The sequence below is a fragment of the uncultured Agrococcus sp. genome, assembly GCF_945915485.1.
Taxonomy (GTDB): Bacteria; Actinomycetota; Actinomycetes; order Actinomycetales; family Microbacteriaceae; genus Agrococcus.
Map to the genome: position 1 here is coordinate 1 of NZ_CAMEFJ010000009.1, position 55,964 is coordinate 55,964.

General features: G+C 63.6%; 61 protein-coding genes, 1 tRNA gene and 1 pseudogene. 10 read left to right on the forward strand and 53 right to left on the reverse strand.

From position 1 onward, the window contains the following. Positions 1 to 308, forward strand: a pseudogene (locus tag Q0O95_RS03030) (MFS transporter); the annotation flags it as partial. Positions 309 to 312: 4 nt separating this feature from the next. Here Q0O95_RS03030 and Q0O95_RS03035 read toward each other — a convergent pair. The 9 genes from Q0O95_RS03035 to Q0O95_RS03075 all read right to left on the reverse strand — a co-directional run bounded on the left by Q0O95_RS03035 (position 313) and on the right by Q0O95_RS03075 (position 6,469). Beyond that, positions 313 to 1,014, reverse strand: coding sequence for a hypothetical protein (locus Q0O95_RS03035; protein WP_293695151.1), 702 nt, complete (start codon positions 1,012 to 1,014; stop codon positions 313 to 315). Positions 1,015 to 1,071: 57 nt separating this feature from the next. Then, the gene (locus tag Q0O95_RS03040; RefSeq protein WP_293695153.1) at positions 1,072 to 1,515 is read right to left on the reverse strand and encodes a pilus assembly protein TadG-related protein; all 444 of its coding nucleotides are present in this window, start codon (positions 1,513 to 1,515) and stop codon (positions 1,072 to 1,074) included. After that, positions 1,512 to 1,955: a TadE family protein gene (locus tag Q0O95_RS03045; protein ID WP_293695154.1), complete on the reverse strand. Its 444-nt coding sequence runs from the start codon at positions 1,953 to 1,955 to the stop codon at positions 1,512 to 1,514. Before Q0O95_RS03045 ends, Q0O95_RS03040 begins: the two co-directional genes overlap by 4 nt. Then, a complete protein-coding gene (locus Q0O95_RS03050; protein ID WP_293695156.1) occupies positions 1,933 to 2,316 on the reverse strand; it encodes a TadE/TadG family type IV pilus assembly protein in 384 nt (127 codons plus the stop codon). Before Q0O95_RS03050 ends, Q0O95_RS03045 begins: the two co-directional genes overlap by 23 nt. A gap of 59 nt (positions 2,317 to 2,375) precedes the next feature. Then, positions 2,376 to 2,567, reverse strand: coding sequence for a hypothetical protein (locus Q0O95_RS03055; protein WP_293695256.1), 192 nt, complete (start codon positions 2,565 to 2,567; stop codon positions 2,376 to 2,378). Positions 2,568 to 2,590: 23 nt separating this feature from the next. Further along, positions 2,591 to 3,523: a type II secretion system F family protein gene (locus Q0O95_RS03060; RefSeq protein ID WP_293695158.1), complete on the reverse strand. Its 933-nt coding sequence runs from the start codon at positions 3,521 to 3,523 to the stop codon at positions 2,591 to 2,593. Beyond that, the gene (locus Q0O95_RS03065; protein ID WP_293695160.1) at positions 3,520 to 4,407 is read right to left on the reverse strand and encodes a type II secretion system F family protein; all 888 of its coding nucleotides are present in this window, start codon (positions 4,405 to 4,407) and stop codon (positions 3,520 to 3,522) included. The genes Q0O95_RS03060 and Q0O95_RS03065 overlap by 4 nt, the downstream gene beginning before the upstream one ends. After that, positions 4,389 to 5,639, reverse strand: a complete 1,251-nt coding sequence (locus tag Q0O95_RS03070) for an ATPase, T2SS/T4P/T4SS family (protein ID WP_293695162.1) — start codon at positions 5,637 to 5,639, stop codon at positions 4,389 to 4,391. Before Q0O95_RS03070 ends, Q0O95_RS03065 begins: the two co-directional genes overlap by 19 nt. 68 nt (positions 5,640 to 5,707) lie before the next feature. Then, positions 5,708 to 6,469 carry an SDR family NAD(P)-dependent oxidoreductase gene (locus Q0O95_RS03075; protein WP_293695163.1) on the reverse strand — a complete coding sequence of 254 codons (762 nt, stop codon included), beginning with the start codon at positions 6,467 to 6,469 and terminating at the stop codon, positions 5,708 to 5,710. A gap of 20 nt (positions 6,470 to 6,489) precedes the next feature. Between Q0O95_RS03075 and Q0O95_RS03080 the strand changes: the two genes are divergently transcribed. After that, positions 6,490 to 6,572 (forward strand) — tRNA-Leu (locus Q0O95_RS03080). 472 nt (positions 6,573 to 7,044) lie between these two features. Here the strand turns inward: Q0O95_RS03080 and Q0O95_RS03085 are convergent. From Q0O95_RS03085 to Q0O95_RS03105, 5 genes are all read right to left on the reverse strand, one after another. Beyond that, positions 7,045 to 7,458: a VOC family protein gene (locus Q0O95_RS03085; RefSeq protein WP_293695165.1), complete on the reverse strand. Its 414-nt coding sequence runs from the start codon at positions 7,456 to 7,458 to the stop codon at positions 7,045 to 7,047. Between the two features lie 25 nt (positions 7,459 to 7,483). After that, positions 7,484 to 8,125, reverse strand: coding sequence for a dihydrofolate reductase family protein (locus Q0O95_RS03090; RefSeq protein WP_293695167.1), 642 nt, complete (start codon positions 8,123 to 8,125; stop codon positions 7,484 to 7,486). Further along, positions 8,122 to 8,742: a dihydrofolate reductase family protein gene (locus Q0O95_RS03095; RefSeq protein ID WP_293695169.1), complete on the reverse strand. Its 621-nt coding sequence runs from the start codon at positions 8,740 to 8,742 to the stop codon at positions 8,122 to 8,124. The genes Q0O95_RS03090 and Q0O95_RS03095 overlap by 4 nt, the downstream gene beginning before the upstream one ends. Then, positions 8,739 to 9,449: a helix-turn-helix domain-containing protein gene (locus Q0O95_RS03100; RefSeq protein WP_293695171.1), complete on the reverse strand. Its 711-nt coding sequence runs from the start codon at positions 9,447 to 9,449 to the stop codon at positions 8,739 to 8,741. Before Q0O95_RS03100 ends, Q0O95_RS03095 begins: the two co-directional genes overlap by 4 nt. 189 nt (positions 9,450 to 9,638) lie before the next feature. Then, positions 9,639 to 10,160 carry a 2-phosphosulfolactate phosphatase gene (locus Q0O95_RS03105; RefSeq protein WP_293695173.1) on the reverse strand — a complete coding sequence of 174 codons (522 nt, stop codon included), beginning with the start codon at positions 10,158 to 10,160 and terminating at the stop codon, positions 9,639 to 9,641. Between the two features lie 99 nt (positions 10,161 to 10,259). Here Q0O95_RS03105 and msrB point away from each other — a divergent pair, with 99 nt between their 5' ends. Further along, the gene (gene msrB / locus Q0O95_RS03110) at positions 10,260 to 10,661 is read left to right on the forward strand and encodes a peptide-methionine (R)-S-oxide reductase MsrB (protein WP_293695175.1); all 402 of its coding nucleotides are present in this window, start codon (positions 10,260 to 10,262) and stop codon (positions 10,659 to 10,661) included. 5 nt (positions 10,662 to 10,666) lie between these two features. Here msrB and Q0O95_RS03115 read toward each other — a convergent pair whose 3' ends face one another. From Q0O95_RS03115 to Q0O95_RS03135, 5 genes are read right to left on the reverse strand one after another with little or no spacing between them, the layout of a single operon-like run. After that, the gene (locus tag Q0O95_RS03115; protein ID WP_293695177.1) at positions 10,667 to 11,356 is read right to left on the reverse strand and encodes a metal-dependent transcriptional regulator; all 690 of its coding nucleotides are present in this window, start codon (positions 11,354 to 11,356) and stop codon (positions 10,667 to 10,669) included. Beyond that, positions 11,353 to 11,925, reverse strand: a complete 573-nt coding sequence (gene rdgB, locus Q0O95_RS03120; RefSeq protein ID WP_293695178.1) for an RdgB/HAM1 family non-canonical purine NTP pyrophosphatase — start codon at positions 11,923 to 11,925, stop codon at positions 11,353 to 11,355. Before rdgB ends, Q0O95_RS03115 begins: the two co-directional genes overlap by 4 nt. Beyond that, positions 11,922 to 12,647 (reverse strand): ribonuclease PH, encoded by a 726-nt coding sequence (gene rph, locus Q0O95_RS03125; RefSeq protein WP_293695180.1) that lies wholly within the window; start codon positions 12,645 to 12,647, stop codon positions 11,922 to 11,924. Before rph ends, rdgB begins: the two co-directional genes overlap by 4 nt. Beyond that, positions 12,644 to 13,531, reverse strand: coding sequence for a glutamate racemase (murI, locus tag Q0O95_RS03130; RefSeq protein WP_293695182.1), 888 nt, complete (start codon positions 13,529 to 13,531; stop codon positions 12,644 to 12,646). Before murI ends, rph begins: the two co-directional genes overlap by 4 nt. Positions 13,532 to 13,535: 4 nt before the next feature. Next, positions 13,536 to 14,099 carry a GNAT family N-acetyltransferase gene (locus tag Q0O95_RS03135; protein WP_293695184.1) on the reverse strand — a complete coding sequence of 188 codons (564 nt, stop codon included), beginning with the start codon at positions 14,097 to 14,099 and terminating at the stop codon, positions 13,536 to 13,538. 51 nt (positions 14,100 to 14,150) lie between these two features. Between Q0O95_RS03135 and Q0O95_RS03140 the strand changes: the two genes are divergently transcribed. Further along, positions 14,151 to 15,455 carry a nicotinate phosphoribosyltransferase gene (locus tag Q0O95_RS03140; protein WP_293695186.1) on the forward strand — a complete coding sequence of 435 codons (1,305 nt, stop codon included), beginning with the start codon at positions 14,151 to 14,153 and terminating at the stop codon, positions 15,453 to 15,455. 12 nt (positions 15,456 to 15,467) lie between these two features. Here Q0O95_RS03140 and Q0O95_RS03145 read toward each other — a convergent pair whose 3' ends face one another. Together Q0O95_RS03145 and Q0O95_RS03150 are read right to left on the reverse strand one after the other, a co-directional pair. Next, positions 15,468 to 15,734, reverse strand: a complete 267-nt coding sequence (locus Q0O95_RS03145; protein WP_293695188.1) for a DUF3039 domain-containing protein — start codon at positions 15,732 to 15,734, stop codon at positions 15,468 to 15,470. Positions 15,735 to 15,768: 34 nt separating this feature from the next. After that, positions 15,769 to 17,031: a trypsin-like peptidase domain-containing protein gene (locus Q0O95_RS03150; RefSeq protein ID WP_293695190.1), complete on the reverse strand. Its 1,263-nt coding sequence runs from the start codon at positions 17,029 to 17,031 to the stop codon at positions 15,769 to 15,771. Between the two features lie 82 nt (positions 17,032 to 17,113). Between Q0O95_RS03150 and Q0O95_RS03155 the strand changes: the two genes are divergently transcribed. Next, positions 17,114 to 18,301: an aminotransferase class I/II-fold pyridoxal phosphate-dependent enzyme gene (locus Q0O95_RS03155; protein ID WP_293695191.1), complete on the forward strand. Its 1,188-nt coding sequence runs from the start codon at positions 17,114 to 17,116 to the stop codon at positions 18,299 to 18,301. On the opposite strand, the gene Q0O95_RS03160 is transcribed toward Q0O95_RS03155, so the two are convergent. The 5 genes from Q0O95_RS03160 to truB are packed head-to-tail and all read right to left on the reverse strand — an operon-like array spanning position 18,298 to position 21,312. Then, positions 18,298 to 19,230, reverse strand: coding sequence for a bifunctional riboflavin kinase/FAD synthetase (locus Q0O95_RS03160; RefSeq protein WP_293695193.1), 933 nt, complete (start codon positions 19,228 to 19,230; stop codon positions 18,298 to 18,300). The genes Q0O95_RS03155 and Q0O95_RS03160 overlap by 4 nt on opposite strands. Next, entirely contained in the window at positions 19,220 to 19,633 is a 414-nt protein-coding gene (locus Q0O95_RS03165) for a hypothetical protein (RefSeq protein WP_293695195.1), read from the reverse strand. The genes Q0O95_RS03160 and Q0O95_RS03165 overlap by 11 nt, the downstream gene beginning before the upstream one ends. A 12-nt stretch (positions 19,634 to 19,645) precedes the next feature. Continuing rightward, positions 19,646 to 20,035 (reverse strand): SdpI family protein, encoded by a 390-nt coding sequence (locus Q0O95_RS03170; RefSeq protein ID WP_293695197.1) that lies wholly within the window; start codon positions 20,033 to 20,035, stop codon positions 19,646 to 19,648. Positions 20,036 to 20,047: 12 nt separating this feature from the next. Further along, positions 20,048 to 20,416 (reverse strand): hypothetical protein, encoded by a 369-nt coding sequence (locus Q0O95_RS03175; protein WP_293695198.1) that lies wholly within the window; start codon positions 20,414 to 20,416, stop codon positions 20,048 to 20,050. Continuing rightward, positions 20,413 to 21,312 (reverse strand): tRNA pseudouridine(55) synthase TruB, encoded by a 900-nt coding sequence (gene truB, locus Q0O95_RS03180; protein ID WP_293695200.1) that lies wholly within the window; start codon positions 21,310 to 21,312, stop codon positions 20,413 to 20,415. The genes Q0O95_RS03175 and truB overlap by 4 nt, the downstream gene beginning before the upstream one ends. Positions 21,313 to 21,367: 55 nt before the next feature. Here truB and Q0O95_RS03185 point away from each other — a divergent pair, with 55 nt between their 5' ends. Next, positions 21,368 to 22,348: a ketopantoate reductase family protein gene (locus Q0O95_RS03185; RefSeq protein WP_293695202.1), complete on the forward strand. Its 981-nt coding sequence runs from the start codon at positions 21,368 to 21,370 to the stop codon at positions 22,346 to 22,348. A gap of 4 nt (positions 22,349 to 22,352) precedes the next feature. On the opposite strand, the gene Q0O95_RS03190 is transcribed toward Q0O95_RS03185, so the two are convergent. Further along, entirely contained in the window at positions 22,353 to 23,042 is a 690-nt protein-coding gene (locus tag Q0O95_RS03190) for a hypothetical protein (protein ID WP_293695204.1), read from the reverse strand. A 185-nt stretch (positions 23,043 to 23,227) separates the two neighbouring features. On the opposite strand from Q0O95_RS03190, the gene Q0O95_RS03195 reads away from it, so the two are divergent. Further along, positions 23,228 to 24,103 (forward strand): A/G-specific adenine glycosylase, encoded by an 876-nt coding sequence (locus tag Q0O95_RS03195; RefSeq protein ID WP_293695206.1) that lies wholly within the window; start codon positions 23,228 to 23,230, stop codon positions 24,101 to 24,103. 6 nt (positions 24,104 to 24,109) lie between these two features. Here Q0O95_RS03195 and rbfA read toward each other — a convergent pair whose 3' ends face one another. From rbfA to ispG, 12 genes are all read right to left on the reverse strand, one after another. After that, positions 24,110 to 24,538, reverse strand: a complete 429-nt coding sequence (gene rbfA, locus Q0O95_RS03200) for a 30S ribosome-binding factor RbfA (RefSeq protein WP_293695207.1) — start codon at positions 24,536 to 24,538, stop codon at positions 24,110 to 24,112. Positions 24,539 to 24,553: 15 nt separating this feature from the next. After that, positions 24,554 to 27,226 carry a translation initiation factor IF-2 gene (gene infB, locus Q0O95_RS03205; RefSeq protein WP_293695209.1) on the reverse strand — a complete coding sequence of 891 codons (2,673 nt, stop codon included), beginning with the start codon at positions 27,224 to 27,226 and terminating at the stop codon, positions 24,554 to 24,556. Between the two features lie 79 nt (positions 27,227 to 27,305). Further along, positions 27,306 to 27,581 carry a YlxR family protein gene (locus Q0O95_RS14070; RefSeq protein WP_366516434.1) on the reverse strand — a complete coding sequence of 92 codons (276 nt, stop codon included), beginning with the start codon at positions 27,579 to 27,581 and terminating at the stop codon, positions 27,306 to 27,308. Positions 27,582 to 28,604: 1,023 nt separating this feature from the next. Beyond that, positions 28,605 to 29,594 carry a transcription termination factor NusA gene (gene nusA, locus Q0O95_RS03210; protein WP_293695211.1) on the reverse strand — a complete coding sequence of 330 codons (990 nt, stop codon included), beginning with the start codon at positions 29,592 to 29,594 and terminating at the stop codon, positions 28,605 to 28,607. 219 nt (positions 29,595 to 29,813) lie between these two features. After that, the gene (locus Q0O95_RS03215; protein WP_293695212.1) at positions 29,814 to 31,580 is read right to left on the reverse strand and encodes a proline--tRNA ligase; all 1,767 of its coding nucleotides are present in this window, start codon (positions 31,578 to 31,580) and stop codon (positions 29,814 to 29,816) included. A 97-nt stretch (positions 31,581 to 31,677) separates the two neighbouring features. Next, positions 31,678 to 32,442 carry a hypothetical protein gene (locus tag Q0O95_RS03220; RefSeq protein WP_293695214.1) on the reverse strand — a complete coding sequence of 255 codons (765 nt, stop codon included), beginning with the start codon at positions 32,440 to 32,442 and terminating at the stop codon, positions 31,678 to 31,680. Next, the gene (locus tag Q0O95_RS03225; protein ID WP_293695216.1) at positions 32,439 to 33,422 is read right to left on the reverse strand and encodes a VWA domain-containing protein; all 984 of its coding nucleotides are present in this window, start codon (positions 33,420 to 33,422) and stop codon (positions 32,439 to 32,441) included. Before Q0O95_RS03225 ends, Q0O95_RS03220 begins: the two co-directional genes overlap by 4 nt. Beyond that, positions 33,419 to 34,408, reverse strand: coding sequence for a hypothetical protein (locus Q0O95_RS03230; RefSeq protein WP_293695218.1), 990 nt, complete (start codon positions 34,406 to 34,408; stop codon positions 33,419 to 33,421). The genes Q0O95_RS03225 and Q0O95_RS03230 overlap by 4 nt, the downstream gene beginning before the upstream one ends. Further along, positions 34,399 to 34,836 carry a hypothetical protein gene (locus Q0O95_RS03235; protein WP_293695220.1) on the reverse strand — a complete coding sequence of 146 codons (438 nt, stop codon included), beginning with the start codon at positions 34,834 to 34,836 and terminating at the stop codon, positions 34,399 to 34,401. Before Q0O95_RS03235 ends, Q0O95_RS03230 begins: the two co-directional genes overlap by 10 nt. 22 nt (positions 34,837 to 34,858) lie before the next feature. After that, on the reverse strand, positions 34,859 to 35,734 hold the full coding sequence (locus Q0O95_RS03240; RefSeq protein ID WP_293695222.1) for a DUF58 domain-containing protein: 876 nt from the start codon (positions 35,732 to 35,734) through the stop codon (positions 34,859 to 34,861). A 29-nt stretch (positions 35,735 to 35,763) separates the two neighbouring features. After that, on the reverse strand, positions 35,764 to 36,768 hold the full coding sequence (locus Q0O95_RS03245; protein WP_293695224.1) for a MoxR family ATPase: 1,005 nt from the start codon (positions 36,766 to 36,768) through the stop codon (positions 35,764 to 35,766). A 133-nt stretch (positions 36,769 to 36,901) separates the two neighbouring features. Next, positions 36,902 to 38,044 carry a flavodoxin-dependent (E)-4-hydroxy-3-methylbut-2-enyl-diphosphate synthase gene (gene ispG / locus Q0O95_RS03250; protein ID WP_293695226.1) on the reverse strand — a complete coding sequence of 381 codons (1,143 nt, stop codon included), beginning with the start codon at positions 38,042 to 38,044 and terminating at the stop codon, positions 36,902 to 36,904. Positions 38,045 to 38,114: 70 nt separating this feature from the next. Between ispG and Q0O95_RS03255 the strand changes: the two genes are divergently transcribed. Further along, positions 38,115 to 39,026 (forward strand): ribonuclease HI family protein, encoded by a 912-nt coding sequence (locus Q0O95_RS03255; protein ID WP_293695228.1) that lies wholly within the window; start codon positions 38,115 to 38,117, stop codon positions 39,024 to 39,026. Between the two features lie 127 nt (positions 39,027 to 39,153). Here the strand turns inward: Q0O95_RS03255 and Q0O95_RS03260 are convergent, their stop codons facing one another. The 14 genes from Q0O95_RS03260 to Q0O95_RS03325 all read right to left on the reverse strand — a co-directional run bounded on the left by Q0O95_RS03260 (position 39,154) and on the right by Q0O95_RS03325 (position 54,583). Further along, a complete protein-coding gene (locus Q0O95_RS03260) occupies positions 39,154 to 40,485 on the reverse strand; it encodes a site-2 protease family protein (RefSeq protein ID WP_293695230.1) in 1,332 nt (443 codons plus the stop codon). Between the two features lie 14 nt (positions 40,486 to 40,499). Then, the gene (locus Q0O95_RS03265) at positions 40,500 to 42,173 is read right to left on the reverse strand and encodes a ribonuclease J (RefSeq protein ID WP_293695231.1); all 1,674 of its coding nucleotides are present in this window, start codon (positions 42,171 to 42,173) and stop codon (positions 40,500 to 40,502) included. 11 nt (positions 42,174 to 42,184) lie between these two features. Continuing rightward, complete coding sequence (dapA, locus tag Q0O95_RS03270) at positions 42,185 to 43,156, reverse strand: 4-hydroxy-tetrahydrodipicolinate synthase (protein ID WP_293695233.1); 972 nt, start codon at positions 43,154 to 43,156, stop codon at positions 42,185 to 42,187. A 17-nt stretch (positions 43,157 to 43,173) separates the two neighbouring features. Further along, complete coding sequence (locus Q0O95_RS03275; RefSeq protein ID WP_293695235.1) at positions 43,174 to 43,698, reverse strand: dihydrofolate reductase; 525 nt, start codon at positions 43,696 to 43,698, stop codon at positions 43,174 to 43,176. Position 43,699: 1 nt separating this feature from the next. Then, on the reverse strand, positions 43,700 to 44,500 hold the full coding sequence (locus Q0O95_RS03280; RefSeq protein ID WP_293695237.1) for a thymidylate synthase: 801 nt from the start codon (positions 44,498 to 44,500) through the stop codon (positions 43,700 to 43,702). Positions 44,501 to 44,509: 9 nt separating this feature from the next. Continuing rightward, a complete protein-coding gene (locus tag Q0O95_RS03285) occupies positions 44,510 to 44,944 on the reverse strand; it encodes a hypothetical protein (RefSeq protein ID WP_293695239.1) in 435 nt (144 codons plus the stop codon). Between the two features lie 28 nt (positions 44,945 to 44,972). Further along, positions 44,973 to 45,674 carry a dihydrodipicolinate reductase C-terminal domain-containing protein gene (locus tag Q0O95_RS03290; RefSeq protein WP_293695241.1) on the reverse strand — a complete coding sequence of 234 codons (702 nt, stop codon included), beginning with the start codon at positions 45,672 to 45,674 and terminating at the stop codon, positions 44,973 to 44,975. Between the two features lie 68 nt (positions 45,675 to 45,742). Continuing rightward, positions 45,743 to 46,345, reverse strand: a complete 603-nt coding sequence (locus Q0O95_RS03295; protein ID WP_293695242.1) for a histidine phosphatase family protein — start codon at positions 46,343 to 46,345, stop codon at positions 45,743 to 45,745. 211 nt (positions 46,346 to 46,556) lie between these two features. Continuing rightward, positions 46,557 to 47,885: a pitrilysin family protein gene (locus tag Q0O95_RS03300; RefSeq protein WP_293695243.1), complete on the reverse strand. Its 1,329-nt coding sequence runs from the start codon at positions 47,883 to 47,885 to the stop codon at positions 46,557 to 46,559. A gap of 8 nt (positions 47,886 to 47,893) precedes the next feature. Further along, a complete protein-coding gene (locus tag Q0O95_RS03305; protein WP_293695245.1) occupies positions 47,894 to 50,113 on the reverse strand; it encodes a polyribonucleotide nucleotidyltransferase in 2,220 nt (739 codons plus the stop codon). Between the two features lie 438 nt (positions 50,114 to 50,551). Then, on the reverse strand, positions 50,552 to 50,821 hold the full coding sequence (gene rpsO / locus Q0O95_RS03310) for a 30S ribosomal protein S15 (RefSeq protein WP_293695246.1): 270 nt from the start codon (positions 50,819 to 50,821) through the stop codon (positions 50,552 to 50,554). A gap of 118 nt (positions 50,822 to 50,939) precedes the next feature. Next, on the reverse strand, positions 50,940 to 52,148 hold the full coding sequence (locus Q0O95_RS03315; RefSeq protein WP_293695248.1) for a PrsW family intramembrane metalloprotease: 1,209 nt from the start codon (positions 52,146 to 52,148) through the stop codon (positions 50,940 to 50,942). Positions 52,149 to 52,220: 72 nt separating this feature from the next. Further along, positions 52,221 to 53,705 (reverse strand): aspartate ammonia-lyase, encoded by a 1,485-nt coding sequence (locus Q0O95_RS03320; protein ID WP_293695250.1) that lies wholly within the window; start codon positions 53,703 to 53,705, stop codon positions 52,221 to 52,223. Positions 53,706 to 53,779: 74 nt separating this feature from the next. Then, positions 53,780 to 54,583: a carbon-nitrogen hydrolase family protein gene (locus tag Q0O95_RS03325; RefSeq protein WP_293695252.1), complete on the reverse strand. Its 804-nt coding sequence runs from the start codon at positions 54,581 to 54,583 to the stop codon at positions 53,780 to 53,782. Positions 54,584 to 54,647: 64 nt separating this feature from the next. Between Q0O95_RS03325 and Q0O95_RS03330 the strand changes: the two genes are divergently transcribed. Together Q0O95_RS03330 and Q0O95_RS03335 are read left to right on the forward strand one after the other, a co-directional pair. Then, positions 54,648 to 54,950, forward strand: a complete 303-nt coding sequence (locus Q0O95_RS03330; RefSeq protein WP_293695253.1) for a thiamine-binding protein — start codon at positions 54,648 to 54,650, stop codon at positions 54,948 to 54,950. 80 nt (positions 54,951 to 55,030) lie between these two features. After that, on the forward strand, positions 55,031 to 55,964 hold a 934-nt coding region (locus Q0O95_RS03335), incomplete at its 3' end, for a trypsin-like peptidase domain-containing protein (RefSeq protein ID WP_293695254.1).

A 55,964-nucleotide genomic window follows, 5' to 3' on the forward strand; every position in this document is an offset into this window, starting at 1 on the left:
CGCACGACGTTCCCTACGCCGTCGCGATGTGGATTGCCGCTGCGGGGATGCTCGCTCTGTCGAACGGCATCGGCTCCGGCATCCTGATGACCCTCGGCTCCGATCTCGCCGACCCTGCGAGCCCCGCGCCTTTTCTCGGTGCCTGGCGGCTCGTCACGAATTCCGGATCCGCGCTCGCCCCCGTCACGATCTCCGGCATCGTGCAGGTCGCGTCCATCTCCTTCGCAGCGGGCAGCATGGCCGCGATGTGCGTGCTCGGCGCCGTCATCCTGATTCGAACGGTTCCGGGAGCGCAGAACCGGGCGTAGAGGTTTACGGGTTCGACGTGATGGCCGTGGGGCGATCGGTGCGATGAGCGTCGACGATGACCCACACCGCGCTTCCCACGGAAACCGTCAAGGAGCCCGGCAGCATCGCTCTCGTGAAGCGTTGCAGCCCCTGATGGTCGACAAACTGCACGGTCACAAGATGCACGATCGGCCCGCTGCTGCTGACGGCTGCGGTCTTTCGGTCGAGCACCGTTCCGGACTGCGCGTGTTCGTCGATGCGAAGCGGACGTGAACCGCTACGGAAGGCGCGTGCCCGACGCAGTTGCAGAACCACGCTCAGTACCGCAAAGACAAGCGCCAAGAGCAGCGTCACGATCAACGCCCATACCGGCACTCGGACACCAGACAGGAAGGCGATCGGCACCACCACGAAGCTGCCGAACGCCAAGCCACCGAACAGCGCGCTCGACAGGAGCCGCAGCACCAGCCCGTGCGAAGTCGCAACGGCGCTGCGGCCCACGGCAGAGCGTCCCAGCACGAGTCCGACGACGAAGACGAGTGCCGTCGCCAGCGTCATTGCGACGGAGAGCACAGTCGGCGTAGCGGTGCTGTCATTCGCGTGAAGCGTGTAGACGATGAACGCGGGAACCGTCGCCGCACAAACAGCGGTGAGCCCGATCACCAACGGAATCAGTCGCAGCGCGAGGACGCTACCGCCGGAGAGCTTTTGTGGTTCCGAAGACACCCGAACAACCTACCCGAGGCGCGGGACGATTGCTGTGCGACGGCCGTGATCTGCCCGCTACTGGCCGAATACGCTTCTCGCCGTGGCCGTGACTCGGATCGCTATGCCGTCGGGCGCGATCCAGGTGATGAAGAACGGCTGCCATCGGGTCTCGAGCATGACGGACGCCGTCTCGCCGTCCTCGGACCGCACATCGACGACGCGGACGTCGTCGATCTCACCGAGCGTTTCGAGCCAGGTGTCCACGGCCCTGTCCATCTCCTGCTGCGTCAGCTGGGGCTGCGGGGTGCCGTCGCCGTCGTACACGTACTCAAGACTGAACGACTCCGCCGCGACAAGGGCTGCTCCATCGGCAATCGTGAAAAGCCGCTTGCGTTCGATCAGCATGCTGGTGGCGGCCGTGACGACCAGAATGAGCAGGAGCGCCAGAATGCCCAAACCGATCGTGAGGATCAGGCTGCTGCCCTCGTCACAGCGCATCGCACGCCTCAGCCGCTTCACGGGTGCGCCTCCGTGATGTGTTCCGAGACCGGCTGCGTCGCCGTTGCTGCGATCGGGATGCCGAGCGCAGTGTCGAGATCGAGAACTGCTGGTACGAGCGGAAGCGGCACGACGAAAGAGATAGTCACCGTGACGGTGCCTCCCAATTGCTCGCAGCCGACTTCGCCGCAGTCGACGGTCAATTCGGCTTCCGTATCGTCGAAGCCAGCGTCAGCCAGGGCGAGCAGCGTTGTCGTCTCCGCGGATTCGAATCCGGCCTCCCCGTGCATGGCGATCGTGCGCGCCGCGTTGCGCACAGCCCCTTCGGCCGCGAGCGCACCCGCCTGTATCTGCGCGAGTGCCAGGATCAGGTAGACGAGCGGCACGGTCAACAGCATGCCGACGGTGATGAATTCGAGGGATGCCGTTCCGTCGTCCTCAGACCAGCGTTTCCAGAACACCGTGCCCCTCCGCAGATATCTCGGCGATTCCGAGCAGCCCTATGACAGGAATCGGGGTGCGGGCCGTGACGACGACTGTGTCGAGGCCGTTGATCGTCTCGTAGCGCACCGTGACATCACCGGCGTACTCCGAGCTGACAGCACTCGTGATGAGTTCTCGCGTTCTTTCTGCTCCCGCTTCGCCATCCCCTCCCAGGAGTGCGCCGTACCTGGCTCCCTCCCCGCACGCATCGACAACGACATTGCGCACGTAGAGCCCCAGCGACAGCTGCATGACGGATACGACAACGAGCACGAGCAAGGTGGCGACGAGTGTGAACTCGACGGTCGCCGAGCCTCTTTCTGAGCGCAGCCTACGCACTTGTGCACCTGTTCTTTCTGCGTGGCGAAATGGCATCGCCCGCGCTCATGGCCGGGTCGCTAGAAGCTCGTAACGCGGTCGATGGCCTGCTCGAACACACCCGTGAGCGCCGGCCCGGCGACTCCCCAGAGCAGGATGACGATGCCTGCCGTCATAAGACAGATCAGCACCCAGCCGGGCACATCGCCCCTGTCTTCTCTCAGCCGTTCGATGAACCGACGCTTTTTCAACGATTTACCTAAGGTAGCCACGGTGTTCTCCTTTGTTCTCGTGGTCAGAAACCGAGTTGCAATACGTACAGACCCGGGAAGAGTGCGAACGCGATCGTGACGGGCAACAACCCGAAGACGAGCGGTACGAGCATGGCGATTTCCTTTTTTCCTGCGCTCTCCAGGAGTGCGCGCTTCGCCTCCTCACGGACATCAACGGCCTGCGCCTGCAGGACCTCCGCAAGAGGGGCGCCCCGCTCGAGCGCGGTGCGGAGCTGGTCGACCAGTCGGGTGATCGGCGGATGCTGCAGGTCTCTGTCGAGCCGTGACAACGCATCCGCGAGCGGGATCCCCGCGGCGTGGTCGTGTACGACCTTTCGCAATTCTTCCGCGGCTTCTCCGCGCCCCGTGTCCGCGATACGACGAATCGCGTCGGCCAGCGACTCCCCCGCGGCAAGCGACAGCGACAGGAACTCCAACGTGGTCGGCAGCTCCGCATCGATGCGCCTGAGCCTCGACCGCGCCCGTCTCGCAAAGTGTCGGTCGATGACCATCGCGGCGATCATCCCGACAAGGGGCGCCAGTAGTAGCGGCAAGAACGCCTGTGCTCCCTGCAAGACGAGTCCGACGCCCAGCGCGCAACCCGCGACGGCACCCGCGAGCGCCACCGTCAGCTGCAGCGACCTGTACCGGTTCGCCGTCACTGTGCTGTCTGCCTGCCGCAAGCGAAGTTTCACGATGTCCGGCGCCACCAGCATCCCCTGCAGGACTCGCCGTATCGGCGCAGTGGCCGGCGATGCGGCGGTTCCGAATATGTGGAGAGGGTTGACAGTCGTGCGAGAGACAAGGTCACGGGCGCCGGAGGAAACATCGAGGACGTATGGGGCGACCCTGTGCATGAGTCTCGGCTTACGCATAATCGGCACGGCGCTGACAGCGCACCACAGACCAGCCCCGAGCGTTGCTCCGAGCAGCAGCGACCAAGCGAGAAAGTTCATGCGAAGAATCTGCTCTCTTCACGCAATCGCCCTATCGCGAGCATGCACCGGTAGGCCACGAACGTCACGAGTGCCCCGAACAGAATCACGACCAGACCGCCCGGTGTGTTGTAGGCCGCAGCCGCCTCCGGGCGAAACGAGAGCGCCACGAGCACGAGCCAAGGAGCTACTAGACCGAGCCTGGCTGCGTACACGATCCACGACTGCCTCGCGAGCAGTTCTCCCCTCGTCGCTTGTTCGGCGCGCAGGTAACCGCCCAACTGACGCAGCACGGATCCGATCTCCGTCCCTCCGACGTCCCGCCCCATTCGGAGCGTCTCGAGCAGTCGATCGGCCACCGGGTCGGCGAGCGCGTCCTTGAGCCGATCGAGGCTGTAGGAAAACGACCCCGTCGCTCGGTAGTCTGCCGCGAAGGCGAGGAACTCGCGTCGAACACTCTGCGGGCAGTTCGCTGCAATACCCGAAATCGCCTCCGGGATGGCGAGCCCACTGCGCACACCGGCTACCAGGTGGTCGATAACGTCCGGCCATACGGCTGCTCGGGCTCGTCTCTGCGCTCTCGCCCGCCAGCCGATGCCGAGCGCAGGCAACGAAGCACCCGCGAGAAACGCGACGGGCGCCAGCGCCACGACGCCGGTAGCCAGCAACGCAACAGCGGCAGCCACGAGTGCCAAGAGCGCCGAGACCAGGACGATTGCGACGACGGGTACGTGCCCCAGCCCTGCCTGCGCTAAGCGATCGCGGATGCGGGCATTCGCTGCGCTCGGCTCCCGTTCCCGGCGAGTAGGTAGCTCTGGCCACAACCAGACCGATGCGATCAGCAGAACACCGAGCGCAAAGACCGTGCCGAGCATCCACTCCACGATTACGCGCTCCTGATCCATTGCTTCGGAGTGATGCCGTGCCTGTCGAACTTCGTCGTCTTCGGTGGCATCGCACCCGTGGCCCTCAGCTCATCCCGCTCGGAGGTGAACAGGTCGACGGTACCGACTCGGCCGGTTTCCGCAACCGTTCCCGTCAGCGCCAGGATGTGATCGACTCGGCGATTACCGCGTTCATCGATGCGCAAGTGCACTGCGATATCGAGGCTTGCCGCAATCGTCGGAACCACGAAGCCGGCGTCGATGTTGCGACCGGCGAGGAGCGGCAGCGTACTCAGTTTCAGCAGCGCATCACGAGCCGAGTTCGCGTGGATCGTGCACATTCCCGCAATGCCCGAGTTCAGTGCGATCAGCAGGTCGAGCGCTTCCGCCTCTCGCACCTCTCCGACGACGAGCCGGTCGGGGCGCATGCGCAGGCTCTCCTTGACCAGTCGGCGGAGGGTTATCTCGCCTGTCCCTTCCAGCGATGCCTGCCTGCACTGCAACGCGACGCAATCCCGCACCCGTGGGCGCAGCTCGAACGTCTCCTCGACCGTGACGACCCGTTCCGTGTCGGACGTCGCCCCGAGCAGAGAGTTGAGCATCGTCGTCTTACCAGTGTGTGTTGCACCGCTGACCAGAATGCTGCAGCCGGAGACGACCGCTGCCTGCAGAAAGCGCGCCGCCGGTTCCGTCAGCGTCGCTCTGTCGACGAGCGCTGCGAGCGAGTCGACCCGTGGGATGAATTTGCGGATGTTCACGCTCAGACCGCGCGAGACTTCCGAGCTGGCGACGTGGAGACGGGATCCGTCGGGAAGGGAAGCATCCACGAACGGCGTCGACAGGTCGATGCGTCTGCCCGTCGTCGCGAGCATGCGCTCGACCAGGTCGGCCAGCTCTCTTGGCGTCATGCGCACCGCGACCTCGGTGCTCACGCCCCGCCTTGCGATGAAGACTCTCGAGCCGTCGTTGACCCAGATCTCCTCGACTTCGGGGTCATCGAAGAACGGCTGCAGCGGTCCGAACCCGGTTAGCGCGGCGATGACGCTCGCTGTCGCGCCCTCCTCATTGCCGAGCATCGGCATCCCGCCGCCGAGGGAACGCTCGGCGTAGTCACGGACCGCTTCGCGCACGTAGCGGTCGGCGCGTTCACTCGAGTGGAGAAGATCGATGCCTTCGCGGCGGATGCGCTCACGGACGGACTCCGTGATGGTCGCCACCGCCGGTACCGACTGCTGTTGAGCTTGGTCGTGCATGCATCAACGGAATCAAATTCGACGCCGGTGCGTCGGAAGTTATCCACAGGGCGCGCTTCTCAAGTCGTTCAATTTCCGAGCCTGCGGTGCCCGTCGGCGAGCGCGATCTCCATGATGGAACGCGGCACGAGCGGTAGGAACGGACGCACCGCTCGGTACTTCCAATCGCTGACGACAACGAGCTTGCCACGGCGAACGCCCCGGATGCCCTCGCGCACGACTGTGCCGGCATCCGCCCAGGCGAACGTCGGGATGCCCGCCTCCCCCGTTCCCATTCGTTTGTGAAACTCGGTGTGCGTGAATCCGGGGCAGAGGGCAGTGACGTTGATGCCGCCCCTTCCGTATCGCAGCCCGAGCGATCGAGAGAGGGAGACGACACCCGCTTTTGCTGCTGAGTAGCTGCCACCGGGTATAAGACCCGCGACGCTGGCGACGTTGATGATCCAGCCCCTGCCTCGTGCTCGCATGCCGGGTATCGCTGCGTGGCAGAGCGCGAGCGGCACCCAGGAGAGTATCTCGTGCAGGCGGCGTTCATCCTGGAGTTCGGAGGTGTCGAAGCTCGAGGCGATGCCGAAGCCGGCGTTGTTGACGAGAATGTCGATGGGTCGTTCTCGGTCCGCCAATCGGTCGGCGACGGTTCGCTGACCCTCTTCTGCGAGGAGGTCGGCTTCGAGGATCTCGCAGTTCGTGGCGAGGTCCATTGCGAGTGCTTCGAGCCGCTCCGTGTTGCGTGCCACGAGTACGAGGTCGACTCCGAGCTGGGAGAGTTGACGGCAGAATTCTGCTCCGAGACCCGCGGACGCTCCGGTTACCAACGCTGTATACGACATAGGTCTAGCATGGTGGATGCGCGGGAGTGGTGAAATTGGCAGACACGCAGGATTTAGGTTCCTGTGCCGTATAGGCGTGAGGGTTCAAGTCCCTTCTCCCGCACTAAGCGGCGCAGATGACCCTCGGGTCGTCTGCGCCGCTTACGTTCTGTTAGGGAGAAGGGACTTGAACCCGGAAGGGCGCTGGCGCTTGGAGCACGCACCGCGTGCGACCGCCAGCGTTGCGAGGAGCGCCGAAAGGCGATCGGAGCAGAAGTGGATGCGCAGCATCCACGCAAGTCCCTTCTCCCGCACCACGAAGGAGAGAGTCTCGAGCGAGATCAGACGAGCACCCACCGGAAACGCCAACGCATCGCGTTCGCCCGAGTGCGTTGCGAGCCGAAAGGCGAGCAGGGTTTCGGTCCAGCGGATCGAAACCGTGCAAAGCATCCACGCAAGTCCCTTCTCCCGCACGAAACCAAAGCGTTAGACGGTTTCGGCGCGCTCAGCGCGGCGCTACGCGTGCCGCTTTCGTCTAGCGCCGACGTTGCGGATCAATTGACGCAGCGGGGTTTCGCTGCGACTCCGCCCACCTCTCAAGCCTCTGCAACGGCGACGAACTGCCACGCATGCCCGTCCGGGTCGCTGACGAGTGCCCTGTATCCCCAGTCCTGCTGAGCAGGAGCGGCGACAACCCCACCTCCTGAGGCAGTGGCACGCTCGACGAGTTCGTCGACTTCCTTCTTGTTCTCGAGGTTCAGGCTCATAATGCATTCGCTCACGTCGGAGTTCGCGACGGTACGTCCTCCGAGCACCCAGCCGAATCCGCCGGTGGGTATGAGCATGAGTCGAACCCCCGGACCCAGGTCGAACTGCAGAGGCTCCGGAATGCCATCGTCGGACGGGCCTCCCTTCGGTTCGAGCCCGAACGCTTCCGCATAGAAGTTCATGGCTCGTCCCCTGTCTTCGGTGGGGAGGCAGATGTGGAGGGAGTTCTCCTGATTGGTCAACACCTTGAGTCCTTTCGCAGTCGGTTCAGTGCTGCTGAACGCTGTCCTTTCCGTCTTCCACGGTTGCTACCGCTTGCTGGAACTCCCCTGGCACAAGTTCCATGGCCGTAACGCCGCTATCGGTTGTGGAGCTGCTGGTCAGGGTCAGCGTGCTTGCCGCGTCATCGTCACTGAAGATGCTGAGCCCTCCACCGACGATGACCGGTGCGATGAGGAACCTGAAAATGTCCACGAGTCCCGCCCTGTGCAGTGCGCGGGCGAGCCGAATGCTGCCGTGCACCTGCAGTTCATCACCCGGTTCGTGCTTGAGCTGCCGGACCCGCTCGAGAAAGTCATCGCCCAGCGTCGTCGTCGAATCCTGCCAGACGTCCCCAACGGGATTGGACGTGACGACGTACTTCTGCCCACGGTTGATCCGGTCGGCAACTCGGTCTTCCGGATCGGTGACGTGCGGCCAGTGAGCGGCGAACGTGTCGTAGGTCGTGCGCCCCAGAAGCAGGGCCGACGTCTGCGAGAACCAGCCGTTGACAACCTGAGCGCACCCGTCGTCGAACAGCGGCATCAGCCAGCCGCCCCTGTCGAATCCGCCTCGATCGTCCTCCTCCGGGCTACCAGGTGATTGCGAGACGCCATCGAGCGTCATGAAGAGATTGATGCTGAGTTTCATACTGTTTCCTTCCGTTGTTCCACCGCATACGTGAGGTGGGTTGCGTTCTGCGTGACTACGGCGTCAACCTGTTCGAGCTGAACGATGTCATCGACAAGTTCGAACAGGTTCGTGCCTGACCCCATCAGAACGGGTGAGAGATGCACTTTCAGCCGATCGACGAGCCCGGCTGCGATAGCTCTCGCGATCGTCTCGCCGCCGCCCATGATCACGACGTCCTTCTCGCCCGCTGCGCTTCGAGCCCTGGAGACAGCCGATTCAATTCCGTCTAAAATGAACGTGAACCCTGCTGTGTGCCTCGGTTCCGCCGGCTCCTCGCGAGTGACGACGAACATCGGTGGAACAGCCGCAGCTGGATGGTCGTAGGCCCAGCCGATGTCTTGATTCCAGCCATTCGGTCCGTCGACGAAGTCGAAGGTGCGCCGGCCCATGATGACGGCTCCCGTCGCTTGCTCGACCGCTGTCAGGAATTCACGGTCGCGCGGCGAATCGTGTGATGCGAACACCCACTCGTGGATCGCTTCTCCTCCTTTGCCGAGCCCGCGCTCGAGATCGGCATCCGGACCGGTGACGTAGCCGTCGAGCGACACCGAAATATCGGCGATGACGTTGCTCATGATGATCCTTCCTTCGGCGGCTCAGGCAGCGTGAAGCACTGCACGAAGCTGGCAACCGTGCTCGGCATCCCCTCGATTCGTGCCGACTCTGCACGCACAGCCGCGACCGGATCGAGGCCACCGTAGATGACGGCTGCCAGGGTTTTCGGGTCGGCGTGCACTCGCGTCGGACCGGCGCCGGCCGCGCGTGAAGATTCTTCGTGCACGGCGTCGAACATCCCGGCGGAATCGTGTATTCGCCCGATGGTGAACGTCGCGTCTTCTATGCGGGCGTCGAATTCGTCATGGCCCATGACGAATTGCACCCGCAGATCTGCGTCTCGAGCCGCTGCAGCATCGAAAGTGGTCTTCAGCGAAAGCGCGAACGACGCGGGGCTGAACGCCTGCTGTTCGAGATCGACCGGCGTGTGCGCCGCCCATGCGCCGAGGGCGATCAGCGCGGGCTCGAGTGCCGCACCCCACGGTGTGAGCTCATAAACCGTTGCGGCCGCGGGAGGGCTTAAGCGGCGTTTACGCACGACGCCGGCCCCCGCGAGGTGTTTCAGCCGGTCTCCGAGAATGTTGGTGCTTACGCCCGGCAGCGCCGCTGCAAGATCGGAGTAGCGACGGGGGCCGAACACGAGCTCGCGCACGACGGGCAACGCCCACCGTTCACCCACGATGTCGAGTGCGCGAGTTATGCCGCAGGCATCGTCGTAACTTCGCATACTTGTTATATTGCACCAGTTACTTGCTAATTGCAAGTATATTGGGAGACCTGAAACTCTGTGAGAGGCATGCTGCCCGGGCAGAGCTTCTCAATCCGGCTGAGTACGTGCGTTACTCGTCGGCACGGGTGCAGAATTTCTGCGGGATGCACCGGGTGACAGTGCGGACGGTCCCGAGCGCGTACCGTGTCAGTTCACACGAGTCGCTTCGTGCTCCGCGTCGAGTTCAGCCGCGGCCCTCGCCTCGTCACCCCGCCCCGCGGCCCTGAGCGAAAGCCCCGTCGCGCTTGCTGAAAGAAGGTGCTTCAGGGCTCGCTTGAGCGCACGAAAGCCCTCGTTCGCAACCGCGACATCCGGCGCAGAGTGATCGATTCCCACCGCGGCGAGTCCATCGGCCACGGCCCCGGCGGCGAGGTAATCCTCGACGGCGAAAGCGCCCTCATCCCCCGTGAGCACCAGGCTGATAGCCGTGCGGCCGCCGCGTGCGAGTTGCTCTTCGTAGACCGCCTTGGCCGTCGCGGTCGCGTTACGCAGCGTGCTCACGAACACCGTCGGTGCGTGGGATAGCGCCGTGGCTGCGGCCACGAGATCGTCGTCGCTGTCGAGTGCATCGACGACAACCACGATCTCGGCCGCTGCGAGTTGTTCGAGCGCTGCCGCACCCCACCCGAGCCGCACCTGGTACATCGATTGCGAGCGCGGATCAGTCATGGATTCAGCGTATTGCAGCGTCAATGCGTTCGCTCTCGGCACCTTCATACGTCGTCACAGAACGTCTCGCGCCGAAACAGGGAGGCGTAGAGTCGAGGTATGGCCTACAAGATCGAGAAATCCGAAGAGCAGTGGCGCGAGGAGCTAGGAGCAGAACGCTACGCGGTGCTGCGCGAGCAGGGAACCGAGCGCGCCTGGACCGGCGAACTCCTCGATGAAGAACGCGCCGGCCTGTACACGTGCGCAGCGTGCGGCAATGAGCTGTTCATCAGCGGCACGAAGTTCGACTCGAACTGCGGCTGGCCGAGCTTCTACGAGTCGGTGCGACCCGACGCCGTGGAACTGCTCGAAGACACGTCGCACGGCATGGTGCGCACCGAGGTGCGTTGCGCGCGCTGCGGCGGTCATCTCGGGCACGTCTTCCCAGACGGGTTCGGAACTCCGACGGGCGACCGCTACTGCATGAACTCGCTCTCTCTGGATTTCAAGCCGAACCAGTAGCAGGCTCAGTCGCCTCGCACCCACACTGCGCCGGCAGCCTCCGGACTCAGGTGAACATCCGCATCCGGTGTCCTGACCAGCAGCGTGCCCGAGTATTTGCCGCGCTCTGCGACGGTGACGACAACGTCGAGATCGATGCCGTTGCTCGCGAGATAGCGCAGCAGTTCCGGGTCGGAATCCGAGATCCGGGTGACGGTGCCGCTCTCCCCTGCCTGCAGCTCCAGCAGCGCTCGCGCATCGTGAGCGGGCATTGCGCCGTCCGCCGTCGGGATCGCATCGCCGTGCGGGTCGCGAACGGGATGTCCGAGCGAGGCCGCGAGCGCCTCCACGAGCCGGTCGCTCATCGCGTGTTCGAGAACATCGGCTTCATCGTGCACTTCGTCCCAGCCGTAGCCCAGTTGCGAAACGAGCCACGTCTCGATGAGCCGATGCCGTCGCAATAGCCGCAGCGCGAGAAGGCGCCCGTCAGGAGTCAGCTCTATCGCGCCGTACGGCCTGTGGCGAACGAGCCCGCTCACTGCGAGCTTCTTCACCATCTCCGTGACCGTGGATGCGGCCAGCCCCAGTCGGGTGGCGAGCTGCGATGGCATCATCGGCTCGTCTTGCCATTCGGTGTGGGCGTAGATGACTTTGACGTAGTCTTCCGCCGCCGTCGACCCTCGAGGGCTCGGAGCGGGGTACCGGCCGTCGGTCATCTGGATCGTCCTACTGCTTCGGCAAGCGCTGTGAAAGCCCTGCGTCGGTGACTCAGGGCATCCTTCTCTGCCGCGCTGAGTTCCGCGCTCGAGCGTGTCTCACCAGCGGGCTGGAAGATCGGATCGTAACCGAATCCTCCCTCTCCGCGAGCGCTCGTCAGCACCGCACCCGGCCAGACGCCCATCTCAACAAGTTCGGTTTCGCCGTCGACGTACGCGGCCGCGCAGAGAAACTGCGCAGTACGATCCGTTACTCCTTGCAGGTTCTGCAACAGCAGCTCGAGGTTGTCGCGGTCGTTGCCTGTTCCCGCGTATCGAGCGGAGCGGATGCCGGGCTCGCCCCCCAGCGCGTCCGCGGCGATGCCGGAATCGTCGGCGATGGCGGGCAGCCCCGTGTGCTCGTAGGCGGCCCGCGCCTTGATCAGGGCATTCGCTTCGAAAGTTGCCCCGTCTTCGACGGGCTCGGGCCCGTCGAAACTGACGAGTTCGATTCCGGGAAGAAGCGGTTCGAGAATGCGACCGAGCTCTTCCACCTTGTGCGGGTTGTGGGTCGCGACGACGAGCTTCATGCCTGCAACGCCTCCCGCTGCCGTTCCGCGAGCTGCTCGCACCCGCCTACCGCCAGCTCAAGCAGTGCGTCCAGTTCACGCTTGTCGAACGGTGCACCTTCGGCCGTGCCCTGGACTTCGACGAACAGCCCGCGACCGGTCACGACGACATTCATGTCCGTCTCGGCCTTCGAATCTTCGATGTACGGAAGATCCAGCACGGGCTCGCCCCCGACGATCCCGACCGAGATCGCCGAAACGCTGTCGATGAGGGGGTTCGCGGATGCCGGGATGCGCTTCTCGCGTTTCGCCCATTCGATCGCCTGCACGAGTGCCACGTAGGCGCCGGTGATCGCGGCGGTTCGCGTGCCTCCGTCCGCCTGTAGGACGTCGCAGTCGATCGTGATGGACAGCTCGCCGAGCGCCTTCAGATCCACGACGGCACGAAGCGACCTGCCGATGAGACGCGAGATCTCGTGCGTGCGGCCCCCGACTCGCCCCTTGACGGCCTCACGATCCATCCGCTCGTTCGTCGAACGAGGCAGCATCGCGTATTCCGCTGTCACCCATCCGCGACCGGAGCCGGTCATCCAGCGCGGCACCTTCGGCATGACGCTCGCAGTGCACAGCACCTTCGTCGAGCCGAATGAGATCAGCGCACTGCCTTCGGCCTGCTCGGACCAGCCGGGCTCTATGCGCACATTGCGCAACTCGTTGTCGGCGCGTCCGTCTGGTCTGGTCATGCGATTCTCCCTGATTCGTCGTTCTTGGCTGCAATGTCCTTTGCAGCAGCGGTGAGCTCTTCCGGCGATGGCAGCGTTATAACGCCCGTGACGTGGTGCTCCACGTGGCCGACCTCCGGGCCGAGGAACCGCCGAGCCAATTTGCGGAACGGCCCCTGTTCGATACTCGTCGATTCGAAACGGTATTCCGCCGTGCCCGTTGCCAGCAGGTCTTGATCCGCGAGCGTCCTGTACACATCCGCAGCCGTCTCCTGCGCACTCGAAACCAAACGCACTTCCGGGCCCATGACGTACCCGATGGCGCCTGCGAGAAGCGGGTAGTGCGTGCAGCCGAGCACGAGCGTGTCGACGTTCGCGTCGATGAGGGGCTGCAGATAGCCTCTCGCGGCATCCAGCACGCGGTCCCCCGTCGTCTCACCGGCTTCGACGAACTCGACGAAGCGAGGCGCCGCGACGGCCATCACATCGGGCACTCCGGCGTGTGCGAACGCCCGTTGATACGCGCCGGAACCGACCGTGCCCGCCGTTGCGACGACACCGATGCTGTTTCTCGTCGACCCCACGGTCGCTGCCCGCACCGCCGGCGTGATCACTTCGATGACGGGGATGCCCAGCGTGTCTTGATAACGGCGCTTCGCGATGTCGAACGTGGCCGCGGATGCCGTGTTGCAGGCGATGACGAGCATTTTGACACCTTGCGCGACGAGGGCGTCCATGACCTCGATACTGAGCGAGCGAACTTCGTCCTGGTCTCGCGGCCCGTAAGGGGTGTGGAGCGTGTCGCCGATGTAGGTGACGGATTCGTGCGGAAGAAGGTCGATAACCGCTCTCGCGACCGTGAGGCCGCCGAGTCCGCTGTCGAAGATTCCGATGGGTCGCTGCACGGCCCTAGCCTACTCGCGCCGTGGCGAGCCGTGAGGGACGGACCATGCGGTGCATGGTCATCCCGCCCCACGAGTCGTCTGCCGTGACGCGCTCATCCACGTCGATGAACCCGTGCTTGGAGTAGAAGCGGTGGGCGCGATCGTTACCGTCGAGAATCCAGAGGTACAGGCCCTCCCCGTTCGTGACCTCCCGCAGCAGTGCCGTCGCCAATCCGCTGCCCTTCGCCGCCGGCGCGAGATAGAGGCGAACGAGCTCTCGTGCGTACCCGATGCCTTCGACGCCGAGACCGACTTCCCATTCCGGTGGCCCGTCCCCGACTTCCGCGACGCCGACGATCTCACCGCCGGATGTCGCGAGCCTTCTAACCGAAGTGCCGGGTTCGTCGAACTGCTTCCTGCGTTCGTCCGCGCGCTCGCGGGCTCGCGCGATCGCGTCGGCGACGAACGCATCCGGTAGTGCGTCGTACGTCGCTCCCTGCTCGCGTGCGACGAATTCGTCCCAGGCGAGCGCGTCGTCACCGGTCGGTCGCCGAATCTCGATTTCGGTTCCATCTGCGAGGCTGTGCACTCGCTCTATTCTACGACGGCCCCGAGCGGCCCGAGGCGCTAGCCTGGTTCGGTGACCTCCAGTGCACTCATGACGGATCAGTACGAGCTGACGATGATCGATGCGGCGATTCGGGCGGGAACCGCATTCAGGCCGAGCATCTTCGAGACGTTCGCACGCAGACTTCCCGGTGCAAGACGGTACGGCGTCGTGGCGGGAACGGGTCGGGTTATCGATTTGATCGAGCAGTTCCGCTTCAACGACGAGCAGCTGCGGTTTCTGCAGGAGCGCGACATCGTGTCGGAGGAGACGCTCGGCTTCCTCGCCGATTACCGGTTCCGGGGCAGGATTCGCGGTTACGCCGAGGGCGAGCTGTATTTTCCGGGCTCGCCGCTGCTCACGATCGAGGGGTCGTTCGCGGACTGCGTCATGCTCGAGACGATCATCCTCTCGGTCATGAACTACGACTCGGCCGTCGCGACGGCAGCGAGCCGCATGGTGACGGCAGCGGGCGACCGACCCATCGCCGAGATGGGGTCACGTCGGACGAGCGAAGAGTCTGCCGTCGCGGCGGCGCGGGCCTCATACATCTCGGGCTTCACGAATACATCGAACATGGAGGCCGGCGCCCGCTGGGGAATCCCGACGATGGGCACGGCAGCGCACTCGTTCACGCTGCTGCACGAAACAGAAGAGGACGCGTTCCGCGCGCAGGTCGATGCGCTCGGAACCGAAACGACACTGCTGGTCGACACCTACGACATCGCCAGCGGAGTGGAGACCGCCATCCGCGTCGCCGGAACGGGGCTCGGCGGCGTCCGGCTCGACTCGGGCGACCTCCCGATCGTGGCCGCCCGCACTCGCGAACAACTCGACTCGCTCGGCGCTGTCAATACCCGCATCACGGTTACGAGCGACCTCGACGAATTCGCTATCGCTGCTCTTGCCGCGTCCCCCGTGGATGCGTACGGCGTCGGTACCAGCGTCGTTACGGGCTCAGGATCCCCGGCAGCCGGGATGGTCTACAAACTCGTTACGCGCAAGGGCGAAGACGGCTGGCGAAGCGTCGCGAAATCGAGCAAGAACAAAACCAGCCTCGGAGGCGAGAAGCTCGCCGTCCGCAGCCTCGACAACGGCGTCGCGGTAGAAGAAACCGTTTTCGCAGGCGATCCCAAGATCGAAGATGTCGTCGACTCGTCAGACGGTCGTGCTCTGCAGGTGAGTCTGATCCGCGACGGAGCGATCGCCGATGAGTATCGAGGAGCTGCAGGCGTCGATCGAGCGCGACAGCACCGTGCTACGGCTATCGCTGAATTGCCGCTCGAAGCGCACCGGCTCGCGCCGGGCGACCCGGTCATCCCCACCGTCTTCAGGTAGCGGCCGGGAACGCTACTCGTCGCGGAGCTTCTCGTAGATCGACTTGCACTCGGGGCAGATAGGAAACTTCTCCGGGTCGCGGCCGGGCGTCCATTTCTTGCCGCACAGCGCACGAACGGACTTGCCGGAAAGCGCTGACTGCAGAATCTTGTTCTTTTTGACGTAGTGCGAGTAGCGGTCGTGGTCACCGTCTTCGACCTGCTCTTCGTTCAGCAGTTTCTCGAGTTCGCGATCGAGGACGTCGGTGCCGCCGGCGGGTTGGTCGAGATCTTGTGCCATGTGTCTATCTTCCCACGTTCATCGTGCCGATCAACTAGAGACCGCCGAGTTCGACCGTCACCGTTTCGTTCTCGCCATCGCGGGTCACTTCCAGTTCGATTTCACTACCTGCGGCCGCAGCACGAACGAAAGCGGTGAGGTCGGTCGCGTTGCTCACGGCACGACCCTCCACTGCCGTGATGACGTCACCGGGTTCGAGTCCGGCCGCCTCGCCGGGCCCGTCGCTCGTGGTTTCCTGTACGAGCGCTCCCTGAACTCCGACTGCGGCGTCCGTCTGATCGCTGACAGTGACGCCGAGTTGGCCGTGCGTCGCGGCACCGTCGGCGATGATCTCTTCAACGACCCGTTGCACGAGCTGCCCCTCTATCGCGAATCCGATGCCGATGGAGCCCGCCGACGCATCCGCATCGGCCTGCCCTGTCGTCGCAATCGCGACGTTGATGCCGACCAATTGACCGTCCGCGTTCACGAGCGCCCCGCCGGAGTTACCGGGATTGACGGAGGCATCCGTCTGCAGCGCGGGCACCGCGACAGTTTGCTGAGGCTCTTCCGGCCCCTGCTGCGACCAGAAACGGTAAGGGGATTCGTCGTCCTCTTCCGTCGTACCGACAGTAAGGCCCCGCCCGGTCGCCGAGACGATCCCCTCCGTGACGCTGTTCGAAAGTCCAAGCGGCGCTCCGACCGCGATCGTCTGCTCGCCGACCGCGGGCGGCGCTTCCGTGAACGGCAGAATCGGCAGGTCCTGTTCGACTCTGATGACCGCGAGGTCCGAGGCTGCATCCGCTCCGACCAGCTGGGCCTGCAGGATCTGGCCATCGGCCGTCGTCACGGTGATCTGCGGATTCGAGGCCTGACCGTCGAGCGAGACGACGTGATTGTTCGTCACGATGTAGCCACCAGAGGCAACCGCGACACCACTGCCGCTTCCCTGCGCGTTGGCTGCCGTCACGTCCACCGTCACAACGGACTGCTGAACCTGTTCGACGACAGAGGAGGAGACCGCCTCGACACCACCCTCCGATTCGCTCGCCACGATCTGCGTCCGGCCGTCGAAGTTCGTGAGCAGCAGCGCCGCACCTCCGCCGGCAGCCCCTCCCAGCACCACGCCGCCGACCAGCGCCATCGCAAGAATCCACCCGGCCGGCGCCCTAGAGCTGCGGCGCTGCCCGTCGTGACCCGTAGAGGCGTACGCGGGACTGTTCGGGGCATACGGCGCTTCGCTACCGAACTCTCGCGCAAGCGGATTAGGGATGCGAGCGCCGCTTCGAGGTGCGCGCTCGGAAGGGTGGTCGGTCATGCACCCAGGCTGCTCTTTCACGCTATGCGTCCGCGATGTTGATTCGATGTGCCACCCTGGAAGCGCATCGTAGGCTGGTGACATGGAAGACGCCCCCTGGTTCCGACTCGCCCACAATGCCGGTCTCGCGGATCGCGAAGGCTCCCTCCGGCCCACGATCTTCGCCGAGATGACGGGCCTCGCGGCCGAGACCGGTTCGGTGAACCTCGGTCAGGGGTTCCCGGACTTCGATGGCCCCGGTGCGGTCCTTGGCGCCGCGAAGAACGCCATCGATGCGGGCCTGAATCAGTACGGGCCAGCGCGTGGCAACCCGCTGCTGATCGATGCGATAAGGGAGCAGCGCAAGCGCGACTACGGCACCCAGCTCGAGCCCGACGAGATCCTCGTGACGGTCGGTGCAACGGAAGCGATATCTGCATCGCTGCTCGCCTACGTGGCCCCCGGTGACGAGGTGATCGCCTTCGAGCCGTACTACGACGAGTACCTTGCCGTCACGGCGCTCGCAGGAGGCACGCTCGTGCCCGTGCCGCTCTATGCGCCCGATTTCCAGCCCGAACCGGAGGCTCTGGAGGCCGCCATCACTCCGAGGACGAAGGCCATCGTCCTCAACACGCCCCACAATCCCACAGGTGCGGTATTTGAAGAAGAGCGTCTGCAGGCGATCGCTTCGATCGCGAACAGGCACGGCATCATGGTCATCGCCGATGAGGTGTACGAGCAGCTCACCTTTGCCGGCAGGCACGTGCCCATGGTCGCCGCAGGTCTCGACCCTGAGCTGTCGATTGCCATTTCCTCCGGGGGTAAGACGTTCTCGGTGACCGGCTGGAAGGTCGGCTGGATCATGGCCAGCGCGAAACGGATTGGCGAGATCAGTGCCGTGAAGCAGTACATGTCGTTTGTCGGCAGCGTGCCGCTGCAGCCGGCGATCGCGACCGGACTCGGCCTGCCGCAGGAGTTCTTCGATCAGCAGCGGGCGTCGTTCGCCGCGAAACGCGATCTGTTGATGGCGGGGCTGGAGAGCGTGGGAATGACCCCTTACGTTCCCGACAGCGGCTACTTCGTGCTCGCCGACACCGTCGAACTCGGGCACGGTGACGCCCGCGAACTCGCGTACAAGCTCCCGCACCTCGTCGGTGTCGTCGCAGTCCCAGTCTCACCGTTCGCGAGCATCGACAGAAGCGATCTGCGCACCGTCATGCGTTTCGCATTCTGCAAACGCGACGAGACGATCGCCGAGGCCGTCAACCGTCTCGCCGGGTTGCGTCGCTAGCCCTCCGCCAGCAGCTCGGCAGCGAGGATGTCTTCGGTCTCCTGCACGTCTCTCGCCATCTGCTCGATCAACTCATCCAGGCCCTCGAAGCGGTGCATCGTGCGCAAGAACTTCACGAACTCCACGGTCATTTCGTCGCCGTAGCAGTCACGATCGACGTCGATCAGGTGCGCTTCGACGACCCGCTCGATCTCCCCGTCGAACGTCGGATTGTCACCCACGGAGACGGCCGCGGGGAATCGATCGCCGCCTATTGTCGCCCACGCCGCGTACACGCCATCGGCGGGAACGAACCCCTGCGGGTGCGATTCCAGGTTGGCGGTCGGGAAGCCCAGCTGTCGGCCTCGCTGCTGACCCCGGACGACGGTGCCTCGTACCTGATGCAGTCTGCCGAGCATTGCTGCGGCATCCGTGACACGACCGAGCGAAAGCGACTCGCGAATCCAAGTCGAGGAGATGCGTCGACCATCGTGCGTGCACACGTCATCGATGACGTGCACTTCCGCCCCGTAGCCGGGGGCCGCTTGCTCCAGCATGCGAACATCGCCGCGGCCGCGGGAGCCGAACGTGAAGTCAGCTCCGACGAGCAGTACTTTGGCGCGCAATGATCCGAAGAGCGCCTCGACGAAGTCCTCCGGCTCTGTTCTCATCAGTTCGAGGTCGAACTCGAGCGTGACGACTCGGTCGACACCCGCGCCCCGCAGGAATTCGTCCTGCTGCTGCAGTGAGGCGATCGGTTTCGGCGCGACCTCCGGTTTGATGAGTTCGAGCGGGTTGCGGTCGAAGGTGACGGCAACGGTTTCGAGACCACGACTCTCCGCCAGCGTTTCGAGCGAACGGATGATACTCGTGTGCCCGATGTGGACCCCGTCGAACTTACCGACCGAAACGGCGGTATCGACGTCGCTCCGGACGTCTTCAAGCCTCACGCGCTACCTCTCTACGACTTCCCTTGTGAATCCACCACAAACCGACGACCGGCAGAACGAGCGGCACGAAGAGGTAGCCCATCCCGAACCAACTCCACACGCTCGGGTGCGCGAACAGCTGCGGCATGACGAGCGACAGGGCGCCGACAACAATGACGCCGACGAGTTCGAAACCGATCGCGAACTGAGCGACGCGCCTCCAGACCTCGCCTTTCCGCAACAGCGCCACCGTGGCCACGATGTAGACGAGCGCCGACAATGCGCTGAGCGTATACGCCAGCGGTGCCTCGTCGAAAGCACGCACGATCTGCACGAACGACCGCCCGGTGGCGGCGAGTGCCAGAACTGCGTATACGGCGATGAGAGCGCGGCCGAAGCCGCTGGAGCGTTCTGAACCAGCCATAGATTTTAGAGTCTACTCCTGCATCTCGCTCGCGGACTCCTGGCGCAGCGCGACCGCGCGTGCGGCTCGGCTCCCCACGACGGCCCCGTACAGCACGAGACCCACCATCACGGCACAGCCCACCGATATGCCGGTCATCACCGCAGGCATCGAGACGGGAAGAAGCGCGAAGATGGCGCACGCGAATGCGGCATAACCCGACGACACGATCGGAACCCTTGCTCGGATATGAGCGGCTCGCCACGCCTCCTCGCTCGCCATGGTGCTCGGGATGCGGATGCCCGCGAGCCTATTGCGACTCAGCCGCCCCGAGGCCGCCGCCTGCCCCATCCAGATCATGACGCATCCGGCGATCAGCAACACGATCGCGAGAGCGACTCGCGCGAATATCTCTCCTTCCACGGCGCTCCGATCTCACGCGATCTGTACGAACCAGATCTGGTGCATCCGGTACACCATGACGGCGACCGCGAGAAGACCGATACCGAGGGCGAGAACGCCCCAGCGCCCCTTGTCGATCAGCGCCCAGAATGCGGCGGCCGGCGGGATGAGCACGCACGAAACCAAGTACGTCCAGTACTCGAACGGGTCGCCGGTAGGGCCGTTGCCCGCAACCTGGGCAACGATAGAAGCGACGATCTGGACGATGAGCGTGACGAGGGAGAACGCGGCGAAGGCAAGGAACAGGTCGTTCATCCTCACCCTTGCAAGTCCGGCGATCGTCACGAACAAGCCGAGTGCGGCGATCACGATCGCCTGTGTAATCATGAGCCAGGCGATCATGACGCGTTCTCGCTTCCCTCGTTCTGCTGTCTGCCTTGCGTTTCCTCTGGCATATTCGCAACCGGCACGAGATTGCCTGACTGCCCTCTTGCGATGCCGATTAAAGTGCCATCTCGAACGGCCGCGACGAGCCCCGTGATGTCGGAGTCGGGTCGGCGTCCGTTACGGAGGAGCTGGGCGCTCTCGGCGGTGAGCTCTGCAACGGGTAAGAACTTCTCGATAGCGGCGACCGGATCGATGAGGGCGTCGGCGGTGATCTCGTCTGCCATGACCGCCTCTGCAACGTGGAATGCTCCGACGTGCGTTCGTCGCAGTGCACTCAGATGCCCTCCTACGCCGAGGGATGCTCCGAGGTCTCGCGCGAGCGCCCGAATGTAGGTGCCGCTCGAACAATCGATGACGGCATCCACGTGCGCGCGGTCACCCGCTTGAAAGTTGTCGAGATCGAAACGCGAAACCGTCACCGATCGGGCTTTCAGCTCGACGTCCTCTCCCCCGCGAACACGAGCGTACGCGCGCGTCCCATCGACCTTGATGGCGCTGACCGCGGAAGGAACCTGCTCTATTTCACCACTGAGCGGCGCAACTGCCGCGCGAATCGCATCCATCGTCAGCGAGGATGCATCAGCGGTTTCCGTCACGTCCCCTTCCGCGTCATCCGTGACCGTCGACGCTCCCAGGGTGATCGTCGCTTCGTACGTCTTGTCGGCCCCGACCATGAAGGTCAGCAACCTGGTGGATGCGCCGACACCGAGCACGAGCAGCCCGGTAGCCATCGGGTCGAGGGTCCCGGCGTGACCAACCTTTTTCGTCTTCAACGCTCGGCGAGCCATGGCGACGACGGTGTGGCTCGTGACGCCGGCCGGTTTGTCGACGAGCAGAATTCCATTGGGCACGCATCGAGGTTACCCGAGGGCGCGGGATGACCGCGCCGGCAGTAGGCTGAGTCACGTGACGCGCGTGGGAATCATCGGTGCCGGATCCATCGGCGGCCACCTCGCAGCTATGCTCGCCGCCGAAGGTCATACGGTGTCGATTACGGCACGCGGCGGGAATCTCACTGCCATCAGTGACGACGGGTTGCACGTCAGCGGCGCATTCGGTGAGTTTCACGAACGTGTGCGGGCGCAGGAAACGCTGCCGGATGTCGACGCGGTCGTGCTCGCGACGAAAACGCTCGACACCGAGACGGCACTCGCCGCGAACCCGATCGCAGCCGAGCGACCAGTTCTCGTCATCCAGAACGGGCTCAACGGCCACGGACGCGCGGCAACGATCCTGGGCCACGAACGTGTCGCCGGCGGAATCTCGACGACTGCCGCGAATCTCATCGAGCCCGGCAGAATCGACGTCACGGCTGCCGGGAAGCTGTTCATCGGCGGCAGGGAGGGCGAATTCTTCACCGAGCTCCTGCAGGGTGCCGTTCCCGGAGTTGCACACGTTGACGGGATCGAGGGCGCGCAGTGGACCAAGCTGGTCATCAACATGGTGAACGCCGTCCCGGCCCTCGTGGACAGGAGCGTGCAGGACACGATCGCAACCCCGCCCCTCCTTCGCATCATTACCGCGAGTATGCGCGAAACCGTTCGCATCGGGCGGGCCTCGGGCAATACGCTGCGACCGCTGCAGGGGCTGTCGACCTTCCTACTGCGACTCATCGAACACGGACCGTTGCCGCTTGCCGCAATCGTCCCCCGTCGAATGGCCGCGGTCATGGGCGACGTGCCGAACCTCGGCTCGACACAGCAGAGCATCGTGCGAGGCAAGCCGACCGAGATCGGCTACCTGAACGGCGCCGTCGTGGACGCCGCACGCAGGGTCGGACGCGAAGCGCCCGTCAACGCGGCAATCACCGCTCTCGTGCATGAGCGGGAAGCACGCAGCGAACCGTTCACGGTCGACGAAGTCGCGCAGCGCATCCCGCTCCGCTGAACCGTCAACGCACGAGAATCGGGCGCTGCCAATCGCTGTTGTCGAGCAGCATGTCCGCACGGTCGAAAGGGGCAGCCGTCTCCTCGTAGTACGCGTGAGCCTGCTGCGCGAGCCCGTGCGAAGCGTGCGAGATGAGCGGATGCGCGCCATCGCGTGCCTGCAGGCGCGATCCGCGCACACCGTCGGCGGCCTCCACGAGCAGGAATCCGTGCCAGAGATCGCGCAGAGCGGGCCGCGCAAGGAACTCGCCCTCGACGATCAGTACTGCGTTCTGCCCTGACGACTCCCAGTCAGGCTCCACATAGGCTTCGGCTTCGGCATCGTATGATTTCAGCACGAAGGACGTCGAGCCGCCCATCATGAACGGTTCGAGGAGCGAACGCTTGAGCTCCGAGAGGTTGTAGGTGTCGTCGTAATAGCCTCGCGCTGAGGCCGGGCCCTGTCGCTCGCGCACTCGACGCACGTTCAGGAAGTCGCCCATCGATGCCGCGAACGATGTGACTTCTGCGCGGGCGAATGCGACACGGAGTTCGTGGGCGAGCCTCGACTTCCCGACACCGTTCCGTCCGTCGACGGCGAGCATCCTGCGACCTCTCGGGTTCCTGGCGAGGAATCTCTCGGCGATCTGGGTGTAGACGGTGCGCTGCTCCTGGGTCCAGTCGGCGGCGCGCATCATAAGGGCGTAATCGGGCATGCCTCCATCGTATTGCTCCTCAACGTCGTCGTTGGCCGGTATCTCATGCAAGTGTCACCGGATGTTGACCATACGGGCATCGGTCACGAAAAACGGATGCTGCGGTTCCCTTTCGGCCGTCGACTCAACATTTCGTGACCGCCCGTTGGGCTCGTACGGCTGCGCTAACGAAATAGACTGTCCGTGTGATCTCGCGCTCGTCACTGCTTCGACTGCTGCCGCCCTGGTACGACGAGCACGCACGAGATCTGCCGTGGCGACGGCCCGAGTTCGACGCGTGGGGCACGCTCGTGAGTGAAGTGATGCTGCAGCAGACTCGGGCGAGCAGAGTAGCGATCGAGATCGATCGCTGGCTGGAACGCTGGCCAGGGCCCCGCGACCTCGCCGACGCTCCGACACACGAAGTATTGCGGCAGTGGGGCACGCTCGGCTATCCGAGGCGGGCGCTGCGGCTGCAGGATACGGCAGTCGCGATCGTCGAACGGCACGGTGGCGTCGTGCCAGGAGATGTTCGTGAACTGCTCGCGCTGCCCGGTATCGGGGACTACACGGCACGGGCCGTTGCCGTCTTCCATTTCGGCGACCGGCACCCTGTCGTCGACACGAATGTGCGCCGAGTCATCGCCAGGGCCGTGCACGGGCAGGGAGAAGCGGGCCCCGCCGCGAAGCGCGATCTGGCAGACGTCGAGGCGCTGCTTCCAGAAGGCAGAGAGGATGCCGCGCTCGTTTCGATCGCCCTTATGGAGTTGGGTGCTCTCGTGTGCACGGCGAGAGCACCGAAATGCGATGAGTGCCCTTTGCTGTCCGCGTGTTCATGGGTTGCTAGGGGCAAGCCGGAGTTCACCGGAAGAAGAGCTCCGAAGCAGGCACGGTTCGAGGGCAGCGATCGTCAGGCACGGGGCCGTATTCTGCGCGCGCTGCGGGAGTCGGACATCCCCATTCCTGTGGCGGATTTCGTGCTCGTGTGGTCGGATGACCCGCAGCGCGAGCGAGCGATAGAGAGCCTGAAACGAGACGGGCTCGCCGTCCAGGAGGACGACGAGCTCCGTCTGCCGTACTGAAGTGCTTCAGTCCTCTTCGCGAGGTTCGCGGTAGGCATCCTCACCGGCTGCGTACTGTGCGGACGCAGCGCCATCTCGAGTCTCCGCATCCCGCTGACGAGCCTCATCGAGCAGGTGTTCGATCGAGGCCGCGTTCTCGGGAACCGCGTCGAGCTGGAACTCGATGGAGGGCGTGAGTCGCAACGACAGCCCCCGACCGAGTTCACGGCGAACGACGCCCTTCGCGCTCTCGAGCGCAACACCGGTGTCCGCGATCTCCTCCTCCGTGCCGAGCACGGTGTAGAAGACCGTGGCGTGCTGCAGATCCCCGGTTACCCGCACGTCGGTGACGGTGACGAACCCCAGGCGGGGGTCCTTCACCTCATTCCGTAGCGCGTTCACGGTGATCTGACGGACGGTGTCCGCGATCCTGCGTGCTCTCGGACTCTCATTCATGGATTCCTCCTGCGACTAGTCGCGCGGCTTCTCGACCATCTCGATGGTCTCGATCTCGTCGCCGACACGGATGTCGTTGTACTTGCCGAGGCCGATACCGCACTCGAAGTCCGTGCGAACCTCGGTGACATCGTCCTTGAACCGACGTAGCGACTCGATCGCGAGACCGTCCGCCAGCACGACACCCTCGCGGATGACGCGTGCCTTGGCGTTACGCGTGATCGTGCCCGACCGTACGATGACACCGGCGATGTTGCCGAACTTCGAAGAGCGGAACACCTCGCGGATCTCGGCGACACCCGACTGGACTTCCTCGTACTCGGGCTTGAGCATGCCCTTGAGGGAGTTCTCGATGTCGTCGATGGCCGCGTAGATGACGCTGTAGAAGCGCACGTCGATGCCTTCACGCTGCGCACGCTCGCGTGCCTTCGTGTCGGGCCGAACGTTGAATCCGATGACAACAGCGTTGTCGACGGTCGCGAGGTTGATGTCGCTCTCCGTGACGGCACCCACACCGCGGTGAATGATGCGCAGATCAACGGAGTCGTCGACCTCGATCTTGAGCAGCGACTCTTCGAGCGCCTCGACAGCACCCGAAACGTCACCCTTGATGATGAGGTTGAGCGTTTCGACCTTGCCCTCGTCGAGAGCGGTCTTGAAGTCTTCGAGCGAGAGGCGCTTGCGGGCCTTTGCCAGCTGTGCGTTGCGCTCGAGTGCTTCACGCTTCTCGGCGATCTGGCGGGCAGTTCGATCCTCCTCAGTCTGCAGGAAGGTGTCGCCCGCCCGCGGAACGGAGGAGAGACCCTGCACCTGAACAGGCATGGACGGGCCGGCCGCTTCGACACGATTGCCCATGTCGTCGATCATCGCCCGGACTCGGCCGTAAGCGGTGCCCGCGACAATGGAGTCACCGACGCGGAGCGTGCCCGACTGGATGAGGACCGTGGCGACGGAACCGCGCCCCTTGTCGAGCTTCGCTTCAACAGCGACACCGCGCGCCTCCCTGTCGGGGTTGGCACGGAGGTCGAGCCCCGCATCCGCCGTCAACAGCACGGCCTCCAGCAGATCCTGCACGCCCTGACCCGTACGAGCCGAGACGTCGACGAACATGGTGTCGCCGCCGTACTCCTCGGTGACGAGGTCGTACTCGGTGAGCTGCTGACGCACCTTCGCAGGGTTCGCATCTTCCTTGTCGACCTTGTTGACCGCGACGACGACGGGCACACCCGCAGCCTGCGCGTGGTTCAACGCCTCGATCGTCTGCGGCATGATGCCGTCATCGGCGGCCACCACCAGGATCGCGATGTCCGTCACCTGCGCGCCACGGGCACGCATGGCGGTGAACGCCTCGTGACCCGGGGTGTCGATGAAGGTGATGGGGCGTTCGACGCCGTCGTGCTCCTTGACGACCTGGTAGGCACCGATGTGCTGCGTTATGCCGCCGGCTTCGCCGGAAACGACGTTGGCGTTGCGAACAGCGTCGAGCAGTCGAGTCTTACCGTGGTCGACGTGGCCCATGACGGTCACGACAGGCGGACGATACTCGAGATCCTCTTCGTCGTCTTCGTCATCGAGATCGATGTCGAAGGCTTCGAGGAGCTCCTTGTCCTCGTCCTCGGGGCTGACGAGGTCGAGCTTGTAGCCGAGTTCGTCAGCGAGAAGCTCGAATGTCGTCTCATCCAGCGACTGTGTCGCAGTGGCCATCTCACCGAGGTGGAACAGCACTGTTACGAGGTCGGCCGGGCTCGCACCGATCTTCTCTGCGAAGTCGGCGAGCGAGGAACCGCGCCGCATGCGGATGGGTGTCGAGCCGTCACCGCGAGGTACCTTGACGCCGCCTACCGACGGCGCTTCGCGCATCTCGAATTCGAGCCGCTTCGCGCGCCTCGACTTACGGGACTTCGCTTTGCCGCCGCCGCGACCGAAAGCACCTGCCGTACCACCGCGACCGCGACCGCCGCGACCGGCGAATGCCGGGCCGCCACGACCCGGGGCTCCGCGGCCGGGGCCACCCCCACGTCCTGCGGGGCCGCCAGCGGGTGCGGGGGCTCCTGGGCGAGGGGAGCCGGGGCGAGGTGCTCCCGGGCGAGGCGCACCGCCACCACCCTGGCGCGGGCCTCCCTGTCGACCGCCACCGCCGGGGCGGCGCTCGCCTGCCTGGCCACCCTGTCGCGGGCCGCCGGGGCGCTGCCTGCCCATACCCTGCTGGGATGCGAAGGGGTTGTTACCGGGGCGGGGTCCACCGGGACGAGGGCGCGGGCGCGGAATAGCGCTCGGCTTGGGGGCGTCACCGGAAGGCGCCGCAGCAGGTTTCGGAGCCTCTCCCTGCGCTTCATCAGCAGCGGGCCTAGGAGCCTCTGCCGGCTTCTCGGCCGCGGGGCTCGGCTTGTCTGCAACCTTCTCAGCTGGCTTGGGACCCGCGGGCTTCGGGCCACCGGGCTTCGGGCCGGTCTTCGCGGCGGGTTTCGCGCTTGCCGATTTCGGCGCGTCTGCCTTGGGCGCAGGCTTGTCTTCGGTCGGCACGACGCCGTCTTCGACGAGCTTCTTCTTCAGGCGACGCGCGACCGGCGGCGCAACGGACGATGCCGAGCTCTTGACGAACTCGCCCATCTCCTTAAGTTTTTCTAGCGCAACTTTGCTCTCAACACCGAGCTCAGATGCGATCTCGTGTACGCGTGGGTTTGCCACTTCTCTCCTGTCCGGTCCGTGATTCCCGGGCAGGAGTCACGGACGTCAATTGATAACGGGTCTCATTTCGAGCCGCTCATTAGTTGTCCATGGTGGTTTTCGTTCCTTTGATCTCGGATTCGGATGAATCGAGGGTTTGGATCTCCGCGATACGGGCTGTATCGAGTGCACGCACCCGGAGTGCTCGACGAAGTTTCGGTTCGCACTTCGCGACGCATTCCGGTGTCGGATGCACCCACGCGCCTCGTCCAGGAAGTCTTTCACGACCCTCCGGGATTGCGACTCCCTGCTCAGCGACGATTCGCACCAAACGGCGCGGCTCATCGCGTTCACGGCAGCCTAGACACGTACGGATGCTAACAAGTCTACCTCACGGAACGCTCGGGCGTGTCTGCCGACCGGCATCCTTCGTGGAGGGCGAACGGGTTCGCCGCGCGACCGTGCAGCTCTCCTGCGTACAAGTCGATGCCCACGGGCGTGTCTTATCGCTAGCCTCACTCGATCCGCGTTGGGATTGCTCTGCGTACGGCAAGCAGCGCAGCACCACTGGCACTAAGAGCGGAGTTCAGGTCGGAATTCTCGAAGAATTCCGACCCAAAGACCGCTCTAAGTGAAGAAGTCGGATTTGGCGAACCGGTGAACTCCGATATGTGGCAAGGCAGGGCCCCCGCGACAACATGCATAGCGAAATGGAGTGGTTGACGCGGAATTCGATCCTGTGGATCGAATTCGTGGAAAGACAGGGACTCGATGCGACTTCGCAAACAGCGATAGTTCAGACCAAAGCGATCCTGCGGATCAAACTCTTGGAAAGACAGGGAGTCGACGGGACTTCGCAAACAGCGATAGTTCAGACCAAAGCGATCCTGCGGATCAAACTCTTGGAAAGACAGGGACTCGATGCGACTTCGCAGAGAGAAGTACTTCAACACAAAGCGATCCTGTGGATCGATTTGTGAAAAGACAGGGACCGGCGCTACAACTCCACCACAGAGTTGAGCTCAATATCGATCCTGCGGATCGAATTCATGCAAGGCAGGGCCCCGCTACAACATGCATAGCGAAATGGAGTGGTTGACGCGTGGACAAATGGGGCCGAGCGAAGCGAGGTCGGGGCCCCATTTTCCACGTGACAACCCGACTGGAGCGAACAACTGGAATTCGATCCAGTGGATCGAATTCATACAAGGCAGGGAGTCGACGGGACTTCGCAAACAGCGATAGTTCAGACCAAAGCGATCCTGCGGATCAAGCTCTTGGAAGGACAGCGTCCCGCTCCGCAGATCACCCAATAGATTCAGCTGAATGTCGATCCATCACTCAAAACGATCCACAGGACCGTTTTCTTCACGACGGCGCGAATTGAAATCCAGCGCAACTACGCTTCCATTACCGAATCGGGCTGAATGTCGATCCTCGCGCCTGTCAGCTTCGCGGCTAGGCGTGCGTTCTGCCCTTCTTTGCCGATTGCGAGCGACAGCTGGAAGTCGGGAACCAGCGTCCGAACTGCCTTCGTCTTCTCGTCGAGCATGAACGACTCCGAGACCTTCGCAGGGCTCAGTGCGTTCGCGACGAACTTAGGCAGGTCGTCCGAGTAGTCGACGATGTCGATCTTCTCTTCACCGAGCTCGGTCTGCACGGCACGAACACGCGCCCCAAGCTCGCCGATGCAGGCACCCTTCGCGTTGATCTCGGGGTCCTTGGCGCGCACCGCGATCTTCGAACGGTGACCGGCCTCCCTGGCGATCGCAACGATCTCGACAACGCCCTGAGCGATCTCGGGTACCTCGAGAGCGAACAGCTTGCGAACGAGACCCGGGTGAGTGCGCGACACCGTCACGCGCGGACCGCGCTCGCCGCGTTCGACCTTGGTGATGTAGACGCGGAGGCGCTCGCCGTGGCTGTACTCGACTCCGGGGACCTGCTCCTCGGGAGGAAGCACCGCTTCGAAGTCGTCCGAGAGCTTGACGCGGATCATGCGAGGATTCGAGCCCTGCTGCACGACACCGGCCACGATCTCGCCCTCGCGGTCCTTGTACTCACCGAGCACGTTCTCCGTATTGCGCTCGCGCATCGCCTGCACGATGACCTGCTTGGCGACGCTGGCGGCGAGTCGACTGAAGTCGTCGGGCTGGATCTCCTGCTCGCCGATCCGGTTGCCGTCTTCATCGAGCTCAGGCTCCAGCAGCGTGACGCCACCCGTGCGACGGTCGATCTCGACACGAGGTTTTTCGGCATCGGGTGTCGGCTCCGTCTTGGAACGCAGGTACGCCTGCAGAATGGCCTGCTCGATAATGCTCAGCAGATCGTTGAAGGGGATCTCCCGCTCTCGTTCCACCAGCTTCAGTGCGTTGATGTCGATGTCCATCGCGGTCTCCCCTCTGTTCAACTGTAGGCCGCTCATTGCGGACGCATCAGCTTATCGCTTCCGGCGGCCTCAGCGCCACTTCACCGAGCCACTCCCGCATCCACACCCCGCTGCCTCCGCACACTTCTCGGTCTATACAGGGAATGAACGCACTATACGGGCGTGTCGGCATGCATAGACCGAGAAGTGTAGCGGGACGAATGGGGTGGAGGACGGGGCTTAGGCGCGCAGGGCTGCCAGAACGTCCTCACGGCGAACGGGCAGCTTCTCACCGGATGCTCGGTCCCAGAGCTCGAATTCTCCCTCGGCAGCACCGCGCCCGATGACGAGTGCCTTCGGCACGCCTATCAGTTCAATATCCTTGAACTTGACTCCCGGTGACACCTTGCGGCGGTCGTCGAAGACCGTCTCGAAGCCCTCGGCGTCGAGCTCGGCGACGACCTCTTCCGCGACTCGGAAGACTTCTTCGTCTTTACCCGTGGCAACGACGTGGACGTCGAACGGCGCGACTTCGGCGGGCCAGACGATGCCCTTCTCGTCGTGAAAGCGCTCGACGATCGCGGCGAGGTTGCGCGTCACGCCGATGCCGTACGAGCCCATGGTCACGGTCACGAGCTTGCCGTTCACGTCGAGAACTTCGAGACCGAGGGCGTCCGCGTACTTGCGCCCCAACTGGAACACGTGGCCGACTTCCATCGCCCGGATTCTGCGAATCGGCCCCGACCCGTCCGGGGCGGGGTCACCATCGACGACAGTTGCGGCCTCCACCGTTCCGTCCGTTCCAAAGTCACGCCCCGCGACGAGCCCGAAGACGTGGCGACCCGACTCGTTCGAACCCGTGATCCAGCTCGTGCCCTCGACAATCCGGGGGTCCGTGAGGAAACGGATGCCGCTACGGGATTCCTCCCCGAGAACGGGCCCTTCGGCGCTCCAGGGCCCTATGTAGCCTTTCACAAGCGCGGGGTTGGCAGCGAAATCCTCTTCTGTCGCCGCGGCGACTTCTGCAGGCTGGAACGCGACCTCCACGCGTTTATCGTCGACATCCCGGTCGCCGGGAATTGCGACGACGACCAGTTCGGTCGAGCCGTCGGGGTGCGTGAGCTTCAACACCACGTTCTTCAGTGTGTCGGCGGCGGTCCATGCCCGTCCGTCTTCGCGCGGGAACCTCGCGTTGGCATCCGCCACGAGTGTTTCGATGGTCGGAGTATCCGGAGTGTCGTGAACGACGGGGGCCGGCAGTCCCTCGGTCTGCTGCGGCTCAGGTGCGATGGTTGTGAATGCCTCGACATTGGCGGCGTATCCGGCGTCATTGACGACAACGACGTCTTCGCCCACCGCCGTCGGGTGCATGAACTCTTCGCTCTTGGAGCCGCCCATGGCTCCCGCATCGGCCGCCACGATCACAGTGTCGAGACCGAGGCGCGCGAAGATACGCTCGTAAGCGTCACGCTGACGCTGATACGAGGCCTCCAGCCCGGCATCATCCACGTCGAACGAATAGGCATCCTTCATCGTGAACTCACGCGTGCGCAGCAGCCCTGCGCGCGGTCTGGGTTCATCGCGGTACTTGTCCTGAATCTGATAGATCGTGACCGGGAGATCCTTGTACGACGAGAACAGATCCTTCACGAGCAGCGTGAATACCTCCTCGTGCGTCGGGGCAAGCAGGTGATCGGAGCCGCGGCGATCCTGCAGCCTGAAGAGGTCATCCCCGTACTCGGTCCAGCGACCCGACAGCTCGTAAGGCTCCCTCGGCAGCAGCCCCGGGAACAGCACTTCCTGCGCTCCTGCCGCAGTCATCTCCTCCCGGATGATCTGCTCGATCTTTCTGCGAACACGCAGACCGAGCGGCAGCCAGGAGAACAGGCCGCTGCCGGCGCGGCGAATATACCCGGCGCGCACCAGCAGCTTGTGGCTGGCGACTTCTGCGTCGGCGGGGTCATCACGAAGGGTACGCAGGAACAGTTGCGAAAGTCGAGCGGTCATGATCCGAGCTTATCTGCCGGAACGACCCTTCACCGTCACCGACCTCTCGTGCCCCGAGCTCGATCTCACTTCGCGTAACGGCACCGTGAAAAGTGCATCACCAAGGCTTGTCGACGCCGTCGCCGCCGCCGTTCTCGTCGTCGCCGTAGCCGTCCTGCTCCTGACGGTCGCGCTCCGACTGGCGTTGGCGCTCCAGCAGCTCTTGCTCCTGATCCGTCAGATCGTCCTCTTCGTTCTGGCCGCCGTTGTCATCGTTCTGATCGTTGTCGTTGTCGCCGCCGTTGTCGTCGTTGTTATCGTCGCCATCGCCATCGTCTTCCTCGATCTTCGCCTCGATACGAGGGACCGATTCCGTGAGCTGCTCCAGGATGTTCGGCTCGCGTTCTGCCGGCTCCTCCATGCAGCCCGGGGGCGCCTGCTCGATGAGGTCGAGAGCTTCGTAGTAGAACTGATTCGCGGTTTCGCGATCACCGGTCTCTCGCTGCTCGTCACCCTGCTTCTCGACGACGTAGACGAAGTTGGTGTAGATCACGCAAAATTCGTTCGACTCGGGATCCGGGTGCAGTGTGAGCGCCTCTTCGAGCAGTTCCCTCGACTCCTCGAGTTCCCCGCTCATGCCCAGCGCTACGCCCTTGTTGTAGGGGGCGCGCCACTGCTCGTAGAAGTTCCACCAGAACAGGGGTTCCGTTTGGTCTGCAGCCTCCTGGTAGGCGCGGTGGTCGTACGCCGTGATGGCGGAATTCGCGCTCATCTCCGTCGTGAAGAATTTCGTGGACACCACGAGGCCCGCTATCGCGACAGGGATCGCGCAGAGCATCAGTATTCTGCGCCAGCGTCGACGCTGGCCGTCTGTGATGGTCATGACGGCTCCTTCGGCGGAACGGTCTTCCGGATCTGCCGCATGATGTGGAACGCTTCCCAGGCCAGTAATGCGGCCAGCGGGTAGGCGAAGATCCAGTAGAGGTCGAGACGTGACTCGCGCATCCGCTCCATGGAGACCTCCGCGTCGCCGTCCGAGAGCCCGTCGAGGCTCGTCCGCAGTTCCGTTCCGGGGCTTCTGTGCAGGTAGGTGAGGCCGGCTTCGCTTGCGATCGACTGGAGGTTCGACTGGTCAATGGACGAAATCGCGGGCTGCCCGGTCGAGGGATCGATGACGTATTCATCGGTGAGGCCCGTGTACGTGGAGCGTGGCATCTGCGCGCCCTCTTCCGTTCCATAGCCGAGTACGAACCCTCCGCTGATCATGCCGTTCAGGTCTGCGAAGGAGTCGACGGGGTCCGCGCTCGTCTGCTCTCCGTCGCCCATGTAGATGACGATGATGGGGTCGCCGGGGCTGCTGCTGTTGAGTCGTTCCACCTCTTCTACGAGCAGGTCCCTTCCTGAGCTGACGGACGACCCACGCGACGTCTCCGCGATCTCCGGACGCATTGCGCGCACCATCTCGATGACGGCGGAGCCGTCACTCGTCAGGGGAACGTTGAGCGTTGCCGTTGAATTGAACGTGATGACGGAGATATCGGCGCCCGCGAACGCGTAGGCGACATCCCTGACGTCCTCCCGCACGCCGTCGAGGCGCGTTTCGTCGCCCCAGTCTTCCGCGGCCATGGACTGCGACGTATCGATGACGAGGAAGACGTTCGCGGAGATGGAGCCCGTTGGCACGAGACCGCCCGGGACACCGGGATGCGCGATCATGGCGGCCACGAGCAGCACCATGACGCCGCGCCTGATCCAACCCATGAGCTGTTTCCGCGCCACGATGGCGCGCCAGACGCAGAACGCGAGCAGCCCGAAGGTCGCGATAACCAGGGCGGGAAGCGGGATGTCGGGCAGTAGCGTCATAGTCTCGCCCTCCAAGCCAAACCGAGCAGACCGAGCATCAACACTGCGATCCACATCGGCCTGTTGGCCGGGTTATCGATCACTTGCACTTCCGGCGGCGTTTGAATGTAGCCGGCTTCAAGAGCATTGATCTCATCGATGATGGTGCGCACGGTGCCGCCGAAGTCCAGCGGGAAGTACTCGCCGCCGGTGGCCTCCACGACTTCCTGCAACTGGATCGAGGGTTCGTCCGTCGGGAAGTGGGCGGGATTGATGGCGTAGACGCGCACTTCGTTGTCGATCGCGAGCTGCCCGGCTTGCTCGAGGGAGTACACCTGGTTGCCGTTCACGAAGTTGTCGGTCGCCAGGATGATCGAGCGCGGACGATCGTTGTCTTCGTTGAGGTTCGCGAAGTCGGTTGCGCAGCCCGCGAGCCCGTCGCCGACGAGCGAAGCTCCGGCGATCGAGCTCGTACCGGCCCGATAGTCGAAGTCGCCGCGGCCCTCGAAGGCGTCCTCGTATTTATCGAGCTGCTCCATGATGTAGTCGTAATCGCTCGTCATGGGGAAGGCGAGGTATCCGCTGGCGTCCCAGATCCGCATCCCGATGCGCTCCCCGCTCAGGCCCTGCACGATCTGCTTGTAGATCCTGACGATCTCGGCGTCGACATTCACCATCGACCCGGAAACATCGAGGCAGAGCAGAATGTCTCGCTTGTAGTCTTCGTTCTGCTGCGCATCGACCGTCGCCGGCCGTGCGGCCGTTACTGCGGTCACGGATGCGATGATCATCACCACTACGACGGCAGCGGCGGTCAGGAAGCGATATTCGCGCATCGCCGAGCGGTAGGCCTTCAGCCCTGTCAGGCGGTCGACGTGAGCGACCGGGAGCCCCGATGACGACGAGCGACGACGTCGGAAGATCAGGAATCCGGCGATGAGCGCAAGTACGACGACGATGATGACGATGGGAACCCACCACCACCACATGACTGTTCCTATGCCCACGTTGCCACCACCCTTCTTGCCATCTCGATCGCTTCGTCCGGGTCGGTCTTCGCCTTCCGCATGAATGAAGACGGGTAGTAGCGCTCGACAGCTCCCGGAACAAGCGGTACTTGCGCGTGCCGCATATCTTCGAGCGTCATGACTTCGGCCTCGATGCCGCTCGCCTCGTGCGCGAAGAAGCGCAGAACGAGGCTGAGCCGCTGCGAAAGTTCGCGCGGATCGAGCTCACCCGCCCCGTGTTCGGAAGCCACTTCCTCGACGAGGTCGAGATACTTCTGCTTGACGCTGCGCACGTCCACCTTCTTCGGAGGAGGAGGCGGTGGCTCGAGGATGCCGCGGGGTCGTCCGAAAATCCACAGCCCCGCGTACAGAATAACGATGGCCGCCAGGACGAGCGCACCGAGCACCCACCATGGCCAATACGCCATGGGTCCATACAGATCGGGAGCATCAAGCGCGGCTCGCACGACGGTGCCTCTCCAGCAGACGGAACAGCGACTGCACCGTCTCTTTGATCGAACCGATTCTGACGCCGGCGACCCCCTTCTTGCGAAGTTCGCCCTCGAGCAGGTCTCGTCGCTGCTCTACTCCCCTGTCGAAGACCCGTTGCAGCTTGCGGCTGCGGCGAACGAAGTCGGGCAGCTCTGCCTTGCTGTCGACTCCCCAGACCGCAGGGGCACCTGCCGACCTGGCCATGAGATCCGCGTCGCCGACAGAAACCCACATCACTTCGTGACGGGCGTGCAGACGACCCAGCTGCGTCACCATGTCCGGATTCAGCAGGATGTCATCGGCCACGATGAATACGATCGATCTGTGCCGCAGCCGACGCGCAACCTGTGTCAACACGAACGTCATGTCGCTCTGCGGTGAATCCAACGTGATCGACTCATCGATTCTCCGCAGCATTCGCTCTATGTGAGCTTCAGAGCCTCCCTGCGGCATGTGGTCGAGGTTGTCGCTGTTCCCCGTGAAGAGTGCCGCCCGATCCCCGTGTCGAGTCGCGAGATACGCAAGAACGCCGACGGCTTGAATGGCGATCTCGGACTTCGGCTCGCCGCTCTCACCGATGGCGGCCATCCCCCGACCCGTATCGACGACGAAGACGATGTTGTGCTGACGCGAGGCGATGTAGCGCTTGATCAACGGCACGTTGGATCGGGCCGTCGCCTTCCAATCGATGTCCTTGACTTCGTCTCCCGGCGCATATTCGCGCAGATCGTCGAAATCGTGGCTCCTGCCGTGATGGATGGAAGAGTACTCGCCATCCAGCAACTCGATGGTCTTGCGGTGCGCGTGAATGCGCATCCGCGTTTTGACCTTCATGAGTCGTTGCTTCACTGGAAATCGAGCTCCTACGGGGTACGAACCGAGCCGAAGATAGCGTCGATGACGTTCTCGCTCGAAACCCCATCAGCTTCGGCTTCGTAGTTCAGAATTATGCGATGACGCAGGATGACGTGACTGAGATCCTTCACGTCCTCGGGAATCACGTAGTCGCGACCCCGGATGAGTGCGAGCGCACGTCCGGCCTGGGAGAACGCGATCGAGCCGCGCGGGCTGGCGCCGTACTGCAGGTATTCGGACAGCTGTGCGCCGATGTAGTCGGAAGGGTGGCGCGAGACGTACATCAGCTGCACGATGTAGTTCGTGATGGCCTGATCGATGTAGACACGCTTGGTAAGACCCTGGAGGCGCATGACGTCCTCCAGCGAAGCAACGGGAGCATCCGGGCCCTGATCGAACACGCCGGTCTCGATGCGGCGAACGATCTCGGCCTCCTCGCTGGGGTTCGGGTAGTCCAGGATCACCTTGAGCAGGAAGCGGTCGAGCTGTGCCTCCGGCAGCGTGTACGTTCCCTCCTGCTCAATGGGATTCTGGGTGGCGAGTACGAAGAACGGCTTCGGCAGTGCATGCGTCTCTCCTCCTATGGACGTCTGCCGCTCCTGCATCGCCTCGAGCATCGCCGACTGGGTCTTCGCGCTGGAACGGTTGATTTCGTCCAGCAGGACGAAGTTCGCATGCACTGGCCCGAGCTGCGTGCGGAAGTTGCCCGTGTGCTGGTCGTAGATCTGCGTACCGACAATGTCGCTGGGCAACAGGTCGGGTGTGCACTGGATGCGGTTGAAGGATGCCTGAATACTCTGCGCCAACGTCGCCGCGGCCGTGGTCTTCGCAAGGCCGGGCACGGACTCCATGAGCACGTGCCCTCCCGAAAGCAGTGCGACGAGCAGGCTCTGCAACAACGGTGTCTGTCCGACGACTTTGCCGCCGAAGCTGTTCTGGATCGCCGAGATCTGAGACTGCGCCCACTCAAGTTCGTCCTGAGAGATCGGCGCTCTCTGCGCTGTGCTGGCCACTGAAGGTTCCTTTCGTCGCTGCAACGAGCCTAGGTGCCGTGAACAGGCAAAGCCTGGGAAGACTCTGGAGCCTGCCTGAATTCCGGCGGCGTATGAAGTTAGTCGGATCGGTCTTGGAATGGTCGGCGGCAACCTACGCCGTCACCACGGTCGCCTCTCCCCTGTCGAGCCCCTGCTCCTCCGCAATCCGGCGGGCCTCCGAGATCAGAGTCGACACGATGTCCTCTTCCGGAACAGTTCTGATGACCTCGCCCTTGACGAAAATCTGGCCCTTGCCGTTACCGCTCGCGACCCCGAGGTCTGCCTCTCGAGCCTCTCCGGGGCCGTTGACGACACATCCCATGACCGCGACGCGCAGCGGGAAGGAAATGTCTTTCAAACCTTCCGTGACTTCTTCTGCGAGCGTGAAAACGTCAACCTGCGCACGCCCGCAACTCGGGCAGGACACGATCTCGAGCTTCTTCTCGCGGAGTCCGAGCGACTGCAACAACTGGAGTCCGACTTTGACCTCTTCAGCAGGAGGCGCGGAGAGCGAGACGCGAATGGTGTCGCCGATCCCTTCCCCGAGCAGGATGCCGAACGCTGCAACCGACTTGATCGTGCCTTGGAACGCGGGGCCGGCTTCCGTGACTCCTAAATGCAGCGGCCAGTCTCCCCGTTCGGCGAGCAGACGATAGGTCTTGACCATTACGACCGGATCGTGATGCTTGGCCGAGATCTTGAAATCGTGGAAATCGTGCTCCTCGAATAGGCTCGCTTCCCATACGGCGCTCTCCGCCAGCGCCTCGGGCGTCGCTTTGCCGTGCTTCTCGAGAAGCCTCGGGTCAAGACTGCCGGCGTTGACACCGATACGAAGGCTGACACCGGCGTCGGTCGCGGCTTTCGCGATCTCGCCCACCCGGTCGTCGAACTTGCGAATATTGCCGGGGTTCACCCGCACGGCTGCGCAGCCCGCTTCGATCGCCTTGAACACGTACTTCGGTTGGAAGTGAATATCGGCGATAACCGGGATCTGACTCTTCTTCGCGATGATGTGCAGCACGTCGGCATCTTCCTGAGTCGGCACTGCGACACGCACGATGTCGCAGCCGGTCGCCGTAAGTTCCGCGATTTGCTGCAGAGTGCCGTTAATGTCCGTCGTCTTCGTGGTTGTCATCGACTGCACGGCTACCTGCGACTCGCTGCCGACGCCGACCTTTCCGACCCTGATCTGCCGTGTCTTGCGCCTCGGTGCGAGGGTGAGCGACTCCGGACTCCCGAGATTAATCGCAGACATGCGTACAAGCCTACGTGCTCCCCTCGCATGGCGGGGCCGCCGTGGCGATTGCAACTGGCATGATCGGAGCATGACTCTCGTGGCTGCCGCAGACGGCTCTTCACTCGGAAATCCCGGCCCAGGAGGCTGGGCGTGGTTCGTCGACGACACGTGCTGGGCGTCCGGCGGTTGGCCTCGTGCCACGAATAATCAGGGCGAACTCACAGCGGTGATCGACCTGCTCGAACAGTCGAGGGAGGTCGAAGATCTCCTCGTTCTGCTCGACAGTCAATACGTACTCAAGAGCGCAACCGAATGGATTCCCGGCTGGAAGAAACGCGGCTGGCGCAAGGGCGACGGCAAACCCGTGCAGAATGCCGAGTTGATGCAACGGCTGGATGCCGCTCTCGAGTCACGTCGCGCGGCCGGGCTTCGGACGGAGTTCGAGTGGGTGCGCGGTCACTCGGGTCAGGATCTCAACGAGCGTGCCGATCAGCTCGCACAGCGTGCCGCTCGTGCATTTCAGGATGGCCGAACTGCGGACGCAGGGCCGGGAATGCGAGGAGCGCCTTCGTCCGATGAGCACCGAGCGCCCGCTAAAGAGCAGGAGGCGTCACCCACGTCACTCGAGCCGGACCTCTTCGACGGACTCGATTTCGCAGTCGATGCATCCGACGAAGGCGAAGTCGTGCGTCTTGAGCGTCAACTGCTCGACGATGCGGTGCGCGCAGACCCCGCGAGCGTTGCTGCGCTTCTGCATCCCGAGTGGGAGGAGATCGGTGCGAGCGGCAGACGTTGGTCACGCGACGAGATGCTCGCCGAGATCACGCCGCTGACCGTTCCAGAGGGATTCGAGTTGCTGGCGATCCATGAGCTCTCGACGGAGGCTGTGCTCATCGTGTGGCGCTCCGTTGGCGAACACTCGGCGCTGCGCAGCAGCGTCTGGGTGCGGGAGGGCGGTCGCTGGCGACAACGATTCCATCAGGGCACGAGAGAGTCGTAGACCCCGGACTAGACACTGAGGTCTTCTCGCGCTGCTCGAGAATCCAGCGCGAGCGGCAGGAGTCAGGAAAGGCGAACTCTCGTCTTCCAACGCGGTGGTTACCGCGAACCGGAGTACATGATCTGAGCTATTGACCGCCGAGCGTTATTGGCTTGACGATGTCGGCGTAGATCAGCAGTACGCCCATCACGAGCAATAGCGCCGATACCGCAAGCGTCACGGGGACCCATTTGGCGGTGTCGAGTGGTCCGGGGTCCGGGCGACCGAACAGCTTCGCCAGCCTCCTCCGTACCGCATCGACGAGCGCGCCGAGAATGTGCCCGCCGTCGAGCGGCATGAGCGGAATCAGGTTGAAGACGAAGAGCGCGACATTCAGACTCGCAAGCAGGCCGACCATCGATGCGATCCGCTCGACGATGGGTATCTGATCGTTGGACGCGATTTCGCCCGAGAGCCTGCCGACCCCGACGACGCTCAGCGGACCGTTCGGGTCGCGCTCGCCCTGACCGAATGCAGCGACACCGACATCCCACAGCCGCTGCGGCAGGTTGAGGATCATGTGGCCGACGCGTTCGACGTTCTCGCCGACCGCCGGCAGCACAGCGGATACCGGCTGCTGCACGGTTTCGTACTGCGGGCCGATGCCGATGAACCCGACGGGCTCGGTCACGTATACGCCGTCTTCTCGGATGGGCTGGCCCCAACGGTCTACTACCGGGCGTTCGCTCTCAAGCGGCTCGACGGTCAGGGTCACAGGCTCGCCGTCGCGCAACACCTCGACCTCGGACTCTTCGCCGGCACGCTCCCGGATCAGCCCCTGCACGGCCTCCCAGCTCGTGACCTCGACCCCGTCGAAGCTGAGAATCTCATCGCCGGGGAGGACACCGCCCGCCGCTGCCGGCGCGAGCGGATCGTCCTCCTCGCATTCGGTTCGCTCTTCCGCGGAACTGATGACGCACTCTGAGACATTGGCGACCGTCGTGCTCGGCTGCGCCACGCCGAAGCCGCAGAGCAGGATGCCGTAGAGCAGGACGGCGAGCACGAGGTTCATCATGGGTCCGCCGAGCATGATGATGAGCTTCTTCCAGACCGCCAGGCTGAAGAACGTGCGGTGCTCTTCGCCATCCACAACGGTCTCCGCACTGGAATCGCGAGCGTCCTGCACGAGCGTGTCGAAGAAGCCAGTGCTGGCATCCCTCGGCTTGCCGCCCTTCTGCGCCGGTGGGTACATGCCGCTCATCGAAATGTAGCCGCCGAGCGGAATCCACTTGAAACCGTACTCGGTCTCGCCGAACCGCTTCGAGAAGATCGTCGGCCCGAATCCGATCATGTACTGCCCGACGCGAACCTTGAACAGCTTCGCCGGTAACAGATGACCGACTTCATGCAGACCGATCGACACGGCAAGGCCGACGACGACGACCAGGACCCCAGCGATGAAGAGCAGAACTGCTTCCACTACGCAGCTATTCCTTAGACCTCGAGCACCATCGGCACGATCATGGGCCTACGACGGATTCGCTTGCCGACCCAACCGCCCACGGTTCTACGAACAACCTGACTGAAGGCGTGCTGGCCGCGAACCCCGTTTTCAGCGGCTTCACGCAGCGCCTCGACGATCTTGGGCCTGATGGAATCGAAGATGCTGTCGTCCTCGGCGAATCCGCGAGCGTGAATCTCGGGTCCGACGATGATCTTGCCGTTGTTGGGGTCGATCGCGACGAAGATCGAAACGAACCCCTCCTCGGCGAGTATGCGACGATCCTTGAGATCCGCATCGTCAACGGCACCGACAGACGAACCGTCGACATACACGTAACCGATGTCGTACTTGCCTGCGACCCGGATGTCGCCGTCCGTCATGTCCCACACCGTGCCGTTTTCGCCGACGAAGGTACGTTCTTCCGGGATGCCCGTTTCGACCGCCAGTTTCGCGTTCGCGTGCAGGTGCCGATATTCGCCGTGAATCGGTATGACGTTACGGGGCTTGAGGATGTTGTAGCAGTACAGCAGTTCGCCTGCAGAAGCGTGCCCTGAAGTGTGCACCTTCGCGTTGCCCTTGTGGACGACGGAGGCGCCGAGCTTCATGAGCCCGTTGATGACGCGGAACACCGCGTTCTCATTACCGGGGATCAGGCTGGAGGCCAGGATGACCGTATCCCCTTCGCCGATCTCGATCCTGTGCTCACGATTCGCGATTCGCGACAGAACCGCCATCGGCTCGCCCTGCGAGCCCGTTGACATGAAGATGACTCTGTCATCCGGCAGTTGCTCCGCCTTCTTCTGGTCTATCAGAATGCCCTCGGGAACATCCAGATAGCCGAGCTTGGATGCGATGGTCATGTTTCTCACCATCGACCGCCCCACGAACGCGACCCTGCGGCCGCTCGCCTCGGCGGCATCCAGCACCTGCTGCACCCGGTGCACGTGGGAGGAGAAGGATGCGACGACGACCTTGCCGGGCGTCTTCGCGATCACTTGCTCGATGACCGGCCCGATTTCGCGCTCCGGCATCCCGAAGCCGGGAATGTCGGCGTTGGTGGAGTCCACCATGAACGCGTCGATACCCTCTTCGCCGACTCTCGCGAATGCCCGAAGATCGGTTATTCGGCCATCGAGCGGCAGCTGGTCCATCTTGAAGTCACCCGTGGCCAGAACCGTGCCTGCGGAGGTACGAATCGTGACCGCCAACGAGTCGGGAATCGAGTGATTGACAGCGATGAACTCGAGCGAGAACGGCCCCAGCTCTTCCGTGTCGCCCTCACGAACAGTCATCGTGTACGGCTTGATCCGGTGTTCCTTCAGCTTCGCCTCGATCAACGCGAGCGTCAGCTGTGACCCGAGCAGTGGGATGTCCGGTTTCAGCTTCAGCAGGTACGGGAGCGCCCCTATGTGATCCTCGTGACCGTGCGTGAGCACGACAGCGACGACATCATCGAGCCGGTCGCGAATCGAGTTGAAATCCGGCAGAATCAGGTCGACGCCCGGCTGGTGTTCCTCAGGGAACAAGACCCCGCAGTCGACGATCAGCAGCTTGCCGTTCAGCTCGTAGACGGTCATATTGCGGCCGACTTCGCCGAGACCACCGAGCGGAACGATCCGCATGCTGCCGTCCGCGAGCGGACCGGGTTCTTCAATGTCGGTCATACGACCCTTTCCTAACGAGTTGTTCCGTGCACTTTCGGCAGCGCACCGCCGGCCGCTGCGTTTCGATCAGGGCGGAAGCCTGAGAGATCCAGCCCGTCGATGTCCTTGACGCACGCGATCTCATCTTCGATCCGTGCGGCTTCGTGGTCTTCGGGGCCGACGAGAGGCAGACGTACCCGAGGTGACGCGATACGTCCGAGCCCGTGCAGGATGTACTTCGACGAAACGGTTCCCGGAACGTGTGTCATGGTCGCGCGCACAAGCGGCTCCAAAGCGCGGTGCTGTGCCTGCGCCGTGTGCAGATCTCCCCTGTTCACAGCATCGACGATCGTCCTGTACGGTCCCGGCGCGATGTTCGCGGTGACTCCTATCAGACCCGATGCGCCGATCGACAGGTGCGGCAGCACATTGGCATCATCACCCGAGAAGTACAGCAGGTCTGTCTCGTTGAGCACACGGCTGACTTCCGCCAGGTCTCCCTTTGCGTCCTTCACCGCCGCAATGTTCGGATGCTGGGCAGCACGCAGCAGCGTGTCGTACCTGATCTCGATGCCGGAACGACCGGGAATGTCGTACAGGATCACGGGGAGATCGGTCGCATCGGCGATCATGCGGAAGTGGGTGAGGACGCCCGCCTGCGTCGGCTTGTTGTAGTAGGGCGTGACGATCATGACGCCATCGGCTCCGGCCTGTTCAGCCTGTCGATAGAGGTCCATGGCGTGGGCGGTCTCATTCGATCCGCCACCCTGGATGACCTTCGCCCTGTTCCCGGCCACGGACTTCGCGACCTCGATCAGCTTGATCTTCTCGGGGTCGGTGAGCGTCGACGTCTCACCAGTCGTCCCGGAGACGACGATGCCGTCAGCCCCTTCGGAGACGACGGAGTCGATAAGACGCTCAACGTCATCCCACGCCACCTCACCGTCCGCCTGAAACGGCGTGACGAGGGCTACGAGTACTTGGCCAAAAGGATTCTCAGTCACCCGTCAAGGGTACCGCTTCATGTGCTGGTAAATGACGAGAAGCGATAGCGGAGCCCGTTCTTTGCCACATGAAACCCGTCGGAAGGATCGATACGCACCCGCTGCCAGGAGGCATCGATCGTAGGCGCGGTCACAGTTCCTGCCGCGTCCGCATCGATGTCTGTGACTTCGAGCAGGTCCGCGTACTGCAGCGCCTGCTCGTACAACGTCCCTCCTCCCATGATCCACGCCTCGGGCTCATCACGGACCAGCGCAAGCGCCGAGCGGATGTCAGCGACCGTCTCGGCGCCGGCCGCAGCATAGCCGGGTTGCCTGGTCAGCACGATGTTTCTTCGCCCCGGCAGAGGTCGGAAGCGTTCCGGGAGCGACTCCCAGGTTGCGCGCCCCATGATCACCGGATGCCCTGCCGTGACCGCTTTGAAATGCCGCATGTCCTCGGGCAGATGCCACGGCATCCCCGTTCCGTCGCCGATGACTCGCCCGCGCGCTTGCGCCCACACCATGCCGAGCAGGCTGGGGCCCGGTATGCTCCCTCGCGTCATGTCAGACCGCAACGGGGGCTTTGATGCCCGGGTGGTGCTGATAGTCGACCACCTCGAAGTCTTCGAACTCGTAGTCGAAGATCGAGTCCGGTCTGCGTGCGATGCGCAGTTTCGGCAGCGGATACGCGTCCCGGGACAGCTGCTTCTCCACTTGCTGCACATGATTGTCGTACACGTGCGTGTCGCCGCCGGTCCAGATGAAATCGCCCGGCTCGAGATCCAGTTGCTGCGCCATCATGTGGGTCAGCAGCGAATAGCTCGCAATGTTGAACGGGACGCCGAGGAACATGTCGGCACTGCGCTGATACAGCTGGCAGGACAACCTGCCGTCCACAACGTGAAACTGGAATAGTGCGTGGCACGGAGCGAGTGCCATCGAAGGAATCTCGGCAGGATTCCAAGCGCTCACGATGATCCGGCGCGAGTCAGGATCCTGCCGCAGTTGATCCATCACCTGTTGCATCTGGTCGATGTGGCCGCCGTCGGGAGTCGGCCACGAACGCCACTGCACGCCGTACACGGGTCCGAGCTCGCCGTTGTCGTCGGCCCATTCGTCCCAGATCGAGACACCGCGCTCCTGCAGCCACCGCACGTTGCTGTCGCCGCGCAGGAACCACAGCAACTCGAGCGCCACGGACTTGAAATGCACCCGCTTCGTCGTGATGAGCGGGAATCCCTGTGACAGGTCATAGCGAATTTGTCTACCGAACACGCTGCGCGTACCGGTCCCTGTGCGATCCTGCTTGTGCTTGCCGTTCTCGAACACATCTCGGAGCAGGTCTTCGTACGGTGTCTCAGTCACGCACCCAGGCTACTTCCCTCTGCTCAGTTCGATGGCTTTGCGCGCGGCCTTTCGCGCCCGTCGCCGGTCGCGAGCCGCGTCGTAGGCCATGGACAGCCGCAGCCACGACTCCCAGGATTCCGGATGCTCGTGCACGTCGTCGCGCGCCTTCGGGAACGCCTCGAGCGCGGCATCCAGCTCGGCTCTCCCCGACGGCGTTGCCGGTAACGGCTCCGGCATCCCGTCGTTCTTCTCGAGCCTGCGCACGAGTCGCTCGAGCCGGAACCCGAACCGGATCTCGACGACCAGCACCCAAACGCCGAGCAAGGGGAACACGAAGAGCGCTGTTCCCATGACGATGCCGACGGGTTCGCCGGAGCGCACCAGATCGAGCGCGCGTTGGAACACCAGGACGACGTACATCGCGAGGACTGCGGCCATACCAAGGGCGAAGCCCTTCTTCATGCGATTTCCCGTCTCGTGGTCTCAGGTTTCACGACGTGAGCCCTAGCAGATCGTCGAGCCCGACGACGACGCCTTCTGGAGTCTGCGCTCCGATAGCGAGGGCGATGCCCGTCGCATACGAATTGCTCGACAGCGTGTCGTGACGAATCGTCAGTGTCTCTCCCGTGCCACCGAACCGCACCTCCTGCCAGGCGCTGACACCCGGCAACCGCAGCGCGTGCACGGGAACCCCTTCCACGATGGTGCCACGACCCGGTTCATCGGGTGTGAACGCCTGCTGCTCCCGCACCTCGGCGATGCGCTCCGCCGTGCGAACAGCGGTTCCGCTGGGAGCATCCGTTTTCGCCTCATGATGCGCCTCTATCACCTCCGCGTACGGCAAGTGCTGCGCGGCAACGGTCGCGAGGTGCGTCGAGAGAACGCTGCCGACGGAGAAGTTCGGCACGATGCGCACACCGTTCGCGCCCTCGTCGGCGAGCTCATCGACGCGCTCGGCCGTCCAGCCGCTCGTCGCAACGACGGTGGGCAGCCCTGCGTCCACGGCCGCTCGCACGATGGCGGCACTCGCGTCGAACACGGTCGCTTCGAAAACCCTGTCGCACCCCGAGAAATCAACGTCACCGCGGCCTTCGATCGGTTTCGCAGTGAACCCGTCCATCGCGTTGATCGTTTCGACCGCAACGCTGCCGAGACGGCCCGTTGCTCCCACTACACCCACTGTCGTCGTCACAACTGTCCATGGTAGACGCTGCGAGGCCGTCCGCGGGCATCGATGCGGGATGCGGTGCCTCGGAAACGCTACACGGACTGCGGCAGGGAAAGTCCCGTACGGTCCTCGGGTGCGAGATGGCCGAGATCATTGTGCGCGACTAGCTGCGCTGGGCGACCCGAGCGGAGCCGGAGGATCGTGAGCCCGCAGTGGGCCTGATTCAAGCCCATCCACTTCCACTCGGGAGCTTCCAGTACGTGTCGCACGAACCAGCCGATGACGAAGTTGTGCGTTATCAGGAGCTCATTGCGCTGCTCGCCGCTGCGGCCTATCCAGGTTGAGATCGCATCGGCCATTTGGGCGCGGCCCGCTTCGACCTCCTCTTCCGTGATGCCGGAGAAGAATGAGCGGTAGGCGACGGGCGGCTCCGCCTCGAGGCCGGTCGGAACGCAGTCCATCAACAGGGAGTGCGGCTCGAAGTCGACCGAGGGCATCCGGCCCTTCATGACTCGCGCGGTGTCCTCCGCCCGCTCAAGCGGTGAGTGGAAGGCACGATGGAAGTGCACTCCACTCAGACGGTCGGCGATCGCAGTGGCCTGTCGAATCCCTCGAGAGGAAAGCGGACCCTCTTCAACGCCATGCTCGGCGTCCTGCTGTTCGCCATGTCGAACCAGGTACAGCAGATGTCCCACGGTGTTCTCCACAGTTAGTTAGAGGTCGCACCAATAGGCTGCGGTGGCTGCGGTGTGCGCTGTGGTCCCCGAGCTTCGTTGTCGGCCTCGAACGCAGTTCCACTCTTCCACGACTTCGTTCCACTGGATCGAAGTCCAGCCTCCGCCTTGCCCAAAAACCACACCGCGCATCCTCGCTTCATCGCCGCTATCGGCTTAACCTCTCAGTTAGTCAAACGCGAACTAGGTCAGTCTCCACCATACCGACGGCGGCGACCGAGCGCTCCCCCGTCAGCAGATCGGCGGCAAACGTCCGAACGTCCTGGGCCGACACCTGAGCAAGCTGTGACATGGAGGCCTCGAGATCGGTGAACTTGCCGAAGCTCAATTCGGCGCGGCCCAGCCTGGACATCCGCGCATCCGAGTCCTCGAGCGCCAAGGCGCTGGCTCCTCCGATCATGCCGATTGCGCGAGCGCGTTCCTCGTCCGATATTCCGTCGGTCGCGATTGCTTCCAATTGATCCATGAGGATCTTCGAAACCTGACCGGCTTTGGACGGTGAGCACCCTGCGTACATGCCGAACATCCCGCCGTCCGCGTACGACAACCCGAAGGAGTACACGGCGTAGGCGAGCCCACGGCGTTCACGCACCTCCTGGAAGAGGCGAGACGACATGCCCGAGCCGAGCACGGAGTTCAGGATCGACATCGTGGGGCGACGGTCGTCAGTGGCGGTGATGCCCTGCAGACCGATCATGAGGTTGACCTGCTCGAGTGGCCGCTCCACTACCGTGGTGCCTCCGGAGTTCGTCGTGGCGACCTCCGTTGCACGCCGCGGACGCGGCTGCCCGGTCGTGTCGCGCGACCAGCCGTACCGATCGAGTGCCGCCTCGACGAGTTGCACGACCGTGTCATGTTCGATGGCACCGGCGATGGTGACGACGAGGTCACCGAGCGTGTAGTTCTCGCGGTAGTGCTCCCAGACACGATCCCGCGAAACGCCTCGAATCGTCTCTTTCGTGCCGCCGATGGGCCTGCCGAGGGCATGATCGCCGAACACGAGCTCGGACAGCCGTTCACCAACGACATCACCCGGATCGTCGTCCGCCATCGCGAGCTCTTCCAGGATGACGCCACGCTCGGATTCGAACTCGACCGACTCGAGCACCGAGGATGTCACCATGTCCGCGAGGACGTCGATCGCCATCGGCAAGTCGGAGTCGCGTACCTTCGCGTAGTAGCAGGTGTTCTCCTTCGACGTCATCGCGTTGTGCTCGCCACCGACCTCGTCGAACGCGGTCGCGATCTCGAAGGCTGAACGCGTGCGCGTCCCCTTGAACAGGAGGTGTTCGAGGAAGTGCGTCGAGCCGAACGAATCCGCCCGTTCGTCCCGGGACCCGACGGGTACCCAGAATCCGACGGTCGCGGAAGCCGTCGCCGGCATGTGCTCCGTCAGGATGCGCAGCCCGCTCGGCAGCACTGATCGCCGCACGAGCGACCCCGTTCCCGAAAGAATCGAGATATCGGGGTCGCTCAGCGGCAGTTCAACAGGTTCCGGCACGCCGGCAACTACTCCGAATCCGAAGCCGAGTCGTCCTGGACGACGTCGAGCGACAGCTTGCCGCGGTCGTCGATCTTCGTGATCTCGACCTGGATCTTCTGGCCGACGGAGACGACGTCTTCGACGTTCTCGATGCGCTTGCCCTCGTTCAGAGCGCGCATCGCGGTGACGTGCAGCAGACCGTCGCGGCCCGGCAGCAGCGAGATGAAGGCGCCGAAGGAGGCGATCTTCACGACCGTTCCGAGGTAGCGCTCGCCGACCTCGGGAACCAGCGGGTTCGCGATCGCGTTGATCGCCGTCCGTGCTGCTTCCGCAGCGGGGCCGTCGGTAGCGCCGATGAACACCGTACCGTCGTCCTCGATCGAGATCTGCGCGCCCGTGTCGTCCTGGATCTGGTTGATGGTCTTGCCCTTGGGCCCGATGACCTCACCGATCTTGTCGACGGGAACGGAAACGCTGATCACGCGAGGCGCCGTCGGAGCCATCTCGTCGGGAGCGTCGATCGCCGAGTTCAGCACGTTCAGAATCGCGGTGCGAGCCTGCTTCGCCTGCGTCAGTGCGCCGGCGAGGACGTCTGAGGGGATGCCGTCGAGCTTCGTGTCCAGCTGGATAGCGGTAACGAACTCGCTGGTACCGGCGACCTTGAAGTCCATGTCGCCAAGAGCGTCCTCGGCGCCGAGGATGTCGGTGAGCGCCGCATAGCGGGTCTCACCGTCGACCTGATCGGAGACGAGGCCCATGGCGATGCCCGCGACGGGCGCACGAAGGGGAACACCGGCGTTGAGCATCGACAGCGTCGAAGCGCACACCGAACCCATCGAAGTCGAGCCGTTCGAGCTCAGCGCCTCCGAAACCTGGCGAATCGCGTAGGGGAACTCCTCGCGGCTCGGCAGTACCGGCACCAGCGCACGTTCTGCGAGCGCACCGTGGCCGATCTCGCGGCGCTTCGGGCTGCCGACACGACCCGTCTCACCCGTCGAGTACGGCGGGAAGTTGTAGTGGTGCAGGTAGCGCTTGCTCTTGACGGGGTGCAGCGAGTCGAGCTGCTGTTCCATCTTCAGCATGTTGAGCGTCGTGACACCCATGATCTGGGTCTCGCCGCGCTGGAAGATCGCGGAACCGTGGACGCGCGGGATCACGGCGACCTCCGCGTCGAGCGGACGGATGTCCGCTACGCCACGGCCGTCGATGCGAACACCGTCGGTCAGGATGTTGCCGCGAACGACCTGCTTCGTGACCGCCTTGTACGCGGCAGACACCTGGCCCGCGATAGCCTCGTCGACCTCACCGGCGTCGATCTTCGCCTGCACCTGCTCCTTGACCTGCTGCTTGAGCTTGTCGTCGGCGTCCTGGCGCTCGACCTTGTCGGCGATGCGGTAGATGTCGCGAACACCCTCGAGCGCAAGCGACGAGACGAGCTCGAGTGCTTCATCCGAGTACGGCGGGAACAGCGGGTATTCCTTCTGCTCCTTCGCTGCGGTCTCGGCGACCTTCGCCTGTGCAGCCACGAGCTCCTTGATGAAGGGCTTCGATGCTTCGAGACCTGCGGCGACGACCTCTTCGGTCGGCTTCGTGCCGCCCGACTGGATGAGGTCCCAGGCGTTGTCGGGAGCTTCGGCTTCGACCATCATGATCGCGACGTCACCGTCTTCGAGGACACGGCCGGCGACGACCATGCTGAAGACAGCCTCGTTCAGCTGCTCGTGCTTGGGGAATGCGACCCACTGGTCTTCTATGAGCGCGACACGAACGCCTCCGAGCGGGCCCGAGAAGGGCAGTCCGGACAACTGCGTCGACATGGATGCCGCATTGATGGCGAGCACGTCGTACAGCTCATCGGGTGCTATCGAAAGCACCGTTGCGACAACCTGGACTTCGTTGCGGATGCCCTCGACGAACGAGGGGCGCAGCGGGCGGTCGATGAGACGGCAAGTGAGGATCGCCTCGGTAGACGGGCGTCCTTCGCGACGGAAGAAGCTGCCGGGGATCTGGCCCGCGGCGTACATGCGCTCTTCAACGTCGACCGTGAGTGGGAAGAAGTCGAAGTGCTCCTTCGGCTGCTTCGAGACGCTCGTGGCGCTCAGCAGCATGGTTTCGTCGTCCAGGTACGCAGCGGCCGATCCCTGCGCCTGCTGCGCAAGTCGGCCGGTCTCGAACCGGACGGTACGGGTGCCGAAGCGGCCATTGTCGATGACTGCTTCTGCGGATGTGATTTCGGGACCCTCCATAGTGGGGTCTCTCCTCTCTGCGATTGCTTCGACGCGCGCCGCAGTGTGCAGAGGCTGACCTCCATCGTTCTGGTCATCAGTAGAAAATCGCGATGCTGTCCGCATCGAGATTCACCACCAACGACCAGCTGCGGTGCGTGCGCGTCCGGACCGCTCTCATGAGCGTTCCGTACGTCATGCTATCAATACATGCCGAGAATCGGGGATGCCGGGCGCATTGGCCGCTTTCTGACGCTGTGCATCCGCGCACCGGGTGCATGCCCGACCCACATTCCATATCCATTCCTCAGACACACTTCTCGGTCTATGGATGGCGACACGCCCGTATAACGCATTCATTCCATGCATGGACCGAGAAGTGTGCCGGCGTAGAAGGCCATGGCACGCGAAAAGACCCCCGGCCGAAACCGGAGGTCTTCTCGTACGTTTTCGAAGCGTTTAGCGACGCAGGCCGAGGCGCTCGATGAGCGAACGGTAGCGCGCGATGTCGGCTTCCTGCAGGTACTTCAGGAGGCGACGACGCTGGCCGACGAGCAGCAGCAGGCCACGACGCGAGTGGTGGTCGTGCTTGTGGCCCTTGAGGTGCTCGGTGAGGTGCTTGATGCGAGCCGAAAGGATCGCGACCTGAACCTCGGGGCTACCCGTGTCGCCCTCGTGGGTTGCATACTCGGCGATGATCGCCTGCTTCTTTTCTGCGGTAATGCTCATGCGATTCCCTTTCGTCGCAGCGCGGCGCAATCACCCGATGCGATTGCTCTCTCTATCCGCGGCCGATACACGGCAACCTGCCAATGATAGCAGGATCGCCGGCGGTCGGCGACTCGCGCTACCTCGGGCTCCCCGGGCGCTGCAGGGCCGATCCGGGTTGGCCCATCGTCATGTCCCCGCTGGAGGCCCGCAGCAGTTCCTGGCGAAGGCTAGAGAAGTAGGTGAGCGAGTCGGCCTCTTGGCCCTGATTCTCTCGATATTCTCCTCCGACGACTGTCCTCTGCCGGTTGAAGGCCAGTCGGGTAGCCGCTTGAATGTACTTGGTCATGACACTGCGGACACCTCGGCGCTTCGCCCAGTCGAGCAACTGTGCCCGACCGTCCGCGCTCGAGAGCCTATGGGCCTCTTCCATCGATAACCAACCGGCTTCGGCGTACTCGCTCAGTCGCTTCTTGGTTGTCTTCGCCTCCGATCTGGTCAAGAACACGACGACGAGGGCCGACCCGATGGCGATGGGAACCTGGATGATGAAGTAGCCGACGTAGAACAGGTTTCCGAGCAAAGCCGCGCTGCCGTTCCAGAGCATGTGCAGGAAGGCCGAGACCGCCCATCCAGCGGGGAACATCGCGAGCGCCCAGATGCGGCTGCGGTGTGCGACGAGCCCCATGAGGAGGCCGAATCCCATCGCCGTGAAGATCGCGTGCGTCAGCGGGCTCATGATGCCGCGCATAACGAAGATGCCACTCGCATCGCCCGTCAGCAGTAACTGCCCGGAGAAATACAGGATGTTCTCGGTGTAGGCGAAACCGGCAGCGCTCAGCCCTGCGATGACCATGCCGTCGATGGGCCCGTCGATCTGCTTGCGCATGAAGAGGAACAGGAAGAGCAGCGGAATCGCCTTCGCGAACTCCTCCACGATCGGCGCCTGAATCACCGTGCCGTAGAAGCCGAGCTGCTCTTCCGTCGTGATGATGCCTACCGTGACGAGCATGAATTCGAGCACCAGACCGATGCCGAGCGTCATGAGCACAGCACCGACTCCTCCCCAGAGCGCAGAGGAGAGCTTGATGAGCAGCGGCACGGGCTCCCAGCGGTCCATGATGTGCAGCACCCACACGACGAACGCGAGCGGCACCAGCGCGATAATGCTCGTGAACATCTGCACGAGCGGTGAGAACTCCGTGCTCAGGGCGAGGATGAAGACCACAATAGGCGTCGCGAGTCCCAACGCACCCAGGAACACGATGGTGAGTATGAGGTTTCGCCGCTGCGTGCCCTGCGTGTGCCGTATCGACGGGAGAGTGATGTTCGTATTGGGAACGCTCATGGGCATCAGCGTACGAGCTTCCGTCGGAACGTTCCCTGAATGTTGGCCGTGTGTCAAGTGAGCGAAGAGTGCCTACTGACGCACGATGGGAATGCTTTGAGTCACCGGTTGCGGCGAGCTCAACTTGGCGGGCTGCAGCAGCCGCTCGACATCCTCGCGCTTCATCAGCCCCGAGTCGACGACGAGATCGATGATCGATCTATTGCTCGTCAACGCTCTGTGCGCCAGGTCGGCACTCGCGACGTAACCGATGTACGGCGTCAAGGCGGTCACGACCCCGACAGAAGTGCCGACCATTTGGCTCAGCCTGTCGCGGTTGGCTTCTATTCCGTCGATGCAGTTCACGCGCAGGGTCAGGCAGGCCTGCGTGAGCCAGTGGAGGCTCTGCAGCAGCGAGTGAGCGATGACGGGTTCGAACGCATTGAGCTGCAGTTGTCCTCCTTCGGCCGCCATCGTGACGGTCACATCGGCGCCGATGACAGAAAAGGCCACCTGATTGACGACCTCGGGGATGACGGGGTTCACCTTGCCGGGCATGATCGAGGAGCCGGCCTGCTTTGCCGGCAGCGCGAGTTCGCCGAGACCGGCCTGCGGCCCGCTCGAGAGCAGACGCAGGTCGTTGCAGATCTTCGAAAGCTTCGAGGCGAACCGCTTGAGCGCTGCCGAGAGCCGCATGAAGACGCCCGTGTCGCTCGTTGCTTCGATGAGATCGTGAGCCGTCGTGATCGGGAGGTCGGTGATCCGTGCGAGATTGGCCGCCGCGGCCGCCGCGTATCGCGGGTCGGCGGTTATGCCGGTTCCTATCGCCGTCGCGCCGAGGTTCACTTCGCTGAGCGCCGCGGTGATCGCGTCGAACCGATCGAGCTCTTCGCGGAGCGTGTTCGCCCATCCGCCCATCTCCTGCCCGACGGTCATGGGCACGGCATCCTGCATCTGCGTTCGGCCGACCTTGAGGACATCGGAGAATTCCTCCGACTTCTTCTGGAAGGAATCGATCAGGAGGCCGAGTTCCGTGCTCAGGCGACGGACTGTGAACGACATGGCGACCTTGATCGAGGTCGGGTAGGTATCGTTCGTCGACTGGGAGCGATTGACGTCGTCGATGGGGTGGAAGTGGCAGTAGTCGCCCTTGTCGTGCCCGAGCATCTCGAGGCAGACGTTCGCGATCACCTCGTTGGTGTTCATGTTGGTGCTCGTGCCCGCGCCGCCCTGCATGACACCGACAGCGAACTGGTCATGGAACTCCCCCGCGATGATGCGGTCGCAGGCACGGCCGATGAGCTCCGTCTTCGCGTCGGAAAGGACACCGATCTCATTATTGGCCCTTGCGCAGGCCTGTTTGACCATCGCAAGCGCACGCACGAGATCCCCGTAGACGGAGATGGATCGGCCCGTTATGGGAAAGTTCTGCAGCGCACGCACCGTATGGATGCCGAAGTAAGCTTCGGCGGGCACCTCGAGTTCACCCAGCGAGTCCCGTTCGATACGCGTCGGCCCGCTCACGCTGTACTCGCCCCGAGGAGCCGGTTCTAGCTTGTAGCTGGGGGTATCGGTCATGATCGATAAGCCTTTCGACCCGAGTGTGTGCGAACCCTGCCAAGGCTAGTCGATCGTCAGTGCCGAAACGGGTATCAGCGAAGGGCGGGCTCGGTAACTCCGTACCTCTTCAGCGATAGTGACGGATTGACTTCACGTGCCCGAGCAACGACAGCGCCGCTGAGTCGCGCCGTCACTGTCGCCTCCGCGTCGTCTCCCGTTCCGGCCACAGCGATACCGCGCGGGTCGAAGACCGTACTGTGGCCCACGCCCAAAGGAGGGGAGACGTCGACCGCCGCGACATACACGGTGTTCTCGATCGCCCTGGCTGCCAACAGCGTGCGCCATTGGTGTTCCTTGAGCGGCCCCGGTACCCAATCCGCAGGAACAAGGACGATTTCGGCACCGGCGTCGGCAAGCCTTCTAGTCGACTCCGGGAATCGGAGGTCGTAGCACGTCTGCAGGCCGACGGGAGCTCCCGCGACGTCGATGACCGGCATCTGCGTGATGTCACCGGGAGACAGCCATGTCGACTCCCCTCCGCCGAACGAGTCATAGAGGTGGACCTTCCGATACGCGGTCTGCAGTCTCCCTTCGCTGCACACGATGAGCGTGTTGAGAACGCGATCGCCATCGCGCTCGAGCATGCCTGCGACAACCGTAGCCCCGCTTGCTCGCGTCAGCTCACTCACACCTTGCACGAAGGGTCCGTCCAACGGCTCGGCAGCGGCTGGACCGCTTTCCCGCATGTTCTTCTCGAGGAACTGCGAATACTCGGGGAAGACGAGTAAATCAGCGTTCGTGTGTCCGCTCGCGAGCTCGCGCATCCTTGCAAGGTTCGCCTCGGGATCCGGGCCGGAGCGCAGTTGTATGAGGGCGATGTCAAGCGCATAGGTCATGCGGCCATGCTAGCGACCGCAGCACTTCTGCACCGATCGAGACGCGACATGGTTGACTTGAGCCATGATTGTTGCCTTCTCAGTAGCCCCTGGAACGACGGATGAGAACGGTCTCGTCCACGATGCCGTGGCCGCGGCGGTGCGTATCGTCCGCGAATCCGGACTCCCCAATCGCACGGATGCGATGTTCACGACGATCGAAGGGGAATGGGACGAAGTATTCGATGTCGTGCGACGGGCGACGGATGCTGTGCTCGCTGTGAGCCCCCGAGCATCCCTCGTTCTGAAAGCCGACATCCGGCCGGGGCACACTGGCGAAATGCAGGGCAAGCTCGATCGACTCGACGACGCGCTCGGATCTGACTAACGGCAAGCATTCAGCAAGCTTTGACGGCCGGCCCGTAACTTCATAGGGAGTCCCACACCATGATTTCGAAGAGGCAGCACATGGCAAATCTCCCGCGGCGAAAATCGCTTTCGCTCGCTGCTCTCGCTCTACTCGCACTCTCGGTGGCTGCATGCTCCGGTCCGGCCCCCAGCGCCGAATCTACCGGCGAGTACCAACCCATCGCAGCAAACATCGAAAGCGATGAGGCGTCTCTGCGCGAGCCTTTCGAGATGTCCCCCCAGGACACCCACGAGTATTGGGAGAACCCCGAGGCCTTCAATCTCGAGCCTTTGCTGGACTACACGGACCCCGAGGGCTCGATCGGCGAGCAGGGCGGCGACACCCCGACCGGTGCGTTCGTGCCGCCCTCCAACGGCCTTGAAATCGGCGATGATGGAAGAGGGTTGGGCGACGAGCCGGAAGGGCAGCTCTACGACCCGTCCGGAGTCGGCGAAGCAGCGACGGGGCGGCTCTACATGGCGTTCTCCGATGACGAGCGGAGCGTCTGCAGCGGCACCGTCGTCAACTCGCAGTCCGGCAATATCGTCGCTACAGCGGCGCACTGCATCTGGGACAGCGCAGGAAAGCGTCAGGCCATCAACACTCTGTTCGTTCCCGCCGACTCCGAGAACTCCCAGAACCAGCCCTACGGGCGATGGAGCGCCGTCGAAGTCATCTATTCGGAGATCTTTGCTGAAGAGGCAGAATCCGACCCGAGAATCGACGGCGACGGATGGAAGTACGACGTCGCGTTCCTGGTGATGGAAGAGCAGGACGGCCAATCCATTCAAGAGGTGACAGGAGCGATGGGCATCGCGTTCGGAGTCCCGAACCAGTCGCTCGTCTCAACCGGTTACCCGACGCAAGAGCCCTACGACGGAACAGATCGTTACTACTGCTCGACGAACTCCTACCAACTGGGCTACTTCGGCGGCTACCACTGGCCATGCGACATGACGCCAGGAATGTCGGGAGGCGGAGTCTTCGCCTATT

Coding starts and splice junctions, on each gene's coding strand:
- ispG (WP_293695226.1), bottom strand. CDS start 38,044: ATGTCTGCGATTAATCTCGGGAGTCCGGAGTCGCTCACCCTCGCACCG.
- Q0O95_RS03060 (WP_293695158.1), bottom strand. CDS start 3,523: ATGAACTTTCTCGCTTGGTCGCTGCTGCTCGGAGCAACGCTCGGGGCT.
- msrB (WP_293695175.1), top strand. CDS start 10,260: ATGGCCTACAAGATCGAGAAATCCGAAGAGCAGTGGCGCGAGGAGCTA.
- Q0O95_RS03275 (WP_293695235.1), bottom strand. CDS start 43,698: ATGACGCGAGGGAGCATACCGGGCCCCAGCCTGCTCGGCATGGTGTGG.
- Q0O95_RS03215 (WP_293695212.1), bottom strand. CDS start 31,580: ATGACCGCTCGACTTTCGCAACTGTTCCTGCGTACCCTTCGTGATGAC.
- Q0O95_RS03105 (WP_293695173.1), bottom strand. CDS start 10,160: ATGACTGATCCGCGCTCGCAATCGATGTACCAGGTGCGGCTCGGGTGG.
- Q0O95_RS03330 (WP_293695253.1), top strand. CDS start 54,648: ATGATTGTTGCCTTCTCAGTAGCCCCTGGAACGACGGATGAGAACGGT.
- Q0O95_RS03235 (WP_293695220.1), bottom strand. CDS start 34,836: ATGGCGTATTGGCCATGGTGGGTGCTCGGTGCGCTCGTCCTGGCGGCC.
- Q0O95_RS03100 (WP_293695171.1), bottom strand. CDS start 9,449: ATGCGAAGTTACGACGATGCCTGCGGCATAACTCGCGCACTCGACATC.
- Q0O95_RS03145 (WP_293695188.1), bottom strand. CDS start 15,734: ATGGCACAAGATCTCGACCAACCCGCCGGCGGCACCGACGTCCTCGAT.
- Q0O95_RS03220 (WP_293695214.1), bottom strand. CDS start 32,442: ATGACCATCACAGACGGCCAGCGTCGACGCTGGCGCAGAATACTGATG.
- Q0O95_RS03115 (WP_293695177.1), bottom strand. CDS start 11,356: ATGACCGACGGCCGGTACCCCGCTCCGAGCCCTCGAGGGTCGACGGCG.
- Q0O95_RS03265 (WP_293695231.1), bottom strand. CDS start 42,173: ATGACCGACATTGAAGAACCCGGTCCGCTCGCGGACGGCAGCATGCGG.
- Q0O95_RS03285 (WP_293695239.1), bottom strand. CDS start 44,944: ATGAAGAAGGGCTTCGCCCTTGGTATGGCCGCAGTCCTCGCGATGTAC.
- rbfA (WP_293695207.1), bottom strand. CDS start 24,538: ATGAATGAGAGTCCGAGAGCACGCAGGATCGCGGACACCGTCCGTCAG.
- Q0O95_RS03155 (WP_293695191.1), top strand. CDS start 17,114: ATGGAAGACGCCCCCTGGTTCCGACTCGCCCACAATGCCGGTCTCGCG.
- Q0O95_RS03240 (WP_293695222.1), bottom strand. CDS start 35,734: ATGAAGGTCAAAACGCGGATGCGCATTCACGCGCACCGCAAGACCATC.
- Q0O95_RS03070 (WP_293695162.1), bottom strand. CDS start 5,639: ATGCACGACCAAGCTCAACAGCAGTCGGTACCGGCGGTGGCGACCATC.
- Q0O95_RS03175 (WP_293695198.1), bottom strand. CDS start 20,416: ATGATCGCCTGGCTCATGATTACACAGGCGATCGTGATCGCCGCACTC.
- Q0O95_RS03315 (WP_293695248.1), bottom strand. CDS start 52,148: ATGAGCGTTCCCAATACGAACATCACTCTCCCGTCGATACGGCACACG.
- Q0O95_RS03305 (WP_293695245.1), bottom strand. CDS start 50,113: ATGGAGGGTCCCGAAATCACATCCGCAGAAGCAGTCATCGACAATGGC.
- Q0O95_RS03065 (WP_293695160.1), bottom strand. CDS start 4,407: ATGGATCAGGAGCGCGTAATCGTGGAGTGGATGCTCGGCACGGTCTTT.
- Q0O95_RS03325 (WP_293695252.1), bottom strand. CDS start 54,583: ATGACCTATGCGCTTGACATCGCCCTCATACAACTGCGCTCCGGCCCG.
- Q0O95_RS03225 (WP_293695216.1), bottom strand. CDS start 33,422: ATGACGCTACTGCCCGACATCCCGCTTCCCGCCCTGGTTATCGCGACC.
- rdgB (WP_293695178.1), bottom strand. CDS start 11,925: ATGAAGCTCGTCGTCGCGACCCACAACCCGCACAAGGTGGAAGAGCTC.
- Q0O95_RS03095 (WP_293695169.1), bottom strand. CDS start 8,742: ATGAGCAACGTCATCGCCGATATTTCGGTGTCGCTCGACGGCTACGTC.
- nusA (WP_293695211.1), bottom strand. CDS start 29,594: ATGGACATCGACATCAACGCACTGAAGCTGGTGGAACGAGAGCGGGAG.
- Q0O95_RS03090 (WP_293695167.1), bottom strand. CDS start 8,125: ATGAAACTCAGCATCAATCTCTTCATGACGCTCGATGGCGTCTCGCAA.
- Q0O95_RS03075 (WP_293695163.1), bottom strand. CDS start 6,469: ATGTCGTATACAGCGTTGGTAACCGGAGCGTCCGCGGGTCTCGGAGCA.
- Q0O95_RS03150 (WP_293695190.1), bottom strand. CDS start 17,031: ATGACCGACCACCCTTCCGAGCGCGCACCTCGAAGCGGCGCTCGCATC.
- Q0O95_RS03320 (WP_293695250.1), bottom strand. CDS start 53,705: ATGACCGATACCCCCAGCTACAAGCTAGAACCGGCTCCTCGGGGCGAG.
- Q0O95_RS03255 (WP_293695228.1), top strand. CDS start 38,115: ATGACTCTCGTGGCTGCCGCAGACGGCTCTTCACTCGGAAATCCCGGC.
- Q0O95_RS03190 (WP_293695204.1), bottom strand. CDS start 23,042: ATGCCCGATTACGCCCTTATGATGCGCGCCGCCGACTGGACCCAGGAG.
- Q0O95_RS03165 (WP_293695195.1), bottom strand. CDS start 19,633: ATGGCTGGTTCAGAACGCTCCAGCGGCTTCGGCCGCGCTCTCATCGCC.
- rpsO (WP_293695246.1), bottom strand. CDS start 50,821: ATGAGCATTACCGCAGAAAAGAAGCAGGCGATCATCGCCGAGTATGCA.
- rph (WP_293695180.1), bottom strand. CDS start 12,647: ATGACCAGACCAGACGGACGCGCCGACAACGAGTTGCGCAATGTGCGC.